We start from the raw sequence: 57,671 nt of genomic DNA on the forward strand, positions 1-57,671 counted from the left end.
CGTTATAAACAGTTTGGGTTGGCTGATGTCTTCACCGCGCATAGTTAGGCTCTGTATTCAAAGAGAAGAAAACGCTATTTTTTCACAAAATAGTTAGTAAGGGGAGTTTTTCAACAAGCTGTTAAAATACTGACGCCCAAACCAATCCCACCGGACTGGGGCACCCAAAACATGGGCTTGGACAGTTTTTTACCCATCAACACAACCGGCTCGGAAGGTCCGGGCACATTGGTCATCACCGCCGAGGCTTTGCTGGCAAAAAAATTCAATGCCCAATTTTCCATCCAATGCGGAAAGTAGCCCAACATTCCCAAAACATTAAAACTCATCTGCGCCTGCATGCCATTTTTCAGTTTCTTCATATTGCTGCGTACTGCACGAATACGCCGCTCAGCAGAAATTTCGCCTACTGGCAAATCCAGGTAAACCAAACCAAATTGGTTGCCCAACTGCAACGCATCTTTTAAGGGGCGCAGATTAACCGGTACAGTGGTGCGGATCGTGACATCGTCTACAGGCTCACCGATACGTTCCAGATACCGCCGCAAACTCCCTGCAACACAACCCAGGATGACATCGTTCACGGTGCAGCCCATCGCCTTACTAACCTGCTTTACTTCTTTAACATCCAAAGAAGGCGCCCAACCAACGTGCTTCAATGAAGAAAGACTGCGCTTATAGGCGGTTTTGGAGTCGGGCTTGGCGAAGGTGACCTTCATCATTTCAAAAAACCAAAGCGAACCAAACCCGGCGTAAAAGGCGGTGCTTTGGGCCCAGAATTGAGCCCGATGCATTAGGCTTCGGGACTTCGCTTTTCGTTCTGGCATTTTGAAACGGGCGGCTGGAGAGCTGTGCATGACTGATTTATCGGCTATTGAATCCAGCACAGAGATCAATGCGATACCATCAGCATAGCTGTGGTGCACCCTCACCAGCACCGCACAGCCTGATTCATACTCGGGCAAAAAGTGAAATCGCCATAGGGGTTTATCTGCGGACAGCGGTTGCGGCACGATGGCACTCACGGTTTGCCTTAAGGCTTCGTCCTGCTGTTTACCGGGCACCAACTCAAGCGTACTTAGGTGATAATCCATATCCAGGGTTTCAAGCTCTTCCCAATAATATCGGGGGCCTTCCTGTATTGGCCGCTGACGGAAACGCTTGTGCTGCACCAGCAATCGGTCGGTTAAAATCGCTTTGAATTCATCTTGGGTCATGGGCTCATCAAAAAACAGCAGCCCGTTAATCACCATCAGGTTTTCGCGCCGGTCCATGCGCAGCCAGGCGGTATCCACGTGCCGCATCGGCTCTTTAGATAATCGGTTGACAGTCCTCATATTCTTCCTTCAAACCGCCGCGGCCGCTCCCACAACCCCGACAGAAAACGTGTGAAAAATCCGTTTTTCAGCAAACAAGTGTTAGCCAATATACACTCAATATATAGAATTGCAATTCTTCATGGTCAAAAGAGACCGCCTTTTGGCTAATTCAGTCGGCTTAAACCGACTGTAGGACAACACCGATTATACGGTTGATTTTTCAGCTAACACTTGTACACTTAATTTCATCTAACCCTAAAGAAAGTTTACTATGACCGAATCCTTGTCCCGAGCACAACAAAAACAACAAACCCGCGCCAACATAATGTCCGCAGCGTTGAAGAAAATGAATCAAGACAAAGGCTTTTCCAGCCTCAGTTTACGTGAAGTCGCAAAGGAAGCCGGTATCGCCCCCGCCTCGTTTTACCGCCATTTTGATAATATGGAATTATTGGGACTGGAATTGGTGGCCCAGGCCGACTCCGCCTTACAATTGATTCTAGAAGACACCAAAAAACTGGAGGGACGGGGTGAGGAAATGGTCGAAAAAAGCGTGTCGGTTTGCATGTCTCACTTTCGGGAGAACGGCGCCCTGTTTCGTGTACTCACACGGGAAGCCACCGGCAACTCCCCCATCATACGTCGCGCCATTAAACGCTGCCTGCACCAGATCAATCAGCAGTTAGCGGCCATCATTGAAGTTGAGACGAAACGCTACAACCGCATTATCACAAACAGCATGTTCGTCGCAGAAGCCATTTCAACGCTGGTATTTTATATCGGTATCGCCAGCATAGACCTGCCATATGCCAAACAAAAAGAAGCGGAGAAACGGCTGGCCCACCATATCCGTGCCGTCTATTGGGGTGCCGAGGCCATGGCCAATTCACAGCACATGACCCGACAACTTCTGATTTCCTGAACCCGGTGAGGCGGGCTCGGTCTATTCTATTTTTCCAAATTAGCAGAACGGGTATCCACCGCCGCCCGTGCAACTAATTTGTCCCCCCAGTAAAACAGTAATAAGCAGGCACAAATCAAAAGCGCACCGATCACCAGGTTGGGAGTGACGGCTTCTCCGTTAAAATAAACCCCCAAACTGATCGCCAGCACCGGCGTAACCATCGTCACCAAAGCCACTGAACTCGCCCGCATATGCTTCAGAATATAAAAATAACAAAAAAAGCCAATAAACGAGCCGAATACGGTCAAATATAAAATCGCAGCAACTGTCCGCAGGGTCAGCGATTCCACTTCCAAACCCAGAAACAAACCACTGATGGCGTACAACGGCGTGGCCAACGTCAACGACCCTACCGTTTGCGCTAACGGATGCATATCAAAGGGCTCGCGCTTAATCAAAATTCCGCTAATCGAAAAGCACAACATGCCAAACCCCACCAACAGAAAGCCCAGATAGCTATTACCGGTGAGCATCACGCTCTGGCTGAAACTAATAACCAAACCACACAATCCCAACAACACCGCCATCCAGCGGCTGACCGAAAACGGCGGCTCTCTCAAAAAATAACGGGACAGAATGGCAGACGCGATCGGTGATAAGCCGAACAGCACCGAGATCATGCCCGAGCTAATATAGCTTGCTCCGATGTACACGCAAATCAGCCCAACAAACAAACCGATATTAGAAACCGCATAGATTTTAAGAGCCTGCCGATGCCAGGGTACCGCCACCTTCAAAAGCCGCGCGGCAGTCCAGCCCAACAATGCGGCCAGAAACATCCGACTCAAGGCACCCGCAACCGGGGACAAACCCTGCGAACTCCATTGCACACCCAAAGGCGTAGTTGACCACACCAAGATAACGACTAAGTAGGCAGCTGGCACCGACATGACACATTCACTCCTTTTTTCCTCCTTACGAATATCGCAGCGGTTGGGTGAACCCTGGCCTTGTCATTGCTTTACTGTCAGAAACGAAAAAGGCCGCAGGTTCTTTCGAAACGCTGCGGCCTTTTTAACTCCGGGATACAACTTATCTCACCAACCTGCTCCCCTGCCCGCAACGTTACCGCATGCCCGCCACATAATGCGACAGACACAGGTCATCGCGCGGCGTTTAATCGCTGCGCGACAGGCGGATGGTTTAGGTGCTGTGATTTGGCTGTTCATAGCTTTACACTATAGGGGTTGTCTCTCGAGCCGGTCAACGAATAATTCCCGGTTTAAGAAAAATGTCACACAGAGGAACTGAAATTACTTCCATGGAAATTTATCTGGTGGGCGGCGCTGTACGCGACCGCCTATTGAATCTGCCGATTAAAGATCAGGATTGGGTCGTCGTCGGCGCTTCTGCAGATGACCTGCTGAAGCAGGGCTATCAAGCTGTGGGCAAAGACTTTCCCGTGTTTTTGCATCCACAAACCCACGAGGAATACGCCCTTGCCCGTACTGAACGAAAAAGCGGTGCCGGATACACCGGCTTTGAATGCTACGCAGGCACAGACGTTACCCTGGAACAGGATTTATCACGACGTGATCTGACCATCAATGCCATGGCTCAAGATGACGCCGGTAATCTTATCGACCCCTATCAGGGACAAAATGATATCCGGGATAAAAAACTGCGCCATGTGTCTGACGCTTTTATTGAAGACCCGTTACGGGTTTTACGGGTGGCCCGCTTTCTTGCACGCTTTCATAGTCAGGGCTTTGAAATAGCGCAAGAAACGCTGCAACTGATGGGTACCATCTCCGGCAGCGGCGAGCTGGCACACCTAACGCCGGAGCGGGTCTGGACTGAAACCGAGAAAGCATTATCAGAAAAAAGCCCCTGGCGCTATTTTGAAGTGCTATACGAATGCGGTGCGCTTACGGTGATCTTTCCGGAACTCGCGCGCCTGTTCGGCGTGCCTCAACCACCCCGCCACCATCCGGAAATCGACACCGGCATCCACGTGATGATGACCCAGCAAGCCGCTTGCAATCTAATCCAGGAGCATGCAATAAACGCAGCAGACCGTACGGCGATTTTATTTTCCCTGCTGTGTCACGACCTGGGCAAAGGTCTGACACCGGAAGAGACGTTGCCCAGCCACCCGGGGCACGAGGATATCAGCGAGTTTCTAACGGAAAAAGTATGTCAGCGACTGCGCACCCCCAACCCGGTGAAACGCCTAAGTAAACTTGTCGCCAAGTACCACACTCACTGTCATCGCGCGTTCGAACTTAAACCTTCCACGGTCATGCGTTTATTTGAAGCGCTTGATGTCATAAGGCGCCCGGAAACCCTCACCCTGTTCCTGCTGGCATGCGAAGCGGATGCAAAAGGCCGCACCGGCTTTGAGCAACGAGCCTATCCGCAAGTGGGCTACTTACAGGATTGCGCCAATGCAATGAAACAAGTGGAACCTCGCTTGCTGGTGAACCTGGGTTTTAAAGGGGAAACTCTGGGTATCGAGATCAGAAGAAAACGCATTGATGCGATACGAGAAATAAAAAACAGTTATGTACAGGATTAATCAGACCCTATGAACAGTAATCAAAAAGTGGCGCTCATTACCGGTTCAGCCAAGCGCATAGGCGCAACCGTTGCGCGCTACCTGCATGCAAATAATATGGATGTGGTGTTGCACTACCGCCATTCAGCAGACGCGGCTAAATCATTACGGGATGACCTGAATCAGATCCGGCCGCACTCCTGCATTGCGCTGCATGCGGATCTGGCCAACCCCGACTCGTGGCAACATTTGGCGCAGCAGGCCCAAAGCTGGAAGCAGCGGGTGGACGTACTGGTGAACAACGCTTCTACCTATTATCCCACCACCCTGGAAAACACCACTGTGCAACAATGGAATGATTTGTTTGCCAGCAACGCTCAAGCACCGTTTTTTCTGACTCAAGCACTGCTGCCCGCATTAAAACAGCAAAAAGGTTGTGTGATAAATATTGTCGATGCTTTGGTGGACAAACCCGATACGGATTACACTCCCTACACCATGGCAAAGTCTGCACTGCGCACCATGACCCTTTCATTGGCAAAAATGCTGGCGCCGGATGTTCGGGTAAACGGCATTGCTCCGGGCGCCATTCTTTGGCCAGAGCACGCCGGTGGCGATGATGAAAACCTCAGGCAAAAGATTCTGAACGATATTCCCATGCAAGAAATCGGTACACCGGAAGACATCGCAAAAGCCATTTTATTTTTGGTTGCCGATGCGCCTTACGTGACCGGACAGATTCTTGCAGTGGACGGTGGCAGAAGTCTGTAGTGCACCACCCCGAACCGGGTTGGTGGCACTTACTCCCGGGGCCGGGGTAAAGCCCATTCATACACTCGCTGGATGCGTGATGTGACTTCACGAATAACCCCGACCCCGTTATCGCCGTTACACAACAAAACGCAGCCATAGCCTTTCTGTTTGTGTCCACAGATCCAGCCTTTAAATCCTACGTTGTCACCATGATGGGTTAAATACCAGCCGTCGCCTTGTTTCTCTATGGCGAAACCCGCAGCGTAGTCCCCTACCCCTACCGGTGTTGCCATGGCCTGAATCGTGTTTCTCGACAACACAAGATTCGACTGACCGTGCAATGATCGCTGCAATTCAATCATAAATTGCGCCAGATCCGATGCCGTGGTCCAAAGCCCCGCAGCCGCCTGCTCGGGATACCGATGCCATTTGTGAGGCATGCTTTGTCCGGCCATATCGTGCCCCCGCGCCCGGTTTTGTTCTTGCTGCTGCGCGACCGAATCATCGAATCCACTGCGCGTCATGTTAAGCGGGCTCAATACCTGCTGATGTAATAGGGTCGCAAACGGTTGCCGATAAACCTCCTCCAGTAACAACTGCAAAATCGTATAACCGGCACCGGAATATTGCCAGGCACTCATCGGTGATCTATGAAAGCGCGTTGCACCGACATTACAAGGCGCCTCGCCATTCAGTATCTGCAACAAAGAAGGCAGCGCGCTACCGGGAGGATAACCGGGGTAGCCATAACCGTCCCCCAAACCGGAGGTATGACTCATCAGCGATAGCGGTGTCACCTTACCAGTCCGGGTAAACGTGGTTTCCGCCGGGCACCAGCTTTTCAGTACGCTGAAAACATCGTCATACAAACCGAAATAGTCATCCTGAATGGCTTTCATCACCAACATCGCCGCCACCGGTTTACTGATGGAAGCGGCCTGGAATAGGGTGTCAGTCTCAGCAGCAACAGCCGACACCCTATCCGCAACACCATAGGCTTTCGCCCAATGAATCCGGAAATCGCGGATCACCGCCACGCTCAGTGCGGGCACACGGTAATGCTGCAACACTTGGGGCAGTGTAAGTGAATCAAGGCCGTGGTGGTCCGGCAATTGGGGTGTTTCGACCGAATCTATATAAGAAGTTGGCGGGGCCACTATACGCTCGCTGAAAATCAGGGGGCAGCTAATTGCACCGGCCACAACGCTTGCTTGGACTTATCATAGCCGGCCCATAAATCACGATAGGTTTGCTTCAATTGTGGATGCAACTCGTCAGCAGCGACATCGCTGAGCGGCCACAAAACAAAGGCATTGGTAAGGATTTCATCCCGCGGCAGATGAACGCCATCATGCTCGCCCACCAGCGAATCGTAGATCAGGATATCGATATCCAGAGTGCGTGGGCTGAATTTCGGGCCACCGCGCACACGCCCGTTCTGATCTTCGATTGCCTTGATGGAGTGCTGCAATGCCCCCACCGCTAATGGTGTTTCGATGCCCACGACCAGATTAAAAAAGGGGCTGCCTTTAAACCCGATCGATTCGCTTTCGTACACAGGCGACACAATCAAATCACCAAACCGGTTCCGCAACTCAGAAAGTGCAGCCCGTATATGCTTATGCCGATCAATATTGCTGCCCAATCCGAGGTAGACCCTGGCCATCAGGGCTTTACTCCCCGCTCGATGATTACCCCTACGTCGCGCGCATTCGGCAAAGCGCCGGGCTTGCCGAGTCGCAACCTTACCCAGGGAACCGAAAACTCGTCCATGACCAGAGCCGCTATTTTTTCTGCCATGGTTTCCACCAGTTGGAATTGGCTTGCTTCCACAAACGCCGTAATCCGATCCGACACCGACTTATAATTCAGCGCATCATCAATATTGTCATTCCGCCCTGCTTTAGCGATATCCGACGCCATTTCAAGGTCCAGCACCACGGTCTGCCTGATGGCTCGCTCCCAGTCGAAAATACCTATTACAGTTTGGATTTTCAGTTCCCGAACAAACACGATGCCCATGACAGCAGCCTAAATAATGGATGTCCGGTGGAATCTACCAAGACCCGGCGCCGGTTACAATGTTGTCCGGCGAACGCCGTCACCATTTGTCGCCCCAACCCTTGCCCAACACATTCACTAATGAAACAATCGAACAATTACGAACTCTCCGGAGCCTGTTTTGGAAAGCCATCTCGCCATCGTTCTTTGGGTATTTTCATACCTGTTGGGCTCTGTATCCAGCGCTATCCTGGTCTGTCGCCTATTTGGCTTTCCAGATCCGCGCTCAACCGGGTCACACAACCCCGGCGCAACCAACGTGCTGCGGGTCGGCAACAAGTTCGCGGCGGCGATCACGTTATCAGGCGATGTGGCAAAAGGGATGGTTCCGGTTTGGGTTGCCCGCCAGGTTGGAGCACCGGAAAGTATTGCCGCATTTTGTGGCTTCTGCGCCTTTCTCGGCCATCTGTATCCGGTCTATTTCGATTTTCGCGGGGGTAAAGGTGTCGCTACCGCCCTGGGCGTCATGGTTTTCCTGCATTGGCCCTCCACCCTGGTAGTCATCGGAATTTGGCTATTGGTGGCTGCCAGCACCCGTATTAGCTCAATGGCTTCCGTCACCAGCTTCCTATTGGCACCCATAATCGTGTTGCTGCTAAAGCCGGAATTGTTTCATCCGGTCCTGGTGCTTTCATTAATGCTGCTGTTTCGCCACCGGCACAACATCATGCAATTGTTCAAAGGGCAGGAGCAGCGATTCGGAACCCCGGCGAGCCCCGCCCCCCTTCAAAACCCGATTGATAAAACGCACTGAATCAGGCTGATAAGCAGCGGGCTTTATAGCTCAGTCATAGGCCAGCGCGCCCTCACCTTCACTTTCAGGTCCGCTTCCTGCCCGGCCAGCATGCGTTGATAACCCGCGAACGCGATCATCGCGCCATTATCCGTGCAAAAACGCAATTGAGGATAAAACACCTGCGCCCCCAGCTTCGCGACCATGTCAGCCAGCTTTTCCCGTAGCAACAAATTAGCACTGACGCCTCCGGCCACCACCAATTGCTTGCTGCCGGTTTGTTTCAGGGCGCGCTTACACTTAATCGTCAGGGTATCAACCACCGCATCCTGAAATGCCCAGGCGATATCAGCCACGTCCTCCGGGGTCAAACCGGCGTCCGCTTCAGCGCACTTGTTACGGGTGTTCAAGGTGAAGGTTTTCAACCCGCTAAAACTGAAATCCAACCCGGGCCGGTCCACCATGGGACGGGGAAACCGAAACCGCGACGCATTGCCCTGCTGCGCGGCTTTGGCCACGTTGGGACCGCCGGGGTAGCCCAAACCCAGCATCTTAGCGGTTTTATCGAATGCTTCGCCGGCGGCGTCATCCAGCGATTCACCCAGAATCTGATACTGGCCAATGGACGCCACATTCACCAACTGGGTATGCCCGCCGCTCACCAGTAACGCAACAAACGGCGCCTGGGGGGCTGGATCTTCCAACAGCGGCGCCAACAGATGGCCTTCCATGTGGTGCACCGACAGCGCCGGAATCCCCCAGGCGTAGGCCAGGCTTTTGGCAACGGAAGCGCCCACCATTAGCGCACCCACCAAACCGGGCCCGGCAGTATAGGCAATAGCATCCAGGTCAGCGGGCTGCGATCCGGCCTTCGCCATTACTTCCTTTATTAAAGGAATCAATTTACGCACATGATCCCGCGACGCCAGCTCCGGAACCACTCCACCGTACTCTGCGTGCAGCTCAATCTGGCTGTATAAGGCATCAGCCACGATTCCGCAGTCACTGTCGTACAGGGCTACGCCGGTTTCATCACAGGAAGTTTCAATACCAAGGATACGCAAAATTTAATCCGGTCTATCTCAATTAGGGAATGGAATGCTGCAGACGAAAGGCAGTTTACCCCTAGTTGTGGCTGAAATCGACGGCCATTTCCGGGATTAAAGCCATAACAGGCTTTGCAATTCAGGATCAATGCCATTAAAATGCGGCACCCTTATGACCAGAGCCTCCAGGATAACCCCTCTCAGCTTCCGTCATACACGAGATTATTCGTATACAAATTGGTTTATAGTCAGCTCCCAGTGGCGTCTATATTTAATAAGCAAACAGAATTCACAAGTAAGGTGATTTGTTAATGCCTAACGTTAAGGTAAAAGAAAACGAGCCATTCGACGTAGCACTGCGTCGCTTCAAGCGTTCATGCGAAAAAGCCGGTGTACTGGCTGAAGTTCGTCGCCGCGAGTTTTACGAAAAACCCACTCAGGTTCGTAAGCGTAAGCAAGCCGCTGCCGTTAAGCGTCACGCTAAAAAAGTGTCCCGCGAACAGATCCGCCGCAAGCGCCTGTACTAGCAAGCACTTAGTAACACAGCAAACACCTTACACAATACGCCGGCGGGCCTACCCGTTCCGGCGTATTGTTGTTTGCAGCAAAAAGACCATTCAAGATTAGGGAAAGCACCATGTCAGAGATAAAAGCCAAACTGAACGCCGCAGTGAAAGATGCCATGCGCGCCAAAGACAAACCCCGCTTATCCACTCTGCGCCTGGCAACCTCGGCGCTTAAACAAATCGAAGTGGATGAACGCATTGAGCTGGATGACACCCGCGTACTCGCGATATTGGATAAAATGGTCAAACAGCGCAAAGATTCTGTCGAACAGTTTACCCAAGGAAACCGCGACGACCTGGCCCGGATCGAACTGGCCGAAATCGAAGTACTGAAAGAATTCCTGCCCCAAGCAATGGGCGAAGCCGAGGTCGAAGCCATCGTTCAGGCGGCCATCAGCGAAACCGGCGCCCAGGGCATGAAGGACATGGGCCAGGTCATGGCGATCGTAAAACCGCAAGCACAGGGTCGCGCCGATATGGGCGAAGTCAGTAAAAAGGTTAAAGCACTACTCGGATAAATCGCCCATGTCTGGCCGGATCCCGGAAAGTTTTATCGATGATGTTCTGTCCAGAACCGATCTGGTGGAGCTCATCGATAGCTATGTGCACCTGAAACGCACTGGCAAAAACTACTCCGCCTGCTGCCCTTTTCACCAGGAAAAAACCCCCTCTTTTACCGTCAGCCCGGACAAGCAGTTTTATTACTGTTTCGGTTGCGGAGCCAGCGGGAACGCCGTCGGCTTTTTGATGGAATACACCCGGCTCAGCTTCATAGAAGCCCTGGAAACCCTCTGCCGTACCCTGGGCCTGGAAATCCCCCGTGACGACAACTTCAAGCCACGGCAGGATTATCAGCCTTTATACAATGTATTGGAAGCCGCAACCGCGTTCTATGAACAGCAGCTGCGCAACCCCCAAACCAAAGACCGCCCGGTAAACTATCTGAAAAGCCGGGGCCTGAGCGGGCAAACCGCCAAACAATTCCGGGTCGGATATGCGCCCCACGGCTGGGACAACCTGATTAACCAGCTGGGCAAAGATGACACCAAGCTTAACCAGCTGATGCAATCCGGGCTGGCCGTTGAAAACGATAAAGGCCATCGTTACGACCGCTTTCGTGACCGGGTTATATTTCCTATCCGCGACAGCCGCGGGCGGGTAATCGCGTTTGGCGGGCGGGTGCTCGGTGACGACAAACCCAAGTACCTTAACTCACCGGAAACCCCTGTCTTCCATAAAGGGCGCGAGCTATACGGGCTCTACGAAGCCAAGCAGGCCAGCAACAAGATCCGGCGCTTCGTGATTGTGGAAGGCTATATGGATGTTATTGCGTTGGCGCAATTCGGCATTCCCTATGCCGTCGCCACCCTGGGAACCGCGACCAGCCGCGACCACATTGAAAAGTTGTTCCGCCACAGCGACCAACTGGTGTTTTGCTTTGACGGTGACGAAGCGGGCCGTAAAGCCGCCTGGCGCGCGCTTGAGAATGCCCTGCCCTGCGCCAAAGACGGGCGCCAGATGCGGGTTTTACTGCTGGCAGAGGGCGAAGATCCCGACACCCTGGTGCGCAAACACGGCAAAGACTACTTTGAGGGCCTCCTGGATGAAGCAACCCCGCTGTCCGAATACTTTTTTGCGCACCTGAGTGACGACCTAAACACCAGCACACTGGATGGTCGCGCCCGCCTTGCCAGCTTGGCCAAACCTTTTATCGAGCAGCTCCCGAACGGCGTCTTTCAACAGCTCATGCTCAAAGAATTACGGCGTATTACTCAACTTGAAGAGCTGCAACTGGCGCCGGCCGAACCTGCTCCACGGCCTGCACATGAGCCGCCTGCCGCGCCACCGGCCTTGAATTATGACGCTCCCCCCCCATATACCGAAGAGTACCCGGTAAGCAGTAGCTCAGATCATAATGAAGCCTACTATTCCGACGCCCAAAACGAGGCGCGGCCCGCCAAGCCCAAGCAGCGCAAGAAGCTGCCACGGCCGACATCGGATGCCACGTCGCGTTCTGCGCATGATCATCCGTCGCTGGTGGACTCGACCATCCGCCTATTGCTGAATGCACCGCGCCAGGCAGCAACTATGGATCTGCCGGCAGACTTAAGGGAACTGACCCTGCCCCGCATCGATATTTTGTGGGAGCTGTTCGACTTTATCCGGCAGCAACCGGAAGCGTCGACCGCGGCTATATTGGGCCACTGGCAGAATCGCGAAGACGGCGAAGCGGTCTTCAGGCTGGCAGCAAAAGAATTCCTGCTGCCCAACGACGAGCAGACGCCCGAGCTAAGCGACGCAGTTCGTCGCCTTTATTTACAAAAAGTGGAGCAGGATTTGGATCAAATCATCGCCGATGGCGTCAAAGACAAATCAAGATTCAAAGAGCTACTACACTTACAGAAAGAGCTATCCAATTAGTCGTATATCCAGCGACTCAATCCTTCCTATGGACCTGCAACGCCGGATCGTGGGCAAACCAACACATGAGGCCTCAAAATGTAGTTTTTCAGCACGCATTACAAACTCGCTACAAACTCGTGGGTCTGCTTGTGGTAAGAGCAACCCGTTAACTGTATAATGCCGCGTTCTTCGCGCACCAGACGGAATGGGCATTTCATGACGACCGATAAAGAACAGCAAAAGTCCCAGCTAAAACAACTAATTACTAAGGGAAAGGAACAAGGTTTCCTGACCTACGCGGAAGTGAACGACCACCTTCCCGCTGACATCACCGATCCGGATCAGATCGAAGATATCATTGGTATGATTAACGACATGGGCATTCCGGTACACGAAGTGGCGCCGGAAACCGATGAGTTGTTGCTGGGAGAAAATTCCAATAGCACAGACGAAGACGCTGCTGAAGAAGCCGCTGCCGCCCTGGCATCGGTGGAAAGCGAACCCGGCCGCACGACCGACCCAGTACGTATGTATATGCGTGAAATGGGCACCGTGGAGCTGCTGACCCGGGAAGGCGAAATCGTCATTGCGAAACGCATCGAAGAAGGCATTCGACAAGTCATGCACGCCCTCGCCTACTGGCCTGGCTGTATCGAAACCGTATTAGGTGAGTACAACCGAGTCACCGAAGCGGAAGAAGGCCGACTTTCCGAAGTGATTGCCGGATTCATCTCTGAAGAAGACGAAATCGCACAACCGACTCCAATTGTGGCGCCAAGTGCCAATGATGACGCCAACAAGAAAGACGACGACAGTGACGACGACGATGATGACGACGACGATACCAGCAACGAGATTGATCCGGAGCTGGCTAAAGAGCGTTTTGGCGAACTGGAATCGCTATACAAAAAAGCCGAAGCTGCCATTGCCAAACATGGCCGCGATTCCAAACGAGCTGAAACCGCCCTGGCTAAACTGGCGGACAATTTTGTTACCTTTAAGCTAGTGCCTCGCCTGTTCAATCAGGTGGAATCGGAAATCAGGGATACCCTGACGGCGATTCGCGGCAGTGAGCGTAACATCATGAACAGCTGTATCCGGCTGGCCAAGATGCCACGAAAAGACTTCATCCGGAGCTTCCCCGGCAACGAAGTGGATCTGGAATGGCTGGATGGCCATATCAAGGCCGGTAAGCCATATGCACAAGGCTTGGAAAACGTGCGTCCGGATGTTCTGCGTGCACAACGTCGCATGGTTCAACTGCAGGAACTGATCGGCCTCACTATTCCCGAAATCAAGGAAGTGAACCGCCGCATGTCCATCGGTGAAGCCAAAGCCCGCCGCGCTAAAAAGGAAATGGTAGAAGCCAACTTACGTTTGGTTATCTCCATCGCCAAAAAGTACACCAACCGCGGCCTGCAATTCCTGGATCTGATTCAGGAAGGCAACATCGGCTTGATGAAGGCAGTAGACAAGTTCGAATACCGCCGTGGTTACAAGTTCTCCACCTACGCAACCTGGTGGATTCGGCAGGCCATTACCCGCTCCATTGCGGACCAGGCACGCACCATCCGTATTCCGGTGCACATGATCGAAACCATCAACAAGCTGAACCGGGTATCCCGCCAAATGCTTCAGGAAATGGGCCGCGAGCCGACCCCTGAAGAATTGGGCATACGCCTGGAAATGCCGGAAGACAAAGTACGCAAAGTGCTGAAGATTGCCAAAGAACCTATCTCCATGGAAACGCCGATCGGCGACGATGAAGATTCGCACCTGGGTGATTTTATCGAAGACGCCACCATCGACTCGCCCGTGGATTCCGCCACGATCGAAGGCCTGATGGAAGCCACCCGATCAGTACTGGCTGGCCTAACCGCAAGGGAAGCCAAAGTACTCAGCATGCGTTTCGGTATCGATATGAACACGGATCACACCCTGGAAGAAGTCGGCAAGCAGTTCGACGTCACCCGGGAACGAATTCGTCAGATCGAAGCCAAAGCCCTGCGCAAACTGCGCCATCCGAGCCGTTCGGAGCACCTGCGCAGCTTCCTGGACAGTGAAACGTAAATAGCACAGTAAAGCAGTAAAAAAGTGGCGCCCTTATACATTGAACCGTATAATGGCGCCCTTCTTTTCAGGGCCTTTAGCTCAGTTGGTTAGAGCATCCGACTCATAATCGGCAGGTCCCCAGTTCAAGTCTGGGAAGGCCCACCATTTTTTTAATATTGAAATCTGCTGTATACGTGAAAGTACAGTTAGAGCTTCCACCAGCCTGAGTTTGCGGAACGCATTGCACTCACAACCTATTTTCAAATCTCCCGAATACAGACAACCTCCTCCTCTATTCTATTGTGTGAGCTGCACAATCGCGTTCGCTACGATGTCTTGACCATGGCGAATTTGGGATTGAAAAGCGGCTTGGGATTTTAAGGGCGAAACATCAATAGTAAGCAACTGGCCGTTCAGTGCTTCTGTTTTATATTCCAGGGTCAGACCGAAGATGGGATCCCTCATCTCTGCTTGTTCCGGAAACAGTAATTTGCGCGCATCCTCTACATAATCAACATACCGTGAATGATTGACGTGTTTTAGCAAATCAATTTCACTGGGCATTACTCTTCTTTCGATGGATTTTACAGATTCAATCGGGAGGCTGTTTTGGATTTTCGGGAACAGTCTACCGTCGAAGTTAGCGGGTGAAGTGTCTATAAAATCTTTGACCGTTTCCGCTACCACTTTTGGACGACGTCGGGAATCGACATTCACCAGCGTAGCGCGCCCCAAAGCGATCGCCATTTTCGATTCTTTATCAACGATCATTTGGGAAATATCCAGGCTGGTATTGCCTACGCGGCTTAGCCAAACGCTTATTTCCAGATTAATGCGCTCGACGACCGGCGCCAGCACAACCAGACTTTGGGCTGCAACCACCAGACTATTGATGGCGTGACGAAAGGTATTTTGCTCTGAATTCAGAAACTCCCACCGCCCCCACTCCATATAACGTATCAGTACAGCAGGAGGAATGGTCCTGGTCCCATCCAGTTCGTAACCGCGAGTTAGTATCTCTGTCGTCATCATAGGCATAAGCGAGTCAACCCTGTTCATTCAGGTAATTGTAAATAGCAGTAGCCTACCACGGAACGCACCTCAGGAATTGACTGGAGGGACTTCGTAAACAGCGTATTTCGGCAGGCTTCTTTCACTATCACCCCAATGCACAGCCATTTAGATTGGCGCTGTTTGAGCATGACACTCGCGAACCCTCTGTTCGTTTTCAATCGCTGCACGAACATACGTGTCAGACAACAATTGTAATATACGCTCCAACAATGCGGGGGGAGCAACGAATGTGTGCCATGCCGTCAAGGTTTGTGCCGTGGGTAGATCCCAGGCCGAATTAACCACCTCACGCTGATTCATGACTATGTCTGCCCCCGACGGAACGGATACCATCCGGCCAATAACTTCACGACCCGTGACGGGAGTAATCACGGCCAGGAGAATCCAGATACCGATCAGGGTAGAAAGAATGGCCCCCACGGGCTGCTTCCACGACCCTATCCGGTAGCAAAGCCAATCCCATAAATGGTATCTCCTAGTGGCTGTATTCCATCTGACTGTCGCCTCCATTTCAAAAAGCCATTAATTATCACGGACGCTTATTCTATAATGTTATGTTATATCCTATCATTTAGTGACACCGACCGCGGAACCGACCGGATGATTACGCCATGAGTACAATTACACAAATTCTCAATCACGCAGAAACCAGTTGTCGCGCGAGCGGTGCCAAGTTAACCGAAAAGCGCAAGCGGGTTTTGACTGGGTTGCTGAAATCCCAGAAGGCACTGTCAGCCTATGAACTGATCGATATACTGCAAAAGGAGTTCGATGAATCTCCCCCGGCCATGTCGGTGTATCGCATTCTGGAGTTTCTCGAAAGCGAAAACCTGGTGCACAAACTACACCTGGCGAACAAATACGTTGCCTGCTCCCATATCAGTTGCGCCCATGAACACGAAGTCCCCCAATTTTTGATCTGCGACCAGTGCGGCAATGTGAAAGAAATCGGCATTAAAAAATCCCTGATCAACACACTAAAGCGAAATGTCGAAGAGTCGGGCTATGTTCTGCAAAGTCCGCAATTAGAACTGCATTGCCTGTGTCAGGAATGTGCGTAGCGAGCAACCAACAGCGCCCACCGCAGCCCATTTCATGCTCAAGAATTGAAAAATACTGACTTTCTTGTAAAATGCCCCGAATTCATACCCACCAGGAACTCGTTTTGCTAATTAGTCCACCCTAGCATTCCTGTCTACAATCACTCTGATTGTCACCCCTTTTCTCGCTAAATCGCACTTTTTGGTGCGCAGCATACGTTGTTCAACTATTTAAATGCCCTCAATGCATTGCGCATCGGGAGGCGAACGTTTTAAAACTGCAGGTAAACAATGATAGAAACAATTAAGCAGGATTGGTTTTCCAATATTCGGGGGGATTTACTGGCTGGCACCGTGGTGGCGCTGGCGTTAATCCCTGAAGCCATTGCCTTTTCCATTATTGCCGGGGTCGACCCTAAGGTCGGGTTATACGCGTCGTTTTGTATCGCGGTCGTGATTGCGTTTGTGGGTGGACGCCCAGGCATGATCAGTGCGGCCACCGGTGCTATGGCGCTGTTGATGGTGACGCTGGTGAAAGAACATGGTCTGGAATACCTGCTGGCGGCCACCCTGCTGACCGGAGTATTCCAGATCTGCGCCGGCTTTCTGAAGCTGGGAAGCTTAATGCGCTTCGTCTCCCGCTCCGTGGTCACTGGTTTCGTCAACGCCTTGGCGATCCTGATATTCATGGCGCAACTGCCAGAGCTGACCAACGTAACCTGGCATGTATACGCCATGACTGCGGCCGGTCTAGGGATCATCTATCTATTCCCGCTGTTGCCGGTTATCGGCAAATCCATTCCATCACCGCTGATCTGTATTGTGGCTCTATCCATCGTCGCCATAGTGCTGAAACTGGATATACGCACGGTGGGTGATATGGGGGAATTACCAGACACGCTGCCCATCTTCCTATGGCCCGATGTACCGCTCAACCTGACCACCCTGCAGATCATTTTCCCCTACTCCATCGGTCTGGCCGTGGTCGGATTGCTCGAATCCATGATGACCGCCACCATCGTCGATGATCTGACGGACACCAAAAGCGATAAAAACCGCGAGTGCAAAGGCCAGGGTATTGCCAACATCGGCGCCGGACTGATGGGTGGAATGGCTGGTTGCGCGATGATCGGTCAGTCCATTATCAACGTTAAATCCGGAGGCCGGGGCCGCCTATCGACGTTTATCGCCGGCACCTTTCTGTTAATTATGGTGGTGTTTCTGGATGAATGGATTAAGCAAATCCCGATGGCGGCGCTGGTTGCGGTGATGATCATGGTGTCCATCGGTACGTTCTCCTGGGATTCGCTGGTCAACCTGAAGAAACACCCCATTTCCACCAACATCGTGATGATCACCACCGTTGCCGTTGTCGTTGCCACTCACAACCTGGCTATCGGGGTGTTCGTGGGCGTGCTGTTGGCCGCCCTGTTCTTCGCCAATAAAATCGGCCGTTTCATGGTTGTGAAAAATGAAAAGCCCGAAGAAGGACAACGCTTATATACGGTGGTTGGCCAGGTTTTCTTTGCCTCTGCGGATCACTTTATGGAATGCTTTGATTTTAAAGAGGTCGTTGATCGCGTTACCATCGATCTGCACCACGCCCACTTTTGGGATGTGACCTCGGTCGCCGCCCTGGATAAAGTGGTGATTAAATTCCGTCGCGAAGGTACGGAGGTGGACATCATCGGCATGAATGAAGCGACCCGCACCGTGGTCGATAAATTCGGCGTTTACGACAAGCCGGAAGAAGTAGAAAAGATGATGGCCGGTCACTAATCCAAGGAGGATCACCATGACAAAAAATACCATAACCGCCTGCGTTGATGGATCGGCTATTTCCAACGCGGTATGTGATACCGCAGCCTGGGCGAGCCAGATTCTGGGAGCGCCTTTAACCTTTCTTCATGTCTTGGAAAAAACCCGCTCACCGGCAAAGGAGGATCTGTCCGGCGCAATCGGGCTGGGTAGCCGCGAGCATTTGCTGGATGAATTAACCGTACTGGATGAACAGCGCAATAAACTGGCGATTGAACACGGTAAACACCTGCTTGAAGATGCGAAAATCAGAGCCGAAGCCGCTGGCGCGGTGGACGTTCATGGTGAACAGCGACACGACCACCTGCTGGACGCCATGTTGGCCTATGAAGACAAAACCCGGATGTATGTGATTGGCCGTCTGGGTGATGATCATGACCTGAAAAATCAAACCATCGGCTCTCATGTGGAAAACCTGGTTCGTGCTATTCACACTCCGATATTGATGGCGACCAGAACGTTTTCCGCCCCGGGCAACTATATGCTGGCCTATGACGGAAGTGAAACAGCCGACATCGCAATTAACCGGATTGCCGAAAGCCCGCTGTTATCAAAGTTACCCGGGCACGTGGTCATGGTGGGCAACGACACATCCGAAAACCACAAACGTCTTGAACATGCCTGTGAACTTCTGTCCGGTAAAGGCCGCGAAGTGCAGACGCATTTGCTTCAGGGCAACGTAATCGAATGTCTGATGGATTTTCAGAACCGCTATAACATCGAACTGAAAGTGATGGGCGCCTATGGCCACTCAAGGATCCGAGAATTCATCGTGGGCAGCAATACCACCAAAATGTTGGCCACGAGCACCGTTCCGGTTTTGATTCTGCGTTAGCTCTTCAGCGTGGTTACCGCTCTATCGCGACGAAGTGCCAAAGCGATAGAGTGCCTGCTCCTGCTGCGATGCTATTGAGACCGTATTGACACCCTATCCCATGAACTATTAAACCGGTATTATTGTCCCAAAGCCCCCCCTGGTATCCCCTGCAGTTCAGGAGTCGTTATGGATTTAGTTAAACGCAACAATGTGAAGGTTGTAGGCGACGGCCCCGTGACTATGGTGTATGCCCATGGGTTTGGCTGTGATCAGAGCATGTGGCGCTATCTGGTACCTGTCTTTGAGAGCGGTTGCCGAAACATCCTGTTCGATTTAACAGGAAGCGGATCGTCGGATCTAGCGGCTTACGATTTCAAAAAATATAACTCTCTGGATGGCTATGCGTCTGATCTGCTGGAAATCATCGACGGGTTTTCCGATGGACCGGTGATCTTTATAGGTCACTCAGTAAGTGCGACCATTGGCCTTTTAGCCACAATCAAAGCGCCCGAAAAATTCAGGGCTCAGGTTATGGTTGGTCCGTCTCCCTGTTACATTAACGACGGTGATTATATCGGTGGATTCTCCCGGGAAGATATTGATGACCTAATTCAGACCATGGAAAGCAATTACCTTGGCTGGTCAAGCACAATGGCTCCAGCAATAATGGGCGCCCACGACCGTGAAGAGTTGGGCCAGGAACTTACCAACAGCTTTTGTCGAACCGATCCTACTATTGCAAAACATTTTGCTAAGGTAACTTTTCTATCTGATCACCGCGCTATGCTCAGTAAATCCACCACGCCCGCATTAATCCTTCAATGCAGTGAAGACATCATTGCTCCGCGGAGCGTCGGTGAATACATGCAAAACCAAATGCCCAATTCTGAGCTGGTCATTATTGAAAACGTCGGTCATTGTCCACATTTAAGTGCTCCGGAACCCAGTATTGCCGCCATGCAGAAATTTCTGAACCAGTTAGTGTTTTGAGTCAGTCTAAAAAATGAATGAACTGGATTGTGATTCCCTGTATGACAACGCGCCCTGCGGCATGCTGGTTACAACATCCGATGGAAAAATAGAAGTTGCCAATGCAACGTTCTGTAGCTGGCTGGGCTATAGCTTCCCGCAATTACAGTTAAAGAAATTTCAGGAATTGTTAACGGTGGGTGGCAGGGTGTTTCATCAAACGCACTGGGTGCCCTTGTTGCAATTACAAGGTTCCGTTTCAGAAGTTCAGATGGAGATGTTACATAGTGATGGAAGCCGGATTCCCGTCCTTATCAATGCAATACGACGGGTTCGCGACAATTGCCCCTATGATGAGATCGCTATCTTCGTTGCTACCGATAGGAAAAAATACGAAAAAGAAATAATTTTATCTCGGCGTCAGGCGGAGCAGTCACTGCAACAACTGGCATCAGCAAAGGAGCAGCTACAGCAGCTCAACGAACAACTCTCCATTGCGGATCGCCGCAAAGATGAATTTCTAGCGACGTTGGCGCATGAATTACGAAACCCTCTGGCGCCCATGCGCAATGTCGTCGAAGTGATGGGTTCGCTCGATACCGATCATGGAGTGACGCAGTGGGCCACTAAAATCCTAAGCCGACAAGTGCAACAAATGACTCATCTTCTGGATGACCTGATGGACATATCCAGGATCTCGAATGGACGGGTCGAGTTGCGTAAAGCGTATATTGACCTGGTCGATCTAGTTAACAGCTCAGTGGAAATGGCCAGGCCTCAGATAGAAGCGCGCGGCCACAGCCTGCAGCTGGAAATACCGAACAACCCCGTTTACTCGCTTGCGGATGAAACCCGTTTAACTCAGGTCATAATCAACTTATTGAACAATTCAGCCAAATATACACCGCTCAATGGCCATATTCACTTACGGTTTAGCGTGAATGACAAGGTGGCAACTCTATGTGTAAGCGATAATGGAATCGGTTTCGAACCTGATGAAATCAATGCACTTTTTAATATATTTACTCAACTGGAAAACGGTGTAGATTATGCGGAAGGGGGTTTGGGTATTGGCCTTTCATTAGTTAAGGGGTTTGTTGAACTGCATGATGGCACCATATGCGCGCACAGCAAAGGTCCTAACCAGGGAAGCCAATTTATAGTGACCCTGCCCATTGTAGAACCCACCTCAGTTAGCAGCGTTCCACCTCAGCCCGTAGAACCGACTAACACCGCGAAGCGAATTCTGATCATAGATGACAATGAAGACGCGGCAAACAGCTTAGCCTTACTGCTGGAAATGCAAGGGCATGTTACTGCCACGGCTTATTCAGGCAGCGATGGAATAATTCAATCGTCCTCATATAACGCGGATGTGATTTTGCTTGATATCGGGTTGCCCGATATGAGTGGTTATGACATCGCTCGCACACTACGCAAAGCCTTAACGGCGAACACGCTGCTGATTGCTACAACCGGATGGGGGCAGCAGAAAGACATTGATATGGCTTTGGAAGCTGGCTTCGATGCCCATCTCACTAAACCGTTGGACTTAGGGAAATTAGTGACATTAATTTCTTGAGTTGGAAGTCACGCCACTAGTGCCAACCCCAATCACCTTTCTGAGAACGCGCCGTCAAAGCCACGCTGCAGAGGCCTCAGCAAATACTCGAGTATGGTTTTACGATTGGTTATGATATCCGCCCGCACGGTCATGCCGGGATAAATACGGTTAAGTTCCGAGTTTGTTCCGACATAGCTTTTAGAGAGCTTAATTTCCGCTAGATAATAAGGATTATTCTCACTATCGATGTACGTTGACGGTGACATCTTCATCACTTCGCCTTTAATCGAGCCGAATTTTTGGTGCTCATAGCTACTGACCTTGACGTCGGCTGTATGCCCCATCGCGATGTGTCCGATATCTTCAGGCGCGATTCTTGCTTCAACTAAAAGCTCATCATCCGTAGGAATAACTTCCATCATGATCTCGCCAGGCGCGACCACTGTATGGTTGGAATTGACGGTTAAACCTTTTACGATTCCATTTACAGGGGTGAATATCTTCATCTTTTTAATGCGTGTGTTCATCTCCGCTATCTGTTCATTGGTGACAGAAAGCTGGGTCACGACCTTGGTTTTTTCCGAGTTCAGCTGTTCCCGCCACATAGCGGTTATTTCCTGGGATTTTTCTTCCAGTTCTTGCAATGAATGACGAATTATCTCCATCTCATTTTTAATCTTAGCCAGCCGGTTTCTCGAGGCTGCCAACAATGCGGCTGTATCCAGCGCATTCGACTTCGACAATAGACCGCGTTCGAACAATGACATATGCATATCGTAATTTTGACTGAGTATATCCAGTTCTTCCTGTGCAGCGTTTAGCTGCTCTGACTTACTGTCCAATTCAATTTTTCTATGTATTTTTTGCTGTGCGATGCTGTTTTTCCGGAACTTATATCCTTCCAGCTGTTGCTGATAATGCTCGATTTGAGTCTCCACCAGGAACGGATAATCCGCTTTCCACTGATCGATCTGGAGTTCGCGCGTATCCAACAATGCACTAAGCCTTTCGATCGTCAGTAACATTCCGGCTTTGGAAGATTGAAGGCTTCTCATTTCAGACTTCAACAATGAATCGTCCAGCACGAGCAACAGTTGGTCACTTTCTACAATGTCGCCATTGCGAACCAGGATATCTTCTACTGTGCCACCTTCCAAATGTTTGACTCGCAGCAATCGTCCTTGGGGTACTACTTCACCCTGGGCAGAAGTAATCTCTGGTAACGAAGTAAAATAGCACCAACACAACAATCCAATAACCAACAGAGAGACGAGCCGCATTATGCGATTAATTTTATAAGCCGACGTGTAATCTTCTAACGCAATAGACTGAATAAGGTATTGGTTGACTTCACTGTCAGAGTGCTGTCGTTTCCGATAAATAAATTCCTTTAACTTCATTTTAGTAACACCCCTGCCTTTTTGTCCGTACCCAAATAGTCCACTGCGGTTGTGACGTTTTTAACTAACCCCCTTTCCATCTCAACGACCTTGTCCGCTATCTCTACTATTTCAGGGGCGTGGGATGTAACGATAACGGTACACTTTCCCTTAAGATTTTTGAGTAAATTCACCACGTTTTCAGTGCCCACTTTATCGAGGCCTGCACTGGGCTCATCTAAGATAACGATAGGATAGGATCCGACCATGGAGCGAGCTATACATAAATTTCTCTGGATACCGGAAGGGACAGAGCCACCCACATAGCCCCCGATCTGCGTATCCAACCCATTCGGTAGCGCAAGAATTTGTTCCTCTATTCCTGCTATTTTTAATGCATTCAGAACAACTTCATCACTGGCAATAATATCTCTTAATTTCAGGTTAAACCTGATGTCGCCAGTGAATAGGCGTGGATACTGGGGTACATACGATATCTTGTGGCGCAACTCGGTGGTGTTGAATTGTCGAATGTCTGTATCGTCAATCAAAATATTTCCTATCTGTGGCAAGTACATACCACAAAGCAATTTCAGCACCGTGGACTTGCCTGAGCCGTTACCGCCGGCAATAACTAAAAATTCGTTTTCCTTAACATGAAAGCTAACCCCAATCAAAACAGGATCAAGGTGCGGCCCATAGCGAAAGCTCACCCTCTCCAGTTTTACGTCGCCTCTATATTCCCGCTTCATCATGGATGATTTGCTTGAATTACGCTCCGGCTTGAGCGCCATTATTTCGTTTATGCCCTGTATTCCCTTCAGAGTTTGATCAAAGCTGAAATAAGTAAGCAGCATCATTTGCATTGGCGTAACGACACGCCAAAGAATGGCCATACACGCAATCAAAGCGCCAATACTTATTTGCCCTTCCATGGCTTTCGTTCCACCGATCCAGACCACGGCAACAGAAGCAATGAACAATATCGACTGGGTATAATTGTTTAACAGAGAGTGCGCCCGTGAGACGTTATAGTTACTGAAAGCAGCCAATTTGGCTGATTTTTGTATGCGCCGCATCCAACCTGCCTCGTCGGCCATGATCTTTATTTCGAATACGCCACCTAACAGCTCCATCGTGAGTTGCTCGTGTTTGGCTCTGTGCTCTGCAGATTCTGCGATCATCCTTTTCATTTTCGGTATTGCGTAAATACCGGTTATCAGAAAAATCAGCATCACAACCAACGGAACCAACGCAATACTGCCACCAAGCACCGCCAGCACCGTAATAAATAGAGGCACAAAGGGCAGTTCCAGAACCAGCAACGCGGTGGGCCCGGTGAAAAACTCCCTGATACTTTCGTACAGCCTGAACTTTGAGAGCTGAGCTGTTAGCGACGCCCTCTCTGTCATTATGGTCGGCAACGACAGAACTTGTTTTAATGTTTCTGTTGCTAGCAAGTAATCCAGCCGGCCGGCCGGCAAGGCCATGATTCTTGATCTGATCAGCCTCAGGCCCAAGTCAGTCACCAGGACCAAAATAACACCCGCTGCTAGCGCCCATAGCGATTCCAGATCGGAATTTCCAATAACAGAGTCATAGACAATCATTATAAAGAAAGGGACGCACAGCACCGTTAGGTTCAGTATTAATGTGAGCCCGAACAAATACTTAAAAATGGGGTAAAAGCGCTTCAGCACCACCCACACCCAATCCCGATTGGTTTTAATTTTTTCTTCTTCAGCACCAACGTGGTTAACGAAATAGGCCATCCCCACGCTGCTCAATGCATCAACAGAAGTAACACCGGTTATACAGTTCAGAAATACGTATTTATCTTTTTCTTTTTGATATAGCACATAAACGTCACCAGAATTCGAAACGAACAGGCAGGGTAACTGGTGCGCAGGGACATCTTCGATCCGGGTTTTCAATTGCTCGGTTGTGCAACCAAGTCGGGATAAAATCAGTCTGAGATAGGGAAGGTCAAACTCAAAATCGCCCTCAGGCAGGACTTCGGCAACATCCCTCAAGGTGGCTTTAAAATCCACTACACTGAGCAGCGGCATCAATGATCTGGCGTAGGGGCTGTACTGACCGAAGCCGTCCGTATCACCTTCGACTATATGCTGAATTAACTGGGCTTTATTTACTTTCATTTGGCCCACCTTCTTGGGTATCAGATCTGGAACCTGCTACCTCAACCCGCGAAAACATTTTCTTAACATTTCCATCTTTCATTTTATAACAGTGATCCGACAAGCTCATTAATGCAGGATGCTGCGTTATAAGAATAATGGTCTTTCTACCTTTAACCGTTTTCAAATATTCAAACAAACGAGAAAAGTTTTCTTTATCATATCCAGTGTTCGCATCATCTAGAATTAATATTTTCGGATTTCCAATCAGCGCTCGCACCATCACTATTCTTTGTCGTAGCCCTTCCGGCATATTGTTCGCGGCGCTGCTGTCAACCTCGGTTTCCAATCCGTTAGGCATATAAGTAAGATCTTCATTTAATCCCAGCAAGTGTGCATAATCCAAAGCCTGGGTTACTGCCTCTCCTTTTCTAAATCCGGTCAGATTATCCAGTATTGTTCCCGCAAAGATCATACCCCTTTGAGGCACGACACCGATCTGATTCCGTAATGACTGTTTGTTTAATTCAGTGACAGAGCGATCATCATATCTAACATCCCCACGCTGTGGATCGACTATTCCCAACAACAGTTTAACCAGTGTTGACTTACCACACCCGTTTTCACCGGTGATCGTTATGAACTTGTTCTCTTCGATCGTGAGCGATAGGTTTTCTAATGTATTCCCTAACTCCTCACCTTTGTAGTGAAAGCACACGTTTAGAAGTTCTATGTTCCCGCTCAGACGCACACCCCTTTCCGATTTTTCGTTGGGTTCCTGTGGCAAGTTGAGCAGGTGAATTATTTTACTTTCCGATACTTTAGCCGTTTGCCATTGCATCCAAAAGCTGAGAACCCGTGTTGCGGGTTGTAATATTCTTCCTGAAAGCATGCTGCCCGCAGCCAACGCACCAATGGATAAGTCGCCATTCACAGCATAAACAGCCCCAACCGTTACAAAAGCGATAATTACGATCTGGGAAAACGAAGATGTGGCTGATTGAATGAGATTATTTATGTAAGCTAATCTGAAAAGCGTTCCGGATGTTTCTGCAGCCATTCGTTCATGACGGCGCAGCATTTGTGATTCCATGGCCAGTGGTTTCAGTGTCTGCATGCCCTGAAGCACTTCAATAAGAAAATTATGTCTTTTCTCGAACAAACCGTCGCGTTTCAATATCGCATCATGCAAGCTTTTACTGGCAAACAGGAAAAAGGCAATGAATACAAAAAAGAGCACCATCGGTATTAAGACCAGGTATCCGGCAAACACCCAAATCATTACGAAAAATATGACAACGAACGGTAAATCGAATATAGAAAGGATGTTTTGTCCGAACTGAATCTCCCTGACTCGTTCAATGGATTTGAACTTATCCAAGTATTCACTGTGCCGGCTTTCTTCAAATGCAGATAAGTCGGAGTGAAGTATTCGCTCCATTAAGAGTAACGTGGTGGTCAATTCAAAATCAGCACCCAGGCGATCCATTACCACCGAACGGCAAATTTTGAGCGTAGTATCGAATAAGCATACGACCAATAACCCCACCATCAGGGCGATCAATGTTTGAACAGCCTGCTGCGGGATAATCCGGTCGTACAGCTGAAGAATAACAATGGGAAGAGCCAGGCTAAGTAGATTGATAACAAAGCTTGCGAACACGATTTCTGGTTTGATGCCAAAAACGACTTGCCCCAGCTTGGTACTTAACGGCGTCTCCCTAACACTTCTGAACCAATTTATACTACTTATCCATCCCATAGACGTAAGTTCCACGTAATGGTGCAATGCCATTACTTCCCTGAATATATTTCTCTTTTCTTAAGCGTAGTAAACAAGTGATTTAAATAAAGTAAATTACCAATCTATTCTTTCCATATTGGTAAAATCCAGATAGGACCCATCGATCAACGTCACCGAACCAAAGCTGTCTGCGGAAAGATCTATGCCATCAGAAAATATATCGACAGCCGTGACAACCCCGTTAATTTCAAGTGAGGCTATGGTCGCTACTCCTGCCAGCACATCGATGGTATCAGTCCAGCCGACTCCTCCATCGGCCACATCCACTCCGCTGAGTAAGCCCATAACAAAAAGGTCGTCTCCGGCTTCGCCAAACAACTGATCATTCCCGAGTCCATTAATCAACGTGTCATGCCCACTACCACCGGATAGAATATCGCTTCCGGTCAACCCGTCGATATAATCGTCATTTACCGTACCGGTTATCGTATTGCTTAGGAGATCGCCAACCAGGGTTAAGCCTTCGCTGAGGCCGCTATTCAGTTCGTGAATCGAGGTCAGGTTCGATACATCGACTGTTGCAGACCCACCGCCGATGACTGATATATTCAGTCCATTAGTATCAAGGCCTGCCAGGCTCAAATCCCCCGACAATATCGTATTGGTGGCTAAATCGACGTTGAGATTCAACAGCTCTACCGAATCTATTAACAGCGAAGTAGTATTATCCGCTGTAATAATCAATGCTGCATCGATCAAGGATTCACCTGTCCGTAACAGATAACTGGCTGCATCTTCAATCAAGAGTGAACTCACGCCTGAGCAGTCGAGCGTCAGCAAATCGCTTCCCAGCCCTGAATCAATCGTAATTAGTCCATCCTCAATAACCGCTGAAATGGCGTCGCTTCCCTGACCTGTTGATACTACGTCACCCGCACCGATCGATTGAAGAATATCGTCACCATCGCCGGTGGCAATAACATCGGCATTGATAGTACCAATCACCGTTTCAGCACCCACATCCCCGATCACTGAAATAGAGTGATCTGATAAGATTTGGGAGCCATCGATTATTGTGTTTTGAGTTGCACCAAGAATTTGAATATCAGTGCTCAAAGTGGTAGATGAGAAATCGCCAACTAGTAATATATGATCATTGTCACCAGCGTGAATTTCAAAATTTTCGATGTTTACCGCTTGTACCGCTGGAACGGTATTTACACTGACGACAAAATGATCTGATGGTATGCTCGAACCTGTCCTGAGATTGAATATAAACGCCGTTTCCACCAAAACTACCGATAATCCCGGACTTTCAAACACCAACGTATCTTGATCAACTCCGCCATCTATAAAATCGAATCCTTCACCGACGTTGTAATTAAATAAATCATTACCCGCGCCACCTGCTAAGGAATCAGCGTCCCCTCCACCCTCGAAGACATCATCGCCTTGACCGCCAATGGTCGTTGTAGAACCCGACGTTCCGTTGAATTGGATACCGTGGTTGGAGCTGATCAGGCTTGCATCCACATCCACATCAGTGACCACCGAATTGATTATCAGCCCATTCACCACCAAATCGGATTGAGTAAAATCACCACTGATTGTGATGCTGTCTGTGGCGTCTGCATTTAAATTTAGCTGCTCTATTCCTTCGATCTCGGCTGCAACGCTTCCATCTACGGTAAGCATGATCAGATTGGATTCCACACTCAGCCCGGTTCGGGAATTGTACGTTGCTGCATCTTCTATTAAGAGATTAGAACCCGTAGTGGCATTCACTGTAAGCACATCCGCTCCATCACTACCACTAATATAATCGTATCCGTCGCCGACGTTGTATTCGATGGAGTCGGTACCCTCTCCACCATAAATAAGCGTTCTACCGGATTCACTAACCAGCACATCAGCATCAGCGGTGCCCTGAACGATATTATTCCATCCATTGACTTGTATTGTTGCAGTAGAAAGGGCGCTTTCCCCTGCACTGTCTTCAACGGTATAACTAATATCTACACTTGAGGTATCCCTGGGACGCAACGAATCATACTGGCCATCTGGGTCAAACAATAGCTCATTAGAAACAATGGTCACAGTTCCAGACCCGCTCGATATTGAGGCATCAGTGATCGTTAACGTATCACTTGTATCTGGATCGGTGTCATTTGCCAGTACGTCCAATGTCAATGAGTCACTGAATGCGGTTACACCTGAATCCGCCTGCAGGATCGGCGCTGCATTTAAGCCGGTAACAGAAATAGTTGCCGTAGACTGGCTTGTTTCCCCAGTCGCATCAGTAACGGTGTACGACACAATAACTTCAGCACTTTGACCGTCAGCCAGGCTGTCGTAATTACCCGCAGGATCGTAAACCAATTCATTGTTCACGATTGAAACTGAACCCAACCCGGAATCGAGGGTGACATTGGATAGCGTTAAAACATCCCCTTCCGGATCGCTGGCACTTGCCAGCACATCCACCGTTAAACTCGTATCTTGATCGGTGGTATCAGAAACCACTCCCAGAACCGGCGCATCGTTTGTGCCGGAGACCGATATAGTTGCCGTAGATTGGCTTGTTTCCCCAGTCGCATCAGTAACTGTGTACGACACAATAACTTCCGCACTTTGACCGTCAGCCAAGCTGTCGTAGTTGCCGGCTGGATCGTAAACCAATTCATTACCAACAATGGACACCGATCCCAAGCCGGAATCGATGGTAACATTCGATAAAGTTAAAACGTCCCCTTCCGGATCGCTGGCACTTGCCAACACATCGATCGTCAAACTTGTGTCTTGATCCGTAGTGTCGGATATCGCGGAGAGAATAGGCGCGTCATTTGTGCCGGTGACCGAAATCGTAGCCGTGGACTGGCTTGTTTCTCCGGTAGCATCAGTCACTGTGTACGACACAACAACTTCAGTACTTTGGCCATCAGCCAGGCTATCGTAGTTGCCTGCAGGATCGTAAACCAATTCATTGTTAACAATGGACACCGATCCCAACCCGGAATCGAGGGTGACATTGGATAGAGTTAAAACGTCCCCTTCCGGATCGCTGGCACTTGCCAACACATCGATCGTCAAACTTGTGTCTTGATCCGTGGTGTCGGATATCGCGGAGAGAATAGGCGCGTCATTTGTGCCGGTGACCGAAATCGTAGCCGTGGACTGGCTTGTTTCCCCAGTCGCATCAGTAACTGTGTACGACACAATAACTTCCGCACTTTGACCGTCAGCCAAGCTGTCGTAGTTACCGGCTGGATCGTAAACCAATTCATTAGCAACAATGGACACCGATCCCAAGCCGGAATCGATGGTAACATTCGATAAAGTTAAAACGTCCCCTTCCGGATCGCTGGCACTTGCCAACACATCGATCGTCAAACTTGTGTCTTGATCCGTAGTGTCGGATATCGCGGAGAGAATAGGCGCGTCATTTGTGCCGGTGACCGAAATCGTAGCCGTGGACTGGCTTGTTTCTCCGGTAGCATCAGTCACTGTGTACGACACAACAACTTCAGTACTTTGGCCATCAGCCAGGCTATCGTAGTTGCCTGCAGGATCGTAAACCAATTCATTGTTAACAATGGACACCGATCCCAACCCGGAATCGAGGGTGACATTGGATAGAGTTAAAACGTCCCCTTCCGGATCGCTGGCACTTGCCAACACATCGATCGTCAAACTTGTGTCTTGATCCGTGGTGTCGGATATCGCGGAGAGAATAGGCGCGTCATTTGTGCCGGTGACCGAAATCGTAGCCGTGGACTGGCTTGTTTCCCCAGTCGCATCAGTAACGGTGTAGGACACAACGACTTCAGCATTTTGACCATCAGCCAAGCTGTCGTAGTTGCCGGCTGGATCGTAAACCAATTCATTACCAACGATGGACACTGACCCTAAACCCGAATCCAAAGTGACATTCGATAGAGTTAATACGTCACCTTCCGGATCACTGGCACTAGCCAACACATCGATCGTCAAACTTGTATCTTGATCGGTGGTGCCGGAAACCACTCCCAGAACCGGCGCATCATCTGTGCCCGTTACCGAAATGGTCGCAGTAGAATCAACACTATTTCCTCCTTCATCAGTAACCGTGTATGTCACTACAACTTCAGCACTCTGACCACTCGCCAATCCGTCGTAATTACCGGCTGGGTCATAAACCAATTCATTGTTAACGATTGAAACTGAACCCAACCCGGAATCGATCACCACATTCGAAACAGTTAACACATCACCTTCAGGGTCACTGGCACCTGCCAACACATCCACCGTCAAAGTCGTATCTTGATCGGTGGTATCCGATACCACCGCGAGTACCGGTGCATAATTCGCACCCGTTACTGAAATCGATACCGTCGATTGACTTGTTTCTCCTGTCGCATCAGTGACCGTATAGGAGACAACCACTTCCACACTTTGACCATCGCTCAGACCGTCGTAATTACCGGCAGGATCGTAAACCAGTTCATTGTCAACAATGGACACCAATCCTAAACCCGAGTCCAAACTCACATACGATAGACTTAAAACATCCCCTTCCGGATCGCTGGCACTCGCCAATACATCGACCGTCAAAGCCGCATTTTGATCGGTGGTATCTGACACGACTCCCAGAACTGGCGCATCGTTTGTGCCAGTGACCGATATAGTTGCCGTAGATTGACTTGTTTCTCCGGTAGCATCTGTGACTGTGTAGGACACAACGACTTCAGCACTTTGACCGTCAGCCAAGCTGTCGTAATTACCCGCAGGATCGTAGACTAATTCATTGTCAACAATGGACACTGATCCTAAACCCGAATCCAAATTGACATTCGATAGAGTTAATACGTCACCTTCCGGATCGCTGGCACTTGCCAACACATCCACTGTCAGCGTTGTATCTTGATCGGTGGTATCAGAAACCACTCCCAGAACCGGCGCATCGTTTGTGCCAGTGACCGATATAGTTGCCGTAGATTGACTTGTTTCCCCAGTCGCATCAGTAACGGTGTACGACACAATAACTTCAGCACTTTGACCGTCAGCCAAACTATCGTAGTTGCCCGCAGGATCGTAGACTAATTCATTACCAATTATGGACACCGATCCCAAGCCGGAATCGAGAGTGACATTGGATAGAGTTAATACGTCACCTTCCGGATCACTGGCACTAGCCAGCACATCCACTGTCAAACTTGTATCTTGATCGGTGGTGCCGGAAACCACTCCCAGAACCGGCGCATCATCTGTGCCCGTTACCGAAATGGTCGCAGTAGAATCAACACTATTTCCTCCTTCATCAGTAACCGTGTATGTCACTACAACTTCAGCACTCTGACCACTCGCCAATCCATCGTAATTACCGGCTGGGTCATAAACCAATTCATTGTTAACGATTGAAACTGAACCCAACCCGGAATCGATCACCACATTCGAAACAGTTAACACATCACCTTCAGGGTCACTGGCACCTGCCAACACATCCACCGTCAAAGTCGTATCTTGATCGGTGGTATCCGATACCACCGCGAGTACCGGTGCATAATTCGCACCCGTTACTGAAATCGATACCGTCGATTGACTTGTTTCTCCAGTCGCATCAGTGACCGTATAGGAGACAACCACTTCCACACTTTGGCCGCCAGCCAAGCTGTCGTAGTTGCCGGCAGGATCGTAAACCAGTTCATTGTCAACAATGGACACCAATCCTAAACCCGAGTCCAAACTCACATTCGATAGACTTAAAACATCCCCTTCCGGATCGCTGGCACTCGCCAGCACATCGACCGTCAAAGCCGTATTTTGATCGGTGGTACCAGACACCACTCCAAGTACCGGCGCGTCGTTTGTGCCAGTGACCGAGATCGTCGCCGTAGATTGACTTGTTTCTCCGGTAGCATCTGTGACTGTGTAGGACACAACGACTTCAGCATTTTGACCGTCAGCCAAGCTGTCGTAGTTGCCGGCTGGATCGTAAACCAGCTCATTGTTAACGATTGAAACCGACCCCAATCCGGAATCCAAAGACACATTTGATAAAGTTAAAATTTCGCCTTCCGGATCGACAGCACCGGCCAATACATCGACCGTCAATGTTGTATCCTGATCGGTGGTACCAGACACCAAGCCGAGTACTGGCGCATCGTTTGTGCCGGTAACTGAAATAGTGGCCGTAGATTGACTTGTCTCACCAGTGGCGTCCGTTACCGTGTACGAAACAACAACTTCGGCACTTTGACCATCGTTCAAGCCATCGTAATTACCCGCAGGATCGTAAACCAACTCATTGTTAATGATTGAAACCGATCCCAATCCGGAATCGAGGGAGACATTCGAAAGTGTTAATACGTCATCCTCGGGATCGCTGGCGCTCGCCAACACATCCAGCGCCAAAGTTGTATCTTGATCGGTGGTACCGGATCCCAAGCCAAGAACCGGTGCATCATTAGTGCCAGTCACTTCGATAGTCGCCGCAGACTCGACACTGTTTCCCTGCACATCAGTTGCTATAAACCGAATTACAACGTTTTCAGATTGGCCTTCTGGCAGATAATCAAAGGCATTTCCTGGATCATAAGAAATCTGGTTATCGGTAATCGAAACAACGCCCTTTCCATCCAGATCAAGGCTGTTAATAATGGTGACATTCTGAATCCGGATATCGCCGGAATCGTTTAATATATCCAGCGTAAAAAAACCATTTTGTTCTACGGTTCCAGAAGTAGGTGAGACTGAAAGTGTTATTTGAGGAGGAGATATCGAATCCGGACTACCCACTATTACGCTATCAAATTGATTATCGGAGGAATCTAACGCATCATTTCTATCTACGGTTTGATTGGTTAAATTGCCTTCATCATCCAAGGACAGAATGATTTCAGGATCTTCATTTGCGGACGTGTTATCACGTTCACTATCACTTTCGGTTGTACTGGATAAAACTTCTTCCGATGGTTCTTCTGTGCTTTCATCCGTCACGCCAACCGTAACATTCGAATTAACCAACCCGACAGACGAAGCAAACAAACCCTCTACATTAAACGCATCATCGTCTTCATCTAGATCTGGATCAAAACGGCTTTGGGTATCTACAGGAGTATTGGATGATGAATCGGCATCGGAACTAGAAGAACTGCTTTCAGATTGGTTTTCAGATTCTTGGGATTGAAGACCCTCGGCATCTTCAGATTGTGTTTTCCTCGACGTATTGCTTAGGTCCAGACTATTTTCTGACGCCGACTCTTCCTGGCTTTCGTCGTCGGATTCATCTTCATTGGAATCAATGGCATTAACTTCCAATTCTTCCAAATCCAGTTCTTTCGAATCATAGGTTTGCAATATGGCATGGTTTACCTCGGATTCCCTTGCGTCTAAATCCAATTTGACCGGGGATTGCCATGCACTCATCGACACCGGATCATCGACATTCACCTGCAACTCTTCTTGGACGGCTGCTTTTGCGTCCTGCACCTGAGTATCGTTTTTACTACCTTCCATGATCACTTACCTACTAAAATCGCCATTCAATAATCCGTTTAGGATCGTTAAAACAATTCCTTATTGATTAATTTACAGTCTAATACATGAGAGGGTCAGCAAAGGATTGATATGGCATGGATACCCCGTCGCTAATGCTTTTTTTTACTGTTCTAATGCTAACTGTCTGATTCATAGCCGATATAAAAAACGTCGATAAAACGGTTTATGCTAAAAAGTCATAAACAGCTTATTGCTTACCCAATGTTACTCGTCACTACTGGTTAAAATACAAGATCCCTTGTTAGTGAAAGGCCGACACCTCGCGCATCTTCATCAAAACTAAAAAATGAAAGCCGCGCATCCCAGTGCTCACTCAGCTTATATTCTGCGCCAACGGCAAGCGCTAACTGCCAGGATGTTTGCTCCTTATACGGCAACAATTCACTTGAACTGTCGTTCGTGATACCACCGACTCCCACCTTCACATAGATGTCCCAGTCTCGACTTTCTTCATAACCACGAAGATAATAACCAAGCCACAGTGCCGGCACTTTATAGCTAATGAATTCTTTATTCGTAATAAACGGATTGCGGCTCTCCAGAGTGGACTCGCCCAGATCGCTGTAACTCAATTCCGTGAAAACGTGATGTGTTAAATTCACACCCAAGTGCAAGCTAAAACCTTGATCACTATCATCCGTCACTTCCCAACTGGTTTTGCTGGAATCCGGCTTCAGATCACTTATATTCAGGCCGACACCCAAATACCAACAGTTGCGCAGTTCCCAGCTTTCACTGAAAGATTGACAGGATTCTCCATCAGCTTGAGCCACGTTAACGAATAAACCTAGCGCAATCCCGCTTAACGATATATTGGTAAATAATTTCAATGCTGTCTTCCTTTTCTATTTCTCAGCGGAATGAACATCAACAAAAGCAACATCCATAAGCTTGCAAATGCGCCACCGTGACCTTCCAGCGAAGTTTCAATTTCTTCTTGGCCCTGCTCTGAATCGGGTATTCCATCGTTATTGAAATCACCTTGCTCCTGATCATCCGTGAAACCGTCGCCATCACTGTCATTATCGAGAAACGCAGGCAATCCATCGCTATCAATATCCGCAAAACTGACTAGCGCATCGGATATGCCGTCGCCGTCTTCGTCTGCACCGCCCTGCAAATCAACATCAAGACTATCGTCAATGCCATCAAGATCAGAATCCAACCCGGAAAGCACGACCAAAATCGCTTCGCTGGTATCGCTGATGCCGTCATTGTCACTGTCTATGTCCAGGTGATTCGGAACGCCGTCGCCATCGATATCAATACTAATGCTCGAATCAACAATGCCATCCAGGTCGAGATCTACTCCACCGGTAAGATCCGCGTCGAATACGTCATCTATACCATCAAAGTCTGCATCCAAACCGGACAATCTGATGTTGCCGTAAAATTCAACACGGTCAGGAATACCGTCGTTATCACTGTCACGATCCAACCGATCAATCAAGCCATCGCCGTCACTGTCACCATCGCCTTCGAGAATATCGCTAAGACCATCATTGTCATCATCAGCGTCAATGGCGCTGGGAATCCCGTCTCCATCCGGATCAGCCAACGTCCCATGGAGTGAACTCTCCTCGTCTGCCAGGTCATCAATGCCATCACCATCAGCGTCAAACGTTACATCAATCCGGCCATCTGAATTGCGATCCAACTGGAACAAAGAGGTTGATAAAATATCGAAGTTACCGTCGTTATTACTATCAAGATCAATGCGATCCGGAATCGCATCGCCGTCCAGATCATTTTCTATGAAGAACACGCTATCAGACACATCCAGTAGACCATTTTTATCCAGGTCAACATGCCCGGATTCGATAATATCCAGCACGCCATCATTATCGGAGTCCAGATCAAGATAATCGGCCACACCGTCCAGGTCGCTATCTACAGCAGCCAAAGCATCATCAATGCCATCGTTATTGCTATCGTTGCCGCCGGTCTGATCGACGTCGATAGCATCAACAATACCATCAAGATCGCTATCCGCTGAACTCAGTAATGATTCCAAAAGATCTGCAACACCGTCATTATCGCTATCCGTATCACGATAATTGGGCACGCCATCCAAATCGTTATCCGCTAGCGCAAAGTTGTCATCAATACCATCGTTATTCAGATCACTACCTTGGGTAACATCCACATCCATCGCATCGTCAATGCCATCATTATCGGTATCCAATCCGGTCAGACCCGCCTCCCAACTGTCGGGCAAGCCATCACCATCGGAATCCAGATCGTAGTTATCGACTATGCCATCATTATCCGTATCCCGAAGCACCGCTGCGTCATCAATGCCATCGTTATTGCTATCGTTGCCACCGGTAAAGTCGACATCAAACACATTATCAATGCCATCATTATCGGAATCCACACCCGACAGCCCAGCTTCAAACCGGTCGGAAATACCATCATTGTCCGCGTCGGAATCCAGTGCATCCACAAGACCATCACCGTCCGTATCCGAATTGCCTTCTATGATATCCGGTATGCCATCACCATCTTCGTCGCTTGATACATCCAGGTAATCAGGAATACCATCACCGTCAGAATCGGCTAACTCTTCTTCACTGTCCGGAGTGCCGTCCCCATCACTATCGGTGTCCAGGTAATCGGCGTCACCATCGCTGTCGCTATCGATCAACGCAACATCATCGATACCATCATTATCCAAATCGGTTCCACCGGTGATGTCGACATCGTACCGGTCGTCTATGCCATCCCCATCACTGTCGGTGCCCAATGGTTCGTGAAGACCACTTTCAAGGGAATCGGAAAGGCCATCGTTGTCGCTGTCTGAATCCCTGTAGTTGGGTAGTGAATCTGAATCTGTATCCACCCCATCAAACTGATCCGCTATTCCATCACCATTGACATCCAACCCGCCGACCAGGTCGACATCGTATACATCGTCGATGCCGTCGTGATCCAGATCCGACCCGGAGGCCACGATCCCGGGCGCCTCCTGCCAATCCGGTATACCGTCGTTATCACTGTCCGGATCCTGGGAATCGACCACTCCGTCCAGATCGCTGTCCAAAGAGCCTTCAACAACATCGCTGATGCCATCGTTATCGTCATCACCATCCAACGGAATGGGCACGCCGTCGTTATCGGAATCGGGCGCCGTTCCGAAATCATTGGTTAAACCATCGGTCACATCAGGAATACCGTCGGAGTCCGTATCCTGCACAAGGTCAATACGACCGTCCAGGTCCTCATCAAGATACCAATAAGCAGTCCCGTCAATATCGTTGGTGCCATCGTTATCGGAATCCACATCCAGCCTATCCGGAATCAAATCACCATCGCTGTCGGCTTCACTAACAACCACGCTATCGCCGCTATCAAGTAATCCGTTTTCATCGGTGTCCACCAAACCCGCTTCGGAAATGTCGTTCCAACTATCGTTATCGCTGTCCAAATCCAGATAATCCGGCGTACCGTCACCATCGCTATCCAGTGCAGCAACAGCATCATCAACACCATCATTATTCAGATCATTGCCGGTAGTTACATCCACATCGAAATCGTCGTCAATACCATCGTCGTCAGCGTCAGACCCGGATGCCGACACTTCTATCAAGTCTGTAATACCATCGTTATCACTGTCAGTGTCAACCAGGTCCGCCTGGCCGTCCTGGTCAGTATCCACCGGGCTGTATGCGTCATCGATTCCGTCGTTATTCAGATCATCACCAAAGGTCTGATCGACATCCATAATATCGTCGATACCATCGCTGTCCGTGTCGATGCCTGACAGCCCCGCTTCTAACGCATCCGGTAACCCGTCATTATCCGAATCTGCATCAATAGCGTCGGCAATACCGTCGTTGTCGACATCAGACAGAGTTACAGCATCGTCAATACCATCATTGTTGGTGTCGAACCCACCGGTCTGGTCAACATCAAACACATCATCAATACCATCGAGATCGGTGTCCACTCCGGAGATACCTGATTCAAGGATGTCGGGTATGCCGTCGTTATCACTGTCAGGATCCAGGTAATTAGCAATGCCATCCAGATCCGTATCGGGGAACGTAAAGTTATCATCTATACCGTCATTATTAAGATCGGGGCCCAGCGTTTGATCGGCATCCATGATGTCGTCGATACCATCGCTATCGGTGTCGACGCCAGTGAGCCCTGCTTCAAGTGCATCCGGAATACCGTCATTATCACTGTCCTGGTCGATGTAATCTGCTATGCCATCCAGGTCCGTATCGGGTAAAACATAATTATCATCAATGCCGTCGCTGTTCGTATCCGGACCTGATGTCTGATCAATATCCATGATATCGTCGATGCCATCATTGTCGGTGTCGACGCCGCTCAGCCCCGCTTCCAAAGCATCCGGCAGTCCATCGTTGTCACTGTCGGTATCAAAGGCGTTTCCTAAACTATCGCCGTCGTTATCCGCATTACTTTCAAGAATATCCGGTACACCATCGTTATCTTCGTCGATGGACGTATCCAGATGATCCGGGATGCCGTCGCCGTCACTATCTCCCATTCCTTCATCATCATCCGATAGGCCGTCGCCATCGGTGTCAATCAGAACCACTGCCTGCGACGCTGCAGTGTTATCATTATTTGCCGCATCCTGAGCCACGGCGGACGGCACATCAACTGAGATATTACCTGCACCACTAGGCGTAATCTGAACGTTATAAGTAGAAGCATTAACGCTGGTAAAAGAACTGATCGAAGCGTTGGTAACAACCATGTCAGCAGCAATAAATCCACTCACGTCTTCGCTGAATTGAACCTGGATGCTGAACGGGTCATTGGGAATAAATGTGGCTGGAGCGCCCTGAATGGCCACTGAGGGAGGCACAGAATCGTACGGTGCGCTCACCTGCGCAGCCGCCGTATTATCGTTACCGGCAGCATCCTGCGCCACTGCAAGCGGCACATCGATTGTCAGGTCTCCGGCTCCGCTGGGTGTGATTTCGACCGTATAGGTATCCCCATCCACAGCGGTAAAGGCCGTCACTGTACCGTTGGATACAACCACATCCCCAGCAACGAACCCGGTGACTGATTCACTGAATTGGGCCGTCACATTAAATGGATCCAGCGAGTTTACGGTTGCCGGTGCGCCTTGAATCGCCACCGTTGGTGAAACAATATCGTAGGTTGTGCTGGCCTGCGTAGCCGCCGTATTGTCGTTGCTAGCTGCGTCCTGTGCCACTGCCGATGCGACATCAATTGCAATGTCTCCTGCGCCGCTGGGTGTGACTTCGACGGTATAAGTATCTCCATCGATGGCGCTGAACGCCGTTACCGAGCCATTAGTTACAGCAACATCTCCGGCTACAAATCCGGTCACCACTTCACTGAATTGAATTGTCACATCGAACGGGTCGGCGGTGTTCACTATGTTGGGCGCATTCTGGATAGCGACCGTGGGAGGCACAGCATCGTAAGTTGTGCTGACTTGTGTCGCTGCGGTGTTATCGTTACCGGCTGCATCCTGCGCCACTGCGGAGGCTACATCAATCGTAAGGTCACCGGTTCCACTGGGAGTCACTTCCACCGTATAGGTATCACCATCAACCGCAGTGAAATTGGTTACCGTCCCGTTCGCTACGGTGACATCCCCGGCCACAAAGTCGGTCACGACTTCACTAAACTGGACCGTTACATCAAACGGATCTTCGGAGTTCACGATCGCCGGTGCGCTCTGGATGGCGACCGTGGGTGGCACGACATCGTATGTTGTGCTGGTTTGCGTTGCAGCCGTGTTGTTATTGTTGGCCGCATCCTGCGCCACGGCCGATGCCACATCAATGGCGACGTCGCCGGCGCCATTGGGGGTAATCTCTACGGTGTAGGTATCAGCGTCTACCGCTGTAAAGCTGGTTACGGCACCATTACCCACAGTAATGTCCCCGGCAACAAATCCGGTCACGTCTTCACTGAATTGAACCGTGACGTCAAACGGATCAGCAGAATTAACAATGGCGGGGGCATTTTGTATAGTAACGGACGGTGGAACAATATCGTATGTTGTGCCGACCTGGGTTGCAGCCGTGTTATCGTTAGCCGCCGCATCCTGCGCCACGGCTGATGCCACATCAATGGTAATATTTCCAGCACCATTGGGTGTAATCTCTACCGTATAGGTATCCCCATCAACGGCAGTGAAGTCCGTTACTGAACCGTTTCCTACGGTCACATCGCCGGCTACAAATCCGGTTACCGTTTCGCTGAATTGCACGGTCACATTGTACGGGGTGGTGGAATTCACAATTGTTGGTGCACCTTGAATTGCAACCGTTGGCGCAACTGCATCGTAGGTAGTACTCACCTGGGTAGCAGCGGTATTGTCGTTAGTGGCGGCATCCTGTGCCACGGCTGATGCCACATCGACCGTAACATCGCCGACACCATCCGGAGTGATTTCCACCGTATAGGTATCACCATCGACTGCGGTAAAATTCGTTACCGTTCCATTACCCACCGATACATCTCCGGCGACAAAACCAGTCACTGTTTCCGTGAACTGCACCGTCACCTCAAACGGGTCTACCGAATTCACGATCGCCGGTGCATTTTGAATGGCAACGTCGGGTGCCGTGGTATCGATTGTCAATTCATTTGAAGTGCCATCGTTGGCGGTATTGCCGGCCGCATCGGCACTCGTAATCGAAACTTCGTTCGTTCCATTGACGTCAGGGCTAAACGCTCCGGAGGTCGGTGTTGCGGTACTGGTATCCAAGCTCCAGGTGTCATTGGATTCTGCCAGCACCTCATACGTTGCGCCACCAACGGCGATGGTCAGGGTACTGAATGCTTCTGCCGTTCCGGAAAGCGTTGGTGTGGTGTTATTTGTTGTTTGCGACACCACGGTGGGTATGGCCGGTGGTGTCACATCGGAAGTGGTTTTATTGGGTGAATCAAAAACAAAATCCACATCACCGTCAAAATCGAAGAAGCGGGTTGAACTCGTAATTGAAAATTGGACATTTATTTGCGGGACAGGATTAAAGTCAATCTGCACAGCGAGATTTTTATCTGTCGCAACGCCATCTCCTGTTGAGGTAAATGTGATTGAAGTTGCATCGCTCGTCGCAACAATATCTGTAGGGGTATCACGAGTATAGGAAGCAACTTCATCTAACGCGACGATGACCGTTTCATCCGAAGGCTGATCAATATCCTTGAACACCGCTGAGGGAACGATAGTAACGGCTTGCTCGCCCACCGTATTGTAAGTATCAGCGATATAAAAGGCATAAGTGAGCGCAGCGACTGAAGTACCGGCAGCTGATCCATAGTTATATTCTGCGCGCGCATCGTCACCTGCAGTCACAAAATTGATCGTCGATCCCGTTGAAATCGTCACAATGGTCACAACCGCATCAATGGACTGACCGTTAACTATTGCAACATCTTCCCACAATGCAGTAGTGCCCTGGCCACCGCCGCCCGTCACTGTTGGAGTACCGTTAAAGGTGAGTTTGGTGGCCGAAAAAGCAGCATTAGCGATACACAAAAACACCAACGAAATGAAAAATTGGTTTAGTTTTTCGCGCACAAATGTAACTATCTTTTTTAGGACAACCATATATTTTGCATCCCTGCGACTATTATGCCTAGATCAATGAAAAGCATTTTTCCTTTTAGTAATTAAAAGGCTAGATGAAGAATATTGACCTACAAGTATTAACGCGATAGCTAAAGGGCAGGAAATCGTCCTGCAACGAATATATCGTTGCAAAGCAGAAACATATGAAAAAAAGACCATTTTTGTACTAAAAGCTCAAACTAAAAACGCACCACATGTTTTATGTATATTCATATTCACGCTTTATTAATTAGTTTTTTTTTGGCCTTTCTTGTCACAGTCATACGAACCATTTGAGCGGTCTAAAATCGCGATCAAACCTGAATCTATCCTTTAACAGATTTTAAAACGGTTATTTATAACGGAGACGTTTATAAACGAATGGAATAATTTCAATTCCAGTCCAGTAACCAGGGTTTGATCAATAGTCTTTTTCTTGCTTCAGGAATTGCAAAAAATACTGAAGCAACTCATCACAGGCCTGTTTAAATTCCGGTAACAGTGTTTGAACAAGCTGCGCATTTCTTTCTCTGGAGGCCGTTTCTAATGCTCTGGCACATTCATCCAGTTTGGGCGCTTTCAATTGACTCGCACTGCCCTTTACCGAGTGAGCTACGGCGTCGATTTTCTGCAAATCCCATTCATCTATTGCCTTTTGTAATTGCTCCAATCGCTCAGGCAAGCTGTCACAGAAAATTTGCAACAACATTCGCAAACGCTCCCGCTTACCTTTCAACATACGCAAGGCCGATGCCTCGTCCCAGACCAAAAAATCTGGATCAGCATTTTCATTAGTAATCTCAGGGGGCGATATTCGATTGTCTGCCTGGTCACCACCCGTAATAATCCACTTCCGCAGCTTGCGCGATAACTCCGCCAGATCTAATGGTTTGCTAAGATAATCATCCATGCCTGCCTGCAGGCAACGCTCTTCGTCGCCTTTCATGGCATTAGCTGTCATCGCTACGATGACGACGTCTCTATTGGCAGGCCCGGCTTGGCCTGCGCGGATCAACCGGGTTGCCTCATACCCATCGAGTTCCGGCATCTGACAGTCCATCAATACCATTGTATAAGGATCTGTTCCTGCAGCGGCTGCAATCGCCTTCAACGCCTCCTTGCCATTGCCCGCCACATCGGCCACCAGCCCCAACTCGGACAACATCATTTTGGTCACTTCAAGGTTAACGGCATTATCCTCCACCACTAGAAGGCGGGTACGCTCCGGCCAGGCAATAGGTGCACGGGGATCAAAAGGAGCTACGTCGGAACGCAAGGTTTTGAGGTAGTGACGCGTTACCAGCGGTTTCGCCTGATGCAACTCCGGCCCATCCGCAGCAACAACTGCCAGTGCAACAAACAGATCGGCAGTTGTCACCGGTTTGGGGAAATAGGCCGAGAACCCCAGCTCGGCAAAATGATTGGCATCGCCGCGGTGGCCCATGCTCGTCATCATCACCAGGGGCATCGCACTGAATCGAGGATCCGCTTTCAAGCGCTGCCCCAACTCCGCCCCATTCATCCCCGGCATGTGCATATCCAGCAAGGCGATATCAAAAGGAGGCGAAATTGCAGTAGCGTTGGCCGGAGCCAACTTGCTGTGTGCCTGGCATAACGTCAAAGCCTGCGCGCCACTGGCCGCATCCGTCACCGAGGCACCCCAGTGTTCAAGCTGGCTGCGGAGCACTTGCCTGCTAGTGGCATTATCATCCACCACCAGCAGATTCAAAGAGGTAATATCCGCCAGCGAGGCAATGGGTTTCGCCAGTGCACTGGGCTGTAAAAGCAGATCGAAGTCAAAACGGCTGCCGGACCCCGGTTCACTCTGGGCTTGGATGCTACCCTGCATTAACTCACAAATTTTCTTACAAATCGCCAGTCCGAGTCCGGTACCCCCGTATTGACGGGTGGTACTGGCATCGACCTGGGTAAACGGTTTAAATAATCCCGCCAGCTTATCCCGGGGAATCCCGATGCCGGAGTCAATTACACTTGCATTCAATAGCAATCCATCCGCAACGGTCTGTACCCCGCAACGAATCACCACTTCACCCTGATGGGTAAACTTAATGGCATTACCCACTAAGTTGGTTAAAATCTGTCGTAGCCGGCCCGGATCACCTTTAACATGGGATTGTTCGATATTGGTTAGATCCAATACCAGTTCCAAACCTTTTTCCTGGGCTCTTATTGCCATGGATTCGGCCAATTCACCCAACAACCCACGCAAATCGAAATCCAGTTCTTCCAGTTCGAGCTTACCGGCGTCTACCTTAGAAAAATCCAATATTTCATTGAGCAAACTCAATAGGGATTCTGCACTGGTTTTTGCTATTGTCACCTTGTGTGCCTGATCGGCATCCAGGCCAGGCCGTAACAATAAATTCAACATACCCAGCACCCCGTTCATGGGGGTTCTGATCTCATGGCTCATCGTCGCCAGAAATTCACTCTTAGCGCGACCGGCCGCTTCCGCTGCATCTTTTGCTTTGATGAGCGCCTGTTCTGCCTGATGACGCTGCTCGGATGCAATAACACTACTGACCAACGTGGCCAGCGACACCATAAATGCAAGCTCTGACTTCGACCAGGCCCGAACAGGACCGGTATGCTCAGCGCTGATAACGCCAACGATTCCGTCACCACCGGGAATCACCGTATTCAACACAGAAGTAATACCCAATGGCATCAGATAGTGTTCAGTGAAATCGCAGCTAAGCTTGTGCTGGGCAACGTCCTCCACCGCAATTTGGGGTTGCTCAAACAGCGCATCAAAATAGCCGGGGAACGCTTGACGCGTTAATACCTGCCCCTCGTCGAACGCGTGATCCTTGCTGGTGTACAATGAAATGCACGACATCTGCTGCTGATCTGCCGAGAATAGCCAGATACTGGCCCTGTCCACTTGTAGCGCACTGGCCATGCGCTCCACAAGCTCGCTTTTTGCCTGCTGTAACCGCCCGGACAGAATGGCCCCGTGCACCGTCAGCGCGGCCAGTACTTTGTTGTGACGGGAAATCTGTTCGTCAAACAGCTGGGTGCGCTTGCGGTTGTCTATATCCTGGAAGGAACCAAAAAGCCGGGTGCAGATTTGGTAACGAAACTCCGCGCGTCCGGTTGCGGCCACCCAGATTTCGCGGCCACTGGCGGTCACCAACTGAACTTCCAGGCTCCAGGGTTCACCTTGGGTGGTCGCGAGATCCAGCGCCCGTTGTATCGCATCTCTACTTTCGCCTTCCTTATAGAATTCGATCGCTGACTCCAGCTCGGGAATATAGTCGTCGTCAACTCCATGGATATCCCTGGTCATCGACGACCAGTAAATATCGCCATTTACCATATCCACTTCCCAGGCACCAATGCGGGCCTGGGCACTCATTTGCTCGAGAATTTCCTGCTGTTGAGCCAATTTGTCTTCGGCTTGCTTACGCGCCGAAATATCTTCCACAATCGACCAGATCATGGGTTTGCCACGGCTGTCGCGAATCAACATACCATAGAGCAAAACCGGATAGCGGCTACCGTCTTTACAAAGGTATTCTTTTTCATAAGGGCCATAGCGGCCGTCTTCCTGCAGTCGCTCCAACTCCTGCGCATCTTTTTCCAGATACATTGGCGGCGTCAGGTCCTGGTCACTTAGCCCGATGAATTCTTCACGGGTGTAACCGGTGGGTTCAGCCAGAGCATCGTTGAATTCGATAATTTGGCCGCTATTGAAGTCCTTAAGCACAATACCCACCGGTGATAGCTCGAACAAACTGCGCAGGCGCAAGGCATCATCCTGTCTTTTCCGTGCCAAGTGCAAAGCCAAGAATATCGGTACCAGCACCAGTATCGCACCTAGCAGTATCGCCAACCGAACCCACCAGACATTGGCCGCCTTTTGTGCCCAGCCCCCTTTAGGAATAGCCGCCATCTGCCAACTGCCATTTGGCAAACTAACATCCGCCAGCACAGGCTGATGTTCAAACACGTCAGACGGCCCATAAAACAGCTCGCCATCAGCACCCAAGCCATCCTTTCCCCGGATGGCAATACGTATGGGAAGATCCTTTTGGTCCAGACCGCTGGCAGCATAGAGCCGACCAGTATCGATCACTGCGGACACCACGCCCCAGAATTTACGTTGTAAATCGTCCTCGGAATAAATGAACACAGGTATACGGCCGATAATTCCCTGCCCGCCCTGAACCAAATTCACCGGCCCCGCAACCACCAACCCACCTGAGCGGCGAACTCGCTCAGCGGCTTCCTTCTGCTCCGGGTTAGACGCCAGATTCAACCCCAACGCCCCTTCATTACCTTCCAGCGGGTACATCAACCGAATCACCATACCCGGTGCCGCACCGATGTTACGCAGCTGCGAACGATCATCAAAAAGCGGTCGTGAAAACTGTTCGAAACGTCGCTGTTTCATATCCGGCTCAACACTAATCGCAGCCACCAGCCCCCGCACAGTTTGTAAATTCGATGAGATATTGCCTTCCAACCGCGCTCGCACCACCACCAGCTCATTCAACACCTTGCTGCGCAGCTGTTGCTGATAACTGCGTTCGTTAGCAATATCCAGATACACACCGGCTGCAACCAAGGCACTCAACGCAAGCAACAGGGTAAGCCAGAACATCAGCAGGGAATTTAGGAAAGCGGTACCGACACTCAATTTCATAGGCAAAAAAAAAGACAATTGTCCTTTATTTATAGCTGATAAACGGGGGATAGGCGGCAATCGAAAAGTATGAGGGTTTTTTGCGCGATAGTTGTACGTTAGTGCGGGTTATTGAGCAAAAAAGCCCGGAAGTGAACACTTCCGGGCGAGTTAACCGATTTACTTAAGTTGCAAAGCTAGCGTGGTGGAAGCGCCGGACTCAGGCACCGTGCTCAGCAGCATCTCATCCGACCCGGCCTGATGCGATAGTGTAGTTACGGTTTGTTCGTCACGACCGATAATGACCCGATTCAGATCACTGTCCAAACACTGGTTGGCACAGGTAAAGGTCAGGCTGGTCTCATAGGTTTCAAACAAAATTCCGTAACCTTTTGGCTTGCAGGTCTCTTCGTCAATCGAATGATAACCATTGCTTAAAATGCCCAGTGGCGTGAATTTCAATGTCATCTTCGCAACCGCGTCTTCTTGCGGGCATGCCGATGACCGAACCGTACCGGTCCAGCTGGTATTCATCAGATTCAGAATGATGGTTTCATCGGTCTGCCGACGTGACAGTAACAAGGTCTCGTGAAAATGCTCAAATGAGCTCAAGGCATCCTTTAACCCTGACCCATTGGTTACCGCTGCAATCATGTCCTGCACAACCGTGCTGGCTTCGAACATAACCGCAGGTTCATTTAACGGCAAAGAGAACTGAGACAAATAGTCATTTGTCTGATCTGTTATGGTAATTCCGTTGCTCGGATCTGAATCCGAATCAATGGTCTGTAAAATTCTAAGCATATTCTGCAGTTTATCCGGGTCATCTTGGACATCGAGCAGATCCAGCGGGGTCACCTCCGCCTGCGCCAATGCTTCACCCAGAAAGGTGCTACCCAGATAAAAGCGGACGTATTCACCCGGAACATAGCTGAAGCCACCTGCCTCATCGGTAAAACCGCTAAAGCTGGCTGTTTCATAGTAGAGACCGGATACGGCACTATCCAGGAATTGGCCAGTGCTGGCGGCGACATTGCTTTGGTTATCGGCCACAGTATTTACGCTGTTTGTGGTGCTCGCTGCTGGCTGGGAAACCGGTGATACAGTGACACCTGAGCCACCGCAACCAGTCAACGTGCCCGTCAAGATAACAGCCGAGCACAGAAATTTTACATGTTTCATATAGCTACTCCAATTAAACTATATTTCGCGACTAATAACGTATTAGCTTGTAAAGATAGTAGTAGCTGGGAGGAGCTATAAGAGGCAGTTTCACGCCTTTAGTTGAACATTGAGAAGGGTATGCCACTTTAAATGTGACGCCGTACCTTTAACATTAGGGAGAGATTTGTCATGCAAGGGAAACCCGATCAAAACTAGATTGATTAGTATCTGAGATGGTTTAAATGACGTATTTTTTTTAGAATAATTCCACGTCTCCTTCGTCCATGTTGGATTGCAACACCCGCTCAGTAATATTCCTATTAGAAAATTCGTCCTGCATCTGGCGCAACTGCTCTGACACCCGATTCAAATCTTCACTATTACGGGCCTGAGCAAACTCACCGTGCGCTAATTTAGCAACCTGGCTGATATGACCCAGCCGTTCGCGCAAATTGCCGGAGAGTTGATTCACAATATCCTCAAATTGTAACGCGCGAATCGAATTATTAATTTCTGTGCGGATATCTTCACTGCTCACCGTCATTTTTTGCAGCGTCAATTCGGTATCACTGTTCACCTTCTCGATTTGAAAAAGCATGCTATCAACGCTGGCTTTTCCTGAGATAGCCGCATTTAAATCCATTCCGGCAATCGCACCTACCTCTTTGCTAACATCAACCAGCCTCGATTTCACTTCTACTATTTTCTTGCGGATATGCCCGTTCAACGAAGTAGATGAAACCGATAACGCTCTTACTTCGTCAGCAACTACCGCGAAACCTCTGCCTACTTCTCCGGCGCGGGCCGCCTCTATAGCGGCGTTAAGCGCTAAAAGATTGGTTTGATCTGCTAGTGTCTGAACCTCGTCAAGGGTCGTAAACATGTCTTCCATATGCTTCGTCATATCGCTGATCCGGTGAATGGCACCAACACTCCTGGAACTAATATTAACTAGTAGGTCAACGTAATACTGAATTATCTTATCAGTCTCAGCAATAAATTGAGTGACCATCATGCCGCCACCCGCCTCCGCACGATCGTCGGTGATCTCCGTCACCAGGCCCAGCGCCAGCTCGGTTTGCAGTCCGGTTTTATCAACGACGTGTTTGAAGCTTTCTTGCAGTAACAGGGTGGAATCCTGCACCAGTTTGAAAATACGGGTAATATTTTCATCAATGTGCTTTATTTCCTCACTGAGAATGAGCTCGATCGATTCGCCGATTTTGGACATTTCCTGGGAAGCATCGCCCGCTTGCTGCTGATCCCGGCTAGTTGCTAGTAATTGCAACGAACTCATTTGAAAGAAAGCTCTGATCCATATTGCAATTGACAATACAGCCGCACCCGACGCCCACCACCTGGAAGAGAGCATTATCAAAATCAGCGAAAATACACTAACGAACAAAGCCAGAAGAAAGTGCTTGTTTGTCGTCAACGCCATCGTTCTTCTCCCTAAAAAAATAATTTATGTCCAATCCCAGTGTTATTTCAAACACTGCTCTGATAAAAAGTTACCGATCTCGTTTAACGGCAGCACCTTGTCAACAACGCCTTCTTCAATAGCGACCCGAGGCATACCCCACACCACGGACGATTTCTCATCTTGGGCCACGGTGATCGCGCCTTCGCGCTTCATTTTGCCTAAACCGCTGGCACCATCCATGCCCATGCCGGTCAGCAGCACTCCGATGGAATGGGATGCCCTGTGGTCTGCGATCGAGCTGAACAACACATCGACGGCAGGCTTGTGTCGATTGACGGGGGCGTCATCGCTGGCAATCCCAAAATAGGCACCCTGACTGAATTCAACCAACATATGGCGATTACCATTGGCAATGTACACATGGTTTCTATCAAGCTTGATCCTGGGTTGGTCAAACTCCAATACAGTCAGATCGAGTAGGTTATTCAAGCGATTGGCAAACGAAGCAGTAAACCCCGCCGGCATATGCTGAACGATCACTATCGGCGGCATATTAGTTGGCAACCGAATTAATACTTGCTTGATCGCCTCGATTCCACCGGTGGAAGCACCAATGGCAAGCAAATCGATATTGCTTTCCCGATTGCTGTTTAAGGAGCTACCGCCAGCTATTACAGGTTGCGCTTGGCGCTTATTATCGGCAAAGCAATCCACATTGGCGCGCGCCGCCACTTTAACTTTGTGCACAATTTCAGCAGTGATCTGCTTCAAGTTGTTCATCAAATCGTGGTTCGGCTTGGCGATATAGTCGACGGCTCCGATCTCTAATGCCTCCAGCGTTATTTCCGCGCCTTTCTGCGTCAGGGTTGAAATCATCACAACGGGCATGGGCCTTAAGCGCATTAGGTTACGCAGGAAAGTGATGCCGTCCATTTTCGGCATCTCTATATCCAGTGTAATGACATCCGGATCTAATCTTTTAATCATGTTACGTGCTTCGAGCGGATCACCCGCAATTCCGACCACATCAATACCAGGAGCGCTGGTCAATATTTCAAACAGCAAGCGTTGGATCACTTTTGAGTCATCAACTATTAACACTCTGATATTGGAGTTGCTCATAAAGTCACCTACTAACTGAATAGTTCAATATCACCATCCACAGGCTTACTCAGGATCGTATTACCGTAGTTGCTCTCTCTTGAAAGAATGGTATCGTTGTGCATGGACTTTAACTTTCGCATATACGCCTTACCGGAGGCAGGAATGAACATCACTTTTCGTGGGTAATTGTCGCCCAGGCTATCCGCTAATAGCGGTATTCTTTCTGTATGCAGATAATCCAGCACAAACTCCGCATTACGCAACCCGACATCACTCATATTCGCGATTATCTTGCCTCCTCCAAAGACTTTTGCTTTCAAGGCACCGCGACGGCCCCCGTTATTTAGAATTTCATTTATCATGTGCTCCATTGCATAGTTTCCGTATCGGGTAGCCTCTCCGGGCACTAGACGAGTTCCCCAGGTAATGCTGTGAACGTCTTTATCGGTGAGCGGAAGCATAAAATGATTCATTCCGCCAATGCCCACTTCTTCGTCCCAGACACAGGCGGACACACAGCTACCCAGAACCGTAGCGATGGCCTCATTCTGTGCCGTCACATAAAATTCACCCGGCAGAATTTTGGCAACGAAACACTTGTGACGCTTATCCCAATAGCGATTAACGTGTTCAAAACCAACCAGACAAGGTGAGATTTTTGTAGCTTCAGTAGTCATAACAAATCTCATTCATAGCCTACGGAACACCGTCCTGCCCACTACCTCAAACCCAATATAATCCGCTGGCAAACTTTCGCTATGTCCCAGCATTAAATAGCCACCCTGACTGAGCAGGGCGTGATACCGTGCGATCAACTCGGCCTGGGTGGCCCGGTCGAAATAGATCAATACGTTACGGCAAAATATTACATCGAACGGCCCTTTCATCGGCCAATCGTGCAACAGGTTCAGGGTTTTAAACGTAATCAGTGCCGCCACCTCACTTTTAATCTTGACGCTATCCGAGGTCGTTGATTTTCCTTTCATAAACCAGCGCTTTTGGCGGTTGTCCTGTAATGCGCTTATTCGCTCCGTTTTATAGATACCGGCCTTCGCTTTCTCAATACACTCACTATCAAGATCGGTGGCTAGAACTTTGGCGTCCCACTCCTGCAGTCTTCCTTGCATCGCTTCTAATAGGCTGATGCCAATACTGTACGGTTCTTCTCCCGTTGAGCAGGCAGCAGACCAAATCCGCAGTTTCCGGTCACTTTTACCCCGTATTAAGTCCGGAATGATCTGGCTTTTCAAATACTCGAAGTGGTGGTTTTCTCTGAAGAAACTGGTTAGGTTTGTGGTAATGGAATTGATAAACGCCGGCAATTCCTGTTCATCGTTTTTCAATCGCTCACAGTAGCTGGAAAAGGATGGCAACCCGGTCTCCCTCACCCGGCGCATAAGCCGGCGATACACCATTTCCCGCTTCCGTTCATCCAGAACGATTCCGGTGCAGTCATAAACCAATTTACAAACAAACCGATACTCTTCTTCACTCAGAGAATATTCATCCGCCCTGCGTTGAGAAGCGCTCGAACTCAAAACTCCTCCCACTCATCATCAGAAGGAACAGCGGCAATATTTGCACCCGCTCGGCGACCTCTCACTACCGCAGCCCGAGGCGAGCGAACCGGAGAGACTACAGCGCGGTCATCTTCACCCGTTTCAAAGAACGCAACCTGATCAAGTAATCCTTGAGCCTGCTCTTCCATGGATTTGCTGGAAGCAGACGCCTGCTCGACCAGTGCCGCATTTTGCTGTGTCATCTCATCCATCTGGGAGACCGCTTTGCTCACTTCGTTAATACCCGCCGCCTGCTCTTTCCCGGCACTGTCTATGTCCGATATCATGGTGACGACTTCGCGAACGGAATCCACCAGTTCACCAAATGTTTTTCCGGTCTCATCAACCAAACGCGTCCCCTTTCCAACGGCATCAACGCTGTCATTGATCAAGCCCTTTATCTCTTTCGCTGCTGCAGCGCTGCGTTGCGCCAGGCTCCGCACTTCGGCGGCGACTACTGCAAACCCACGCCCTTGTTCTCCCGCCCGCGCGGCTTCCACCGCGGCGTTCAAAGCAAGTAGATTGGTTTGGAAGGCAATCTCGTCAATGACGCCGATGATATCCGCAATTTTTTTGCTCGAACGATTAATTTCGTCCATCGCAGAAACCGCGTTCTGTACCACTTCGCCCCCATTACTGGCTTTTTCCATTGCACCACTCGCGAGCTTGGTAGCCTCGGTCGCGTTCTCTGCATTTTGCTGTACCGTAGTGGTCAATTCTTCCATGGCGGAGGCGGTTTCCTCTAAACTTGAGGCCTGCGATTCCGTGCGCTGACTTAAATCAGCGTTGCCCTGGGCTATTTCCCGTGACGCCGAAAACACATTATTCGATGCCAACCGGATTTCGCTCACCATATTATTCAGGCTGTCGACCAAGGAATTCATGGTGTCACCCAGAACGCTGAATTCAGCGCCCAGCGGCACATCGATTTTCTTCGTAAGATCGCCACCGGAAAGTGACATTAACACCTCTTTTATTTTTGCGACGGCATTTTTCCGATCCGTAATATCCGTTGCGTATTTCACGACTTTGTAGGGATTACCATTCAAATCATATATCGGGTTATAAGACGCCTGTATCCATACTTCCTTACCGTCACGACCCAATCGCTTATATTCGCCCGCATCGTATTCACCACGGTTGAGCTTATCCCAGAACATATGATATTCCGCACTTTGGGCGTACGCGGGCTCAACAAAAATACGGTGATGCTTGCCCTCCACGTCCTCTTTCGAATACCCCATCGTTTTCAAAAAGTTATCATTCGCGGTGAGGATGGTGCCATCCAACTGAAATTCGATCACTGCCTGCGACTTGCTGATCGCTTCAATCTGTCCCGCAAAATCAGCGTAGGCGTCCTTTTCTTTGGTGATATCAGCCCACTCCAGAATACTGCCGTTATGATTTCCTTTCGCATCAAAAGATGCTGAAATATATAGGCTAAACGCCAGCGGCCCTACGCGGATTTCCGCACTATGAGGAAGGTTCGCTGGGTCCGCCAAGATTCTGCGCTGGTGTGCCGGATTTTCATGGAAAATATCAATACAGCTGCCAACGATATTGTCAGCCTCAAAATGCTTGAACGCCGATTCAAAGGCGTCAACATTATCGCGCAACAACGTCCTGGTGCCTTCGTTGACATAAGTGACCACAAGATCCTTATCAACCACCATAATGGCAGTTCGTACGGTATCGATAACGGCTTGGTAAAAATGGTTGTCCCGGGCTGTGGTTGCAGCGCCCTTGCCGGGACTTTTCGCCACTGCCTTGCTGGTGGTAGCCCGTCGCCGTGTAGTAGGTGCGCGCTTTTGTGTTTTAGCTGTGTTACCGGTCCGTTTATTCATTTTTTCACCCTACATCCAAAATCAATGTAATTAATATTTAGCCCGCTCGCATGATTGGTTGGCCGGATTGGCTAAGCAATTCATCCACATTCAACAGCGCAACCGAATCCAACAGAATGATGATCTGGTCGCCTAGCGTTGCCATACCCTGAACGAAACAGCCGTCGATATTCCGACCAAGATCGGGCGCTTCCTTAATGTCAGTTGCGTCCACCTTATGGACGTCTGACACGGCATCTACAACCAAACCAACCGATGCTGTTTTTCCGTTTACCTCACCCTGTAACACAATCACCACGGTGGTATTTTTAAAATCGTGCGTTTGATAACGAAAACGCTGCCTCAAATCCACAATGGGAACAATGGTTCCCCGCAAGTTGATCACACCTTTGAGATAGTCCGGCGTATTGGGAATGACCGTAACCGGTGACCACACTCTTATTTCCTGCACGCGCAGAATATCTACACCATATTCTTCGTCGCCCAACAGAAAGGTTAAATACTCCCGGGCAATCCCCAAAGATTCCTTTTTCAACTTACAAATCCTCCAGATCCAGAAGCTGATCAGTCGACAGCAACGTCACTACGCTGTCACCGACATTCACCAGCCCTTCGATCATATTGGTAGGAATATTTGCGCCAAACGCAGGCGCAGCCTTGATTTCTTCCTGATGGGCACTCAGCACATCAGAGACCGCATCCACCACAAAGCCCATCATTCGGCTTTTCTCAACTGACCCTACCGTTAGTACGATAACCACCGTCACGGGCAGATATTCCGTTTTTCCAACACCGAAGCGGATCCGTAAGTCAACTATCGGGATGATGGTCCCGCGGATATTGATAACGCCTTTAACGTAATCCGGTGAATTAGGGATGAGAGTCGGTGCTTCCCAACCGCGAATTTCTTTTACCCGGAGAATATCGACACCGTAATTCTCCTGACCCAATGAAAAGGTTAAATATTCTTTTCCACTACGGATAAAATCCAACCCTTCAAGAATGGCTTCGCCTTCGACAGGGATGGTTGAAGCTAAAGCCTGAATATCCAAGAGCTTCCTCCTTAGGCTGCTTTAAATTGCTTGCGGACCGTTTCGCGTCCACGGGAATCGGAGGCTCGCCGGATCAAACCCGGCACATCCAGTATCATCGAAACCGAACCGTCGCCCAGTATCGTCGCGCCGGAGATACCTTCTACCCTGCGGTAGTTGCTCTCCAGAATTTTGATCACCACTTGCTGTTGTGCCAACAAATCGTCTACCAACAAACCGATTTTTTGTCCTTCCCCTTCTACTACCACCAATAGCCCATTTTCTAACTCGGGGTTATCGGCTTCTATCCCGAATTCCTGATAGATGGGAACGATGGGGACGTTGTCTTCACGCAGTCGATAGAGCACCATATTGCTCGCAACCTTATTCACTAATTCCGACTTAATTTGCAGGGATTCAACGATGCTGACCAGCGGAATGATATACACCTCGGTGCCAACACGAACCAACTGACCGTCGAGGATGGCAAGGGTGAGGGGTAGATGCACCCGAATAGTCGACCCTTTACCCAACTCTGATTCAATTTCGATACGGCCACCCAAAGAACTGATATTACGGCGGACTACGTCCATACCCACGCCACGGCCCGATATATCACTCACCGACTCCGCAGTAGAAAAGCCAGGTTCAAAGATAAGCTCATAAATCTCTTGGGTGGACAGCACCTGGTCAGCACCGACAATGCCTCGTTCCCTGGCTTTGCTTAACACGGCTTCAGGGTTAATTCCGCGACCGTCATCCCGGATCTCGACCACTATATTTCCACCTTTATGGAACGCATCCAGGTAGATTGTTCCGGTTTCCGGTTTCCCTTCTGCCTGACGAACCTCGGGTAATTCAATGCCATGATCGGCGGCGTTTCTTACCAAGTGCACCAGCGGATCGCTGATCTGTTCCATCACGGTTTTGTCCAGCTCCGTATTTTCACCACTCAGTTTTAATTCAATTTTCTTGCCGGTTTTAGAGGACAAGTCCCGGATCATGCGGGGGAAACGGTTAAAGGCGTAGCTGATCGGAAGCATGCGGATCTGCATTACGCTCTCTTGCAATTCCCGCGTATTTTGCAACAGCTGCTCCAGCCCATTTGCAAGCTTGTCCAGCTTGCTCATGTCAAAATTACTGCCCAGTTCCGACAGCATCGATTGCGTAATTACCAATTCGCCAACCAGATTAATGAGGCTATCGACTTTATCGATGCCCACACGGATAGAAGAACTCGCACTGGTGGTAGTCGGACTTCGTGGTTGTTCTGCTACCGCAGCGTTTCCAGGTCCGGAATCCAATACTGGCAAGCTGTCTTCAATAACCGAATCGTTCGAATGGGTAGCGGGTAGCGCTTCTGCCATTGCCGAAGTCACTTGAGTGATGGACGCCGGGGTGACTGAATCCGGCTGCGAAACATCCTCGGTGATTGCTTCTATAGTTAAAGCACATTCGTCAATGACCCAATCGAAAACTTCAAGCACCTGCTCCCGGCTCGCTGCTCCTGTCAGGATAATGGTCCAGGAGATAAAGCATTCGTCTACGGTGAGTTGCTGAAAATCAGGAATTTTCGAGGTGTTAGCGATGACCTGCAACTGGCCCAAATCAGCCAATTCACGAAAAATTCGCGCTGGCTCATTGCCGGTCATTAGAATTTGCGGTTCAGGAAGAAACGTTATCGTCCATCCCGTCACGGCAGCGCCGGGATCCGTATTATCTGTTTCCACGCAAGCGTTTGGTTCGGTGCCGGGCTTATGCGAGAGTAGCGTTTCAACTGCGGCGACCAATGGTTCGGCAATGCTTTTATCTATCGCCGAACCGGATTGAAGTGCTTGCACCATATGCCGCAAACAGTCACTGGACTTGAGCAATAACTCGATCGCGTCCGCATCCAGTACGCGGGTACCGTCCCGAACTTCATCCAGCAAGGTTTCAATGATGTGCGTGAAATCTGCGATTTCTGAAAAGCCGAATGTACCACTGCCACCTTTAATGGAATGGGCAGCACGGAAAATCGCATTGATTAGCTCTGCATCAGGGACAACACCACCGCTTATTTGCAGCAGCCCGTTCTCCATTACATCAAGGCCTTCAAGACTCTCTTCAAAAAATGCTTCATGAAACTGCTGCAAATCAATTGACATAGAGTGAGCCTCTACCTGCAAAAATAGTGACGCTAGCCCAGCACTCGTGCAACCGTAGCTAACAACTTTTCGGGATTAAAGGGTTTCACCAACCAGCCGGTCGCACCCGCTTGCTTACCTTCTGCTTTTTTTCCGTCAGAAGATTCGGTGGTCAGCAATAGGATCGGGGTGTATTTATAGTTGGGCATGGCACGCAGATTCTTCACTAACTCTATTCCGTTCATGACCGGCATATTCAAGTCAGTGATCACGGCATCAAAACGCCCTCCGTTTGCTCGGGCCAGCGCTTGCTGACCATCGCCTGCATCCTGCACTTGGTGCCCGGCAGACTGAAGGGTTGCCGATACCATGTTCCGCATGGACGCGGAATCGTCGACAACTAGAATGTTCGCCATCTAACTTTTACTCCTGAAAACAAAAAGTTCTTTAGCATTACTTTTAACTACGTTACTCATGCAAGGCCCAATTCGCCGTCGAGCCCTAGTAAAGACGCAGTTTCAACCAGTGCTTGACTGGGTTCGCTCCAGGTAAGCCCACCGCCCGTGCGAGCCAACTCCCGGGAAAACGCAACCAATAGTTGCAAGCCCGCCGTATCGGCTTTCACGACATCGGCCGCGCTCAATTCAACGTGGGAAGTCAATTTCAGGGAATTCTGGAGCCCTGCATAGAGTGATGCGGCTTCTGCAATATTAAGCTGTT

The 57,671-nt window shown here is 49.7% G+C and carries 39 protein-coding genes and 1 tRNA gene (1 of these 40 running past the window's edge); 14 read left to right on the top strand and 26 right to left on the bottom strand.

All coding sequences use genetic code 11. The features are described from left to right. Positions 1-110: 110 nt before the first annotated feature. On the bottom strand, positions 111-1,337 hold the full coding sequence (locus tag FT643_RS13635) for a WS/DGAT domain-containing protein (RefSeq protein WP_156871965.1): 1,227 nt from the start codon (positions 1,335-1,337) through the stop codon (positions 111-113). 253 nt (positions 1,338-1,590) lie between these two features. Here FT643_RS13635 and fabR point away from each other — a divergent pair, with 253 nt between their 5' ends. Next, complete coding sequence (gene fabR / locus FT643_RS13640; RefSeq protein ID WP_156871966.1) at positions 1,591-2,241, top strand: HTH-type transcriptional repressor FabR; 651 nt, start codon at positions 1,591-1,593, stop codon at positions 2,239-2,241. A 26-nt stretch (positions 2,242-2,267) separates the two neighbouring features. On the opposite strand, the gene FT643_RS13645 is transcribed toward fabR, so the two are convergent. After that, on the bottom strand, positions 2,268-3,173 hold the full coding sequence (locus FT643_RS13645) for a DMT family transporter (RefSeq protein WP_156871967.1): 906 nt from the start codon (positions 3,171-3,173) through the stop codon (positions 2,268-2,270). A 371-nt stretch (positions 3,174-3,544) separates the two neighbouring features. Between FT643_RS13645 and FT643_RS13650 the strand changes: the two genes are divergently transcribed. Both FT643_RS13650 and FT643_RS13655 read left to right on the top strand, forming a co-directional pair. Beyond that, positions 3,545-4,801, top strand: coding sequence for a multifunctional CCA addition/repair protein (locus FT643_RS13650; RefSeq protein ID WP_156872174.1), 1,257 nt, complete (start codon positions 3,545-3,547; stop codon positions 4,799-4,801). Positions 4,802-4,810: 9 nt separating this feature from the next. After that, positions 4,811-5,551, top strand: a complete 741-nt coding sequence (locus FT643_RS13655) for a pteridine reductase (RefSeq protein WP_156871968.1) — start codon at positions 4,811-4,813, stop codon at positions 5,549-5,551. A 29-nt stretch (positions 5,552-5,580) separates the two neighbouring features. Here FT643_RS13655 and FT643_RS13660 read toward each other — a convergent pair whose 3' ends face one another. From FT643_RS13660 to folB, 3 genes are read right to left on the bottom strand one after another with little or no spacing between them, the layout of a single operon-like run. Continuing rightward, a complete protein-coding gene (locus FT643_RS13660) occupies positions 5,581-6,735 on the bottom strand; it encodes a serine hydrolase domain-containing protein (RefSeq protein WP_156871969.1) in 1,155 nt (384 codons plus the stop codon). Further along, complete coding sequence (folK, locus tag FT643_RS13665; RefSeq protein WP_156871970.1) at positions 6,708-7,199, bottom strand: 2-amino-4-hydroxy-6-hydroxymethyldihydropteridine diphosphokinase; 492 nt, start codon at positions 7,197-7,199, stop codon at positions 6,708-6,710. Before folK ends, FT643_RS13660 begins: the two co-directional genes overlap by 28 nt. Then, entirely contained in the window at positions 7,199-7,555 is a 357-nt protein-coding gene (folB, locus tag FT643_RS13670) for a dihydroneopterin aldolase (protein WP_156871971.1), read from the bottom strand. The genes folK and folB overlap by 1 nt, the downstream gene beginning before the upstream one ends. Positions 7,556-7,715: 160 nt before the next feature. Here folB and plsY point away from each other — a divergent pair, with 160 nt between their 5' ends. Further along, positions 7,716-8,348: a glycerol-3-phosphate 1-O-acyltransferase PlsY gene (plsY, locus tag FT643_RS13675; RefSeq protein WP_156871972.1), complete on the top strand. Its 633-nt coding sequence runs from the start codon at positions 7,716-7,718 to the stop codon at positions 8,346-8,348. Positions 8,349-8,371: 23 nt separating this feature from the next. On the opposite strand, the gene tsaD is transcribed toward plsY, so the two are convergent. Next, entirely contained in the window at positions 8,372-9,391 is a 1,020-nt protein-coding gene (gene tsaD / locus FT643_RS13680; RefSeq protein WP_156871973.1) for a tRNA (adenosine(37)-N6)-threonylcarbamoyltransferase complex transferase subunit TsaD, read from the bottom strand. 293 nt (positions 9,392-9,684) lie between these two features. Here tsaD and rpsU point away from each other — a divergent pair, with 293 nt between their 5' ends. From rpsU to FT643_RS13705, 5 genes are all read left to right on the top strand, one after another. Further along, entirely contained in the window at positions 9,685-9,900 is a 216-nt protein-coding gene (rpsU, locus tag FT643_RS13685) for a 30S ribosomal protein S21 (protein WP_156871974.1), read from the top strand. Positions 9,901-10,010: 110 nt separating this feature from the next. Beyond that, positions 10,011-10,457, top strand: a complete 447-nt coding sequence (locus FT643_RS13690) for a GatB/YqeY domain-containing protein (RefSeq protein ID WP_156871975.1) — start codon at positions 10,011-10,013, stop codon at positions 10,455-10,457. A 7-nt stretch (positions 10,458-10,464) separates the two neighbouring features. Continuing rightward, positions 10,465-12,360 (top strand): DNA primase, encoded by a 1,896-nt coding sequence (gene dnaG / locus FT643_RS13695; RefSeq protein WP_156871976.1) that lies wholly within the window; start codon positions 10,465-10,467, stop codon positions 12,358-12,360. A gap of 198 nt (positions 12,361-12,558) precedes the next feature. Further along, positions 12,559-14,412: an RNA polymerase sigma factor RpoD gene (gene rpoD / locus FT643_RS13700; protein WP_156871977.1), complete on the top strand. Its 1,854-nt coding sequence runs from the start codon at positions 12,559-12,561 to the stop codon at positions 14,410-14,412. A gap of 70 nt (positions 14,413-14,482) precedes the next feature. Further along, positions 14,483-14,559, top strand: a tRNA-Ile gene (locus FT643_RS13705). Positions 14,560-14,691: 132 nt separating this feature from the next. Here FT643_RS13705 and FT643_RS13710 read toward each other — a convergent pair. Both FT643_RS13710 and FT643_RS13715 read right to left on the bottom strand, forming a co-directional pair. Next, positions 14,692-15,432 (bottom strand): acyl-ACP thioesterase domain-containing protein, encoded by a 741-nt coding sequence (locus FT643_RS13710; protein WP_198043533.1) that lies wholly within the window; start codon positions 15,430-15,432, stop codon positions 14,692-14,694. Positions 15,433-15,573: 141 nt separating this feature from the next. Next, a complete protein-coding gene (locus FT643_RS13715; RefSeq protein ID WP_156871979.1) occupies positions 15,574-15,888 on the bottom strand; it encodes a hypothetical protein in 315 nt (104 codons plus the stop codon). A 191-nt stretch (positions 15,889-16,079) separates the two neighbouring features. On the opposite strand from FT643_RS13715, the gene FT643_RS13720 reads away from it, so the two are divergent. The 5 genes from FT643_RS13720 to FT643_RS13740 all read left to right on the top strand — a co-directional run bounded on the left by FT643_RS13720 (position 16,080) and on the right by FT643_RS13740 (position 21,694). Continuing rightward, a complete protein-coding gene (locus tag FT643_RS13720) occupies positions 16,080-16,529 on the top strand; it encodes a Fur family transcriptional regulator (protein ID WP_156871980.1) in 450 nt (149 codons plus the stop codon). A 270-nt stretch (positions 16,530-16,799) separates the two neighbouring features. Then, the gene (locus tag FT643_RS13725; protein ID WP_156871981.1) at positions 16,800-18,287 is read left to right on the top strand and encodes a SulP family inorganic anion transporter; all 1,488 of its coding nucleotides are present in this window, start codon (positions 16,800-16,802) and stop codon (positions 18,285-18,287) included. Positions 18,288-18,303: 16 nt separating this feature from the next. Further along, positions 18,304-19,161: a universal stress protein gene (locus FT643_RS13730; RefSeq protein WP_156871982.1), complete on the top strand. Its 858-nt coding sequence runs from the start codon at positions 18,304-18,306 to the stop codon at positions 19,159-19,161. Positions 19,162-19,329: 168 nt separating this feature from the next. Then, positions 19,330-20,133 carry an alpha/beta fold hydrolase gene (locus tag FT643_RS13735; RefSeq protein ID WP_156871983.1) on the top strand — a complete coding sequence of 268 codons (804 nt, stop codon included), beginning with the start codon at positions 19,330-19,332 and terminating at the stop codon, positions 20,131-20,133. 13 nt (positions 20,134-20,146) lie between these two features. Further along, entirely contained in the window at positions 20,147-21,694 is a 1,548-nt protein-coding gene (locus tag FT643_RS13740) for a hybrid sensor histidine kinase/response regulator (protein ID WP_156871984.1), read from the top strand. Between the two features lie 32 nt (positions 21,695-21,726). Here the strand turns inward: FT643_RS13740 and FT643_RS13745 are convergent, their stop codons facing one another. The 18 genes from FT643_RS13745 to FT643_RS13830 all read right to left on the bottom strand — a co-directional run. Further along, entirely contained in the window at positions 21,727-23,076 is a 1,350-nt protein-coding gene (locus tag FT643_RS13745) for an HlyD family type I secretion periplasmic adaptor subunit (protein WP_156871985.1), read from the bottom strand. Then, positions 23,073-25,214: a peptidase domain-containing ABC transporter gene (locus FT643_RS13750; protein ID WP_156871986.1), complete on the bottom strand. Its 2,142-nt coding sequence runs from the start codon at positions 25,212-25,214 to the stop codon at positions 23,073-23,075. Before FT643_RS13750 ends, FT643_RS13745 begins: the two co-directional genes overlap by 4 nt. Beyond that, positions 25,201-26,955, bottom strand: coding sequence for a peptidase domain-containing ABC transporter (locus tag FT643_RS13755; RefSeq protein ID WP_198043534.1), 1,755 nt, complete (start codon positions 26,953-26,955; stop codon positions 25,201-25,203). The genes FT643_RS13750 and FT643_RS13755 overlap by 14 nt, the downstream gene beginning before the upstream one ends. A gap of 96 nt (positions 26,956-27,051) precedes the next feature. Next, positions 27,052-34,431 (bottom strand): Ig-like domain-containing protein, encoded by a 7,380-nt coding sequence (locus FT643_RS13760; RefSeq protein ID WP_156871988.1) that lies wholly within the window; start codon positions 34,429-34,431, stop codon positions 27,052-27,054. A 263-nt stretch (positions 34,432-34,694) separates the two neighbouring features. Further along, complete coding sequence (locus tag FT643_RS13765) at positions 34,695-35,303, bottom strand: porin family protein (protein WP_156871989.1); 609 nt, start codon at positions 35,301-35,303, stop codon at positions 34,695-34,697. Next, positions 35,300-42,022: an Ig-like domain-containing protein gene (locus tag FT643_RS13770; protein WP_156871990.1), complete on the bottom strand. Its 6,723-nt coding sequence runs from the start codon at positions 42,020-42,022 to the stop codon at positions 35,300-35,302. The genes FT643_RS13765 and FT643_RS13770 overlap by 4 nt, the downstream gene beginning before the upstream one ends. A gap of 451 nt (positions 42,023-42,473) precedes the next feature. Next, entirely contained in the window at positions 42,474-46,721 is a 4,248-nt protein-coding gene (locus tag FT643_RS13775; protein ID WP_232340224.1) for a response regulator, read from the bottom strand. A 159-nt stretch (positions 46,722-46,880) separates the two neighbouring features. Continuing rightward, the gene (locus FT643_RS13780; protein WP_156871992.1) at positions 46,881-47,882 is read right to left on the bottom strand and encodes a hypothetical protein; all 1,002 of its coding nucleotides are present in this window, start codon (positions 47,880-47,882) and stop codon (positions 46,881-46,883) included. Between the two features lie 238 nt (positions 47,883-48,120). Continuing rightward, the gene (locus tag FT643_RS13785; protein ID WP_156871993.1) at positions 48,121-49,161 is read right to left on the bottom strand and encodes a methyl-accepting chemotaxis protein; all 1,041 of its coding nucleotides are present in this window, start codon (positions 49,159-49,161) and stop codon (positions 48,121-48,123) included. Positions 49,162-49,347: 186 nt separating this feature from the next. Continuing rightward, positions 49,348-50,409 (bottom strand): protein-glutamate methylesterase/protein-glutamine glutaminase, encoded by a 1,062-nt coding sequence (locus FT643_RS13790; protein ID WP_156871994.1) that lies wholly within the window; start codon positions 50,407-50,409, stop codon positions 49,348-49,350. A gap of 11 nt (positions 50,410-50,420) precedes the next feature. Beyond that, positions 50,421-51,068: a chemoreceptor glutamine deamidase CheD gene (cheD, locus tag FT643_RS13795; protein WP_156871995.1), complete on the bottom strand. Its 648-nt coding sequence runs from the start codon at positions 51,066-51,068 to the stop codon at positions 50,421-50,423. Between the two features lie 12 nt (positions 51,069-51,080). After that, positions 51,081-51,929, bottom strand: a complete 849-nt coding sequence (locus tag FT643_RS13800; RefSeq protein ID WP_156871996.1) for a CheR family methyltransferase — start codon at positions 51,927-51,929, stop codon at positions 51,081-51,083. Further along, positions 51,926-53,794, bottom strand: a complete 1,869-nt coding sequence (locus tag FT643_RS13805; protein WP_156871997.1) for a methyl-accepting chemotaxis protein — start codon at positions 53,792-53,794, stop codon at positions 51,926-51,928. Before FT643_RS13805 ends, FT643_RS13800 begins: the two co-directional genes overlap by 4 nt. A 37-nt stretch (positions 53,795-53,831) precedes the next feature. Next, on the bottom strand, positions 53,832-54,329 hold the full coding sequence (locus FT643_RS13810) for a chemotaxis protein CheW (protein WP_156871998.1): 498 nt from the start codon (positions 54,327-54,329) through the stop codon (positions 53,832-53,834). Position 54,330: 1 nt separating this feature from the next. After that, on the bottom strand, positions 54,331-54,846 hold the full coding sequence (locus tag FT643_RS13815) for a chemotaxis protein CheW (protein WP_156871999.1): 516 nt from the start codon (positions 54,844-54,846) through the stop codon (positions 54,331-54,333). A gap of 11 nt (positions 54,847-54,857) precedes the next feature. Next, positions 54,858-56,972 (bottom strand): chemotaxis protein CheA, encoded by a 2,115-nt coding sequence (locus tag FT643_RS13820; RefSeq protein WP_156872000.1) that lies wholly within the window; start codon positions 56,970-56,972, stop codon positions 54,858-54,860. A 32-nt stretch (positions 56,973-57,004) separates the two neighbouring features. Further along, entirely contained in the window at positions 57,005-57,367 is a 363-nt protein-coding gene (locus FT643_RS13825; protein ID WP_156872001.1) for a response regulator, read from the bottom strand. A 56-nt stretch (positions 57,368-57,423) separates the two neighbouring features. After that, positions 57,424-57,671: the 3' portion of an STAS domain-containing protein gene (locus FT643_RS13830; protein WP_156872002.1), read on the bottom strand. Its footprint extends 31 nt past the window's final position; 248 of the gene's 279 nt are visible here — the last part of the coding sequence; the start codon falls outside the window, past its right edge — the gene reads right to left on this strand; the stop codon is at positions 57,424-57,426.

The organism is Ketobacter sp. MCCC 1A13808, assembly GCF_009746715.1.
Lineage (GTDB): Bacteria > Pseudomonadota > Gammaproteobacteria > Pseudomonadales > Ketobacteraceae > Ketobacter.

Excerpts from the sequence above, each read along its gene's own strand:
- FT643_RS13635 (WP_156871965.1), bottom strand. The coding sequence starts at position 1,337 with ATGAGGACTGTCAACCGATTATCTAAAGAGCCGATGCGGCACGTGGAT.
- fabR (WP_156871966.1), top strand. The coding sequence starts at position 1,591 with ATGACCGAATCCTTGTCCCGAGCACAACAAAAACAACAAACCCGCGCC.
- FT643_RS13645 (WP_156871967.1), bottom strand. The coding sequence starts at position 3,173 with ATGTCGGTGCCAGCTGCCTACTTAGTCGTTATCTTGGTGTGGTCAACT.
- FT643_RS13650 (WP_156872174.1), top strand. The coding sequence starts at position 3,545 with ATGGAAATTTATCTGGTGGGCGGCGCTGTACGCGACCGCCTATTGAAT.
- FT643_RS13655 (WP_156871968.1), top strand. The coding sequence starts at position 4,811 with ATGAACAGTAATCAAAAAGTGGCGCTCATTACCGGTTCAGCCAAGCGC.
- folK (WP_156871970.1), bottom strand. The coding sequence starts at position 7,199 with ATGGCCAGGGTCTACCTCGGATTGGGCAGCAATATTGATCGGCATAAG.
- folB (WP_156871971.1), bottom strand. The coding sequence starts at position 7,555 with ATGGGCATCGTGTTTGTTCGGGAACTGAAAATCCAAACTGTAATAGGT.
- rpsU (WP_156871974.1), top strand. The coding sequence starts at position 9,685 with ATGCCTAACGTTAAGGTAAAAGAAAACGAGCCATTCGACGTAGCACTG.
- FT643_RS13690 (WP_156871975.1), top strand. The coding sequence starts at position 10,011 with ATGTCAGAGATAAAAGCCAAACTGAACGCCGCAGTGAAAGATGCCATG.
- dnaG (WP_156871976.1), top strand. The coding sequence starts at position 10,465 with ATGTCTGGCCGGATCCCGGAAAGTTTTATCGATGATGTTCTGTCCAGA.
- rpoD (WP_156871977.1), top strand. The coding sequence starts at position 12,559 with ATGACGACCGATAAAGAACAGCAAAAGTCCCAGCTAAAACAACTAATT.
- FT643_RS13710 (WP_198043533.1), bottom strand. The coding sequence starts at position 15,432 with ATGCCTATGATGACGACAGAGATACTAACTCGCGGTTACGAACTGGAT.
- FT643_RS13720 (WP_156871980.1), top strand. The coding sequence starts at position 16,080 with ATGAGTACAATTACACAAATTCTCAATCACGCAGAAACCAGTTGTCGC.
- FT643_RS13725 (WP_156871981.1), top strand. The coding sequence starts at position 16,800 with ATGATAGAAACAATTAAGCAGGATTGGTTTTCCAATATTCGGGGGGAT.
- FT643_RS13730 (WP_156871982.1), top strand. The coding sequence starts at position 18,304 with ATGACAAAAAATACCATAACCGCCTGCGTTGATGGATCGGCTATTTCC.
- FT643_RS13735 (WP_156871983.1), top strand. The coding sequence starts at position 19,330 with ATGGATTTAGTTAAACGCAACAATGTGAAGGTTGTAGGCGACGGCCCC.
- FT643_RS13740 (WP_156871984.1), top strand. The coding sequence starts at position 20,147 with ATGAATGAACTGGATTGTGATTCCCTGTATGACAACGCGCCCTGCGGC.
- FT643_RS13745 (WP_156871985.1), bottom strand. The coding sequence starts at position 23,076 with ATGAAGTTAAAGGAATTTATTTATCGGAAACGACAGCACTCTGACAGT.
- FT643_RS13750 (WP_156871986.1), bottom strand. The coding sequence starts at position 25,214 with ATGAAAGTAAATAAAGCCCAGTTAATTCAGCATATAGTCGAAGGTGAT.
- FT643_RS13755 (WP_198043534.1), bottom strand. The coding sequence starts at position 26,955 with ATGGGATGGATAAGTAGTATAAATTGGTTCAGAAGTGTTAGGGAGACG.
- FT643_RS13760 (WP_156871988.1), bottom strand. The coding sequence starts at position 34,431 with ATGGAAGGTAGTAAAAACGATACTCAGGTGCAGGACGCAAAAGCAGCC.
- FT643_RS13775 (WP_232340224.1), bottom strand. The coding sequence starts at position 46,721 with ATGAAATTGAGTGTCGGTACCGCTTTCCTAAATTCCCTGCTGATGTTC.
- FT643_RS13780 (WP_156871992.1), bottom strand. The coding sequence starts at position 47,882 with ATGAAACATGTAAAATTTCTGTGCTCGGCTGTTATCTTGACGGGCACG.
- FT643_RS13785 (WP_156871993.1), bottom strand. The coding sequence starts at position 49,161 with ATGAGTTCGTTGCAATTACTAGCAACTAGCCGGGATCAGCAGCAAGCG.
- FT643_RS13790 (WP_156871994.1), bottom strand. The coding sequence starts at position 50,409 with ATGAGCAACTCCAATATCAGAGTGTTAATAGTTGATGACTCAAAAGTG.
- cheD (WP_156871995.1), bottom strand. The coding sequence starts at position 51,068 with ATGACTACTGAAGCTACAAAAATCTCACCTTGTCTGGTTGGTTTTGAA.
- FT643_RS13805 (WP_156871997.1), bottom strand. The coding sequence starts at position 53,794 with ATGAATAAACGGACCGGTAACACAGCTAAAACACAAAAGCGCGCACCT.
- FT643_RS13820 (WP_156872000.1), bottom strand. The coding sequence starts at position 56,972 with ATGTCAATTGATTTGCAGCAGTTTCATGAAGCATTTTTTGAAGAGAGT.
- FT643_RS13825 (WP_156872001.1), bottom strand. The coding sequence starts at position 57,367 with ATGGCGAACATTCTAGTTGTCGACGATTCCGCGTCCATGCGGAACATG.